The following is a 50,342-nucleotide window of genomic DNA, read 5'->3' as shown; positions in this document are numbered from 1 at the left end:
TCGGAAGTGGCTCTCCTCGCCGATCGTCAGGAACACCCGGCATGGTAGCCGTTCCGGCACCGCGCGTCACCGGGCCACCGGCCGTCTCATGCATTGCGCTGACCGAATCCGGCGACGCGGCCAACCACCGGCGAATAGAGCACGTTCGGATATGGCAACTGCACCGGTGGTGGCTGACATAACACCCCGTCCCAGCTGCCGACGGTGTCCCCCTGGTGGTGTTCCCACCGTGAAACCGTCATCGACGTTGGGCGCGGCGGCACCTGGTGACAACTCTCTTGGCCGACTGGTGACCACAATCGTGTCCCGAGCGGCAAATGATTGTGCTTGTGGCTTCCACGGCGTTGAGTCCCACGGTGGCCGACGCTTGCTAGGCCACTACTCCAAATGGGCCAATCATGTGGATGGAGTGTGACATCGGGTAACTCGGCTGTGACTGATCCGCTACGCAACGCGCGAAATATTATGGGCTCCGCTCGACGTATCGTCACCGTCCTGACCACCGGCGCTGCCGCGTTCGGTGGCTTCATCGCGACCGCGGCCGCCGCGGAACCCGCCCTCTCGATGCCGTTGCCGGTCGATCAACAGCTTCTGCAGGTGAGAACACTCCGAATGGAGCGGAGATCGGCTCGCCCGGACTCCTGTCAGGCAATGCCGTCCAGGTGCAGTCAACGTCCCGGTCAATCTCTGCGCGAACAGCATCGACGTGCTAGCACTGCTCATTCCGACTAACGGCAACCTCTGCAACAAGCAATAGAACGCGGGGCCGGCGGGAACTGCAGCCAGCGGGAATTCTAGTCAAGACACCGGCGAATGGTCGTTTTCCGAACGGACACGAACACCTGCGCCACCACGGGACGTGCGCATCCACAGCCGGTGCTCGACGCTGAGTGCCGCAGGACCGACCTCACCGCGACCGTAGGCACGATCGTCTCCCTCCACAAGAGATCCACTGACCATCGCTGGGCCGTCCTGGTTTGGAGCAGGCCGGGTTGGGCACTTCCCGGTGCGGCCACCGGCCGCCAGGGTGAGGACTCGCATGTCAGCGGCGCCTTATGCGCTCGCTACGGCGATCGGGCCGCGGTGGCGGAGGAGACGTTCACCCCGGAGACACCCGGCGCCCAACCGTTCTGGGACGGGATCCCGCCGTGTATCCAGACGGGTACGACCTCGGTGCCCAGGACCTGGGAGTCCTCGGCGTGACCGCGAGTTGCAGGACGTCGTACGGGGCGGCGGTGAACGTGAAGGTCTCGTTCCAGGTGGCGGTCGAGCCGGTGGGGTATCGGGTCGGAGTGCGGTGTTGTTGTCCCGGCGGACGTGATTGACCCCAGTGATGCCGGTGTGTCGCCCGGGTGGGGTGGTGCTCGTCCGGGTGGCTGCTGGTGCCGGAGCTGCCTCAAGGGGCATCCCCAAGCGGAAACCGAGCACGGGGTCGGCGAGTACACGAGCCTCGGGGGTGAGCCGCGGGCACAGGCAGTCGCCGTAGTACCAGAGATAGTTTCAGTGACCTTTGGTGGTGGGGGCGTTCCGACTCTCTCTGACCACGTCTCACCCTCATCATCAACGGCCACGTCGCCACGTCGCACACGTCCTGACCAGTAAACGGGAACAATAGCGCCACCGTGACCGGCGAACAGCGCAACTCACCGCCACAGAACCGGCCGTTGTCCGGGCGTTCGGATACCAGGCCGGCCATGCCGACCAACGCGACTCGATCCATCGGAAGACCGGCCGCGAGCAGATGACGGTGACGACGCACACGAGGTCTCACCGCCTGGTCCCGGGACCACCCCGGGTCGTTTCAGGCCCTCGACGGAACCGGCGGGCTATACGGCCACAACGTGGAATCGCAGCACGCGACGAACACAGCCCGCGGCGTCGGCGGGCCGAGGGACCGGCCGTGCTCAGTCCGCCCGGCGGTCGTCACGCGCCTTCTTGGTAAGCGACCTGCTGACGAAGATCAGCCCGCTGGATAGGACCACGATGTCGTCGAAGTACACCGGGTCGGGCAACAAGTCGAACGGGAACACCGTGTAGGCCAGGGAAACCCAGTAGGCGACCTTGGTCGGCACCGGCGTGCCCGGCTGATGGACCTCACGGTGCTTCCGCACCAGCTTGACCACAAGGAATAGCGCGACCACAACGAGGACGGCGACCACCACTACGGCCACCACGCCAAGTGTCGTCCACAGAGATTCCACGTGATCCGCTCCCATCACCACAACGCCGTCACCGTAGCGGCACAACCGCGATACGGATCTTGCTGTGCTGGCGCCTCCAGATTCAGGACCTCAGCTGGGACACAAGTTGAGCAAACCGGGCAGGCGACCTCCAGCCCAGAGTGCCACGGGTGCCACACGAGTGGCACACCGAGGCCTACTGACCTCCACCGTCGACTAGGCCATCACCGCCACCAGAAACCGGTTAATATACAGCGTGAATGGCTCACCTCGCTTACCATCTGCGGCCGCGGAGAAAAGGGCGAATGTCACCGGCGACGAGTGTGGGCGCCAGGCAGATCAACGAGCTCGTCTCGGAGAACACTCCGTGGCGGCTCAAGCAGGCCAACGCCAGCAGGCCAACGTCGTGCACCAGTGCGGAACCGCCTCCCTGGACGCTCGGCGAGAACACGCGTCCGCGCTACCTGCGGGCCCCGCCATCCGGATATCTACCGGTCGGTTGCTTCGGGCTCGAGCTGCCAGATGTGTTTGCGCTAGCCGATGTGGTGATTTCCCAGAGCGGGCGGTGACCATCGCCCAGGTGACCGAGCTAAGGGACGGCGAAGGTGGTCGTTCGGTTGGCGTCCTCGTCCGGTGGCGAGCGGGTCCGCAACACGCGGCATCTCGCCGAGCAGGGTGCCGCGGCCGCGGCCGCGGCATGGCCGTTCGTGTACGCGAACTGGGACGACCGGGCCCTACTGACCTGCTCGTTGACGTCGCCCTGGACGCCGCGGGCGGAGTGCCGGGCACCGGTGGTGAGCAATGAGATCGAGTAGGTCATGTTTCAACTGGATCCGAGGATCGGAACTGCGACTGCCTCGGATCCGAACCGTAGTTCGGTCGGCAGAGGGGTCGTTCAGCTCAAGTTGTGGGGGCGAGCAAGGCACGCAGCCTTTGCAGAGCGCTGTGTCCGTGCGCGGCGACCGTGTGAAGACCGTGGCTATTAGCAGCTCGGAGGACCCGTTGGAGTTGATGCGGGAGCCGTCGTTGTTCAGCGGCGTGGAGCGCGTCGTTGAGTACTTCGGTCGCGCCGGCGTGGTCTCCCATGGCGGCCAGGGTCTCGCCGTGGGTGACGTGTTCGATGACCTGCCATTGTGGTGCGGCAGCGTCGGCTGCTGCGGGTCGGGACAGGACGTGCAAGGCGTCGGTGGGACGGTCGAGGGCCAGCAGGCCGCGGGCGTGGATTTCGCGTAGCGAGAATGGGTTCAGCAGCATGCCATCGTGGTGCGCGGTGTCGTCGAGTACGCGGCGGCACTCGGTGATCGCGGCAGTGAAACGTGGTTCGTGGCGCGCCTCGCCGGCCGCGCGGGCGAGCAGCGCGAATGCGGTGCCGCAGTCTTCGGGTGTGGTGGCGATGGCGGTGGCGTGGTCGAGGCGGGCGATGGCGGCGGGAAGCCGTTCGGCTTTGCGGAGTTCGTTGCCGTGCATGCGCAGGGTGTGCCCCAGAAAGGCAGGGTCGTCGAGATGGCGGGCGAGCAGGAGCGCTTTGCCGGTCCAGACAGCGGCGCCGGTGAGGCGTTCCTCGGGCAGGACCGTGCCCAGAGATACACCCAGAGATAGGCGACCGTGGGCCAGCAGCCGGAGGGTGTGGGGATCGAGGCGGCCTTCCGCGGCGCGTGCTTCGAGCCGCGCTACCAGGGGCCACAGCTCGTTCACGGCATCGACGGCGCGGCCGGCTTGCCGGGCGATGTCGGCCAGCCGGATGACGCTGTCGCCGAACTGGACGAGCGCGGCGAAGTCGGCGTCGTCGGGGTCGGTGACGCCGAGAAGGTGGTACGGCAGGCCGAGACGGTGCGCCAGGTGCTGTCTGGCGCGGACCCCGTCGAAGGACCGCTTCCCTGTCTCGATCATCGCGATGTACGACTTGTCGTAGTCCAGCAGCTGGGCGAGTTCCTGTTGGGACAGGTCGTTAATGGCGCGGTAGGCGCGCAGGTTGGTCGGCAAGTCTCGGGAGGCGAACGCCGTGGCTGCGGCGGGATCGGACCACATCCACACTGCCGGAGCGAGCCGGGACGGTGCGGTGATGAGGGAAGCGATGCCGCTGCGGCAGGCCGGACACACTGCCGAAGTTTCGACGCCGCTGAGGCGGTGTCCGCAGCGTTCGCACCGCTGGTCCACAACAGACCTACCCGACCGCACTGTCCGCGGCGAGCCGGTGAAACCAGGCCGCGATCGAACGTTTGTAGCCGTCCGGCATGACCAGGCCCGGGACCTCGTCGGTGGTGGCACGGCAGCCGTAGGTCACGATGAACACGTTCTTCTTCGCCACGGCGATGTGGTACATCCACGAATCGAGGATCTCCACGACGTCGACGCTGATCCGCGTCTCCTTGTGGATCTCGCGGGCAACGCATCGCTCGGGGGTCTCGCCGAGTTCGACGCGGCCGCCGGGCAGTTCCCATTCGTCGCGTTCGTTGTGCAGGAGCAGCACGCGGCCCGCGCGCACGACGACGCCTTTGATGGAGACCGGGTAGTCAGGCATCGCCGGCAGACCTCCCTGCACAGGGTGGACGAGGTGATCAGAACCGTAGCAGGCACCTGGCGAGACAGACCGCTGACAATCTGTCAGTGGACACCGACAGTGAGCGACCGGCGAACGCACTCTCATGCCGCGAAGCGCACGTTGGGCGGTTCCCTGCCTCGTGTCCCTTGTGGACGGTCATCGGGATGTGCGTGAGCGTTTTGAGTCGTTCTCTTGAAGGGAAAAGCGGAGCCCGGTCACCCGAGGCGCGCGCTGTCCGCGATCCTGGTGAGATCGTCTTCGGCAGGCGAGTCCGGCATCTGCAGGTCACCCCACACCACGACCAGCAGCGTCCCCTGCGCGGTGGGCAAGGCGACCACCCGGTAGGTGGTCGACGGCGGGTCGCAGTCGTCCCTGCCGTGCGGGGTGACCGTGCCCTGCACCTGCGCCCCGCCGTCCGGGCGGCGTCCGACAGGGCCGGAAGACACCTGACCGCCGCTGCGGAAAGCCCGCGTTCCCCGATACATCAACGCGTCCGCCGCGGCCGCCATCGGATCGGTGGTACGCGCCCGGTCGAGGTAAAGCTGGCCGAGGATGGCTTTCGGATTCGCTGCGCAGTAGCCCGGTTTGTACCGCGCGCCTCGGGTTCGAACGTCCGGGATGTAGGTTCCATCGACCGGCTGCCAGGTGGGTGGCACCTCGACGAACACGCCCAGCCCGAGGTCCAGCGTCTTCCAGCCGGGCGCCGGCGGGGTTCGGGAGGTACTGCTCTCGCTGATAGGCCAGGATGAGGCAGCGCTGTCGTCCTTGCTGTTCAGGAACACCAGCAGCCCGGCCACCAGACCAGCGATCACCACCAGCACGCCGACGGTGATCCCGGCGATCATCCCCGTGCGACGCCGTTTCGGCGAAGGCGCCGGGTAACCGGGCTGGGACGGGAAATCCGGAAACCACTGCTGCTGCCCCTGTCGCTCCACGAGCGCAGGCTAGCCCTCCGGCACGCGGTTCCGGCGCTGCTGTCCGCATCCTGCCAACGTCCTGTCATGCCGATGAGCGAGTGTTTTTCGATGCCGCCGGGTTTCGTCCTGAGGGTCGTTTGGGATGCGGCTTACGAGCGGGCCGCAGGGTTACAGTTCACCAGCGGCAACGCCCCGTCGCCCAGCCGCTCAACGGCCGAAGCCTTCGTCCCGCAGTACTAGCGCCAGCGCATCAGGTAGGTGGGGCCGTTGTCGTCGTGGCGCTCCTCGCGTTCGTCATAACGCCATTGCGCGAACATCGTCCGCGCGGTGGCGGGCGGCGTGCTACGGCGAGCCTTCAGCAGGGCTTCCAGTTCATCGAGGCGCGCGGGCATATGGTCCCCCGCATCCCATGCCTTCACCCAGACGCGCCAGGCTTCCTGTTCGAGGGCGAGACTCTCGTCGTCGATCGGCCAGACGGAGAACTCGTCGCCGTCCTCGAAGAAGCAGTTCAGCCTGATGAAATAGTGCGGAACGCCGGAGATGTCGGCGACACCGGCTTGCGGGCCGTCGTAGCGCTCGTTTTCCACGTGGACGTATTCGAAGCCAACGGAGATCAGCTGCTCCCGCGTGGTGAAGCCGCGGTTCTCCAACGGAACGATCGAGACGGGGTACTCGGTGAACCAGCCGCCGGCACGGAAACCGAGCTTACGGTACATCGGCTCGCCCTCGGCGGACGCTTGAAGCGCCACGGTGTCGTATCCGGTGGCGCGAGCGCTGTCCACTGCGGCCAAGGTCATGACGCCGCCGAATCCCCGGCGGCGGAAGGCGGCCAGGGTGGAGATGTTGTAGATACCGGCGACCTTGGCGTGCAGGAACGTTTCGCCTGAGCACACCGGCTCGCCGTGGTGGTAACCGATCAGATAGTGCGCCGGGCTGTCCTCGGCGAGGGCGGACGGGGCCACACGGTCGTAGAACTCGATCACGGCGGCGGCGGGTGGGTTCCAGTTGGCTGCCAGGATCCGGGCGTAGCTGGCGAGTTCCTCGGGTGTGCGGACCCGGCGGATCTCCAGGCCCGGGTGCGAGCCTCCGGCGGGGACTTCCGCAGTGTGGGCCCACATCGCGGCTTCCCTCTCCCCTGCAGCCAGCTCGACGTAGTCGAACGGCAGGTCCGCGGAATTCGGGCCTGCCCACCATGAGAAGGCGCGGCCGGTCAGACGCAGCTTGAACGCTATGAAGGAGAGGCGGTTTTCCCTTTCGTCCGGCGCGAAACGAGCATTCGCGACGATGTTGAAGGTGTCGGCACCGGTGCTGACATCGCCTTCGATACCGCTGTCGGCGATCACCACATCGTCGGTTTCCGTGACAGTCATGCCTTCGGTGTGGCGATGCAGATGACAGGCATGTTCGGCGAGGTTCGCCTCGATGCGCTGCGTGAGCCCGGCGTACATGGGCTCACCGTACGGTCATGGTCGGCACCTGACCACTTGATTTGCCAGTGGAAGCACCACTTCTCGTGCGTACCTGTACCCGGAAGCTTATTTCGTTCGCTCGCTGGACAGCGCGATCCACTTCAGTTTCTCTTTCTCCCGCTTGGAAAGCTGAGCGACCACGAAGTCGTAGGAATTCTCGATCGTCTCCCGGACCAGCTCGTCCGGTACCGATCGGTCCAGGACAACGGTGTTCCAATGTCGTTTGTTCAGGTGGTAACCGGCGGTGATCGCCGGATGGGCCGTGCGGAACTGGACCGCGAGATCGGGGTCGCTTTTGAGGCTCACCCGCAACGGCTTCGCCGACAACGGGGTGAGCGCGAAGATTTCCCCGCCACCTTGAAGACACTGGTGTTCTCGGCGAACGGGAACTCTTGGCGGGAACCGGGGAAGTCCGAACACAGTTTCTCCAGCGCGGCAGGCGTCATAGGGCGAGACCAGCCCCGCAAGACCGGTCCATTCGGCGGATAGCCGCCGGTCAGGGCCGCCGTCATGGATCGGATCATGAAACGCTTGCTGGTGCGGTGGTTAAAGCGCGGCCGCGGTTGTCCGTCTCCTCACATGCCGATGGGCGAGCGTTCGTCATACACCCGTTACTGCCGTTGTCCCAGGCCCGGTTAGGGCCATGCCGGCTGGTGGCGCTGACCTGAAATCAGCCGGTGTTCGCGCGGCTTTGGCTGGTGCGGGTTCGCGCTGTGTCGGCGCGCGGAGAGAAGCGTGCAGGTACGGACAGGCAAACGTGTTCAGCCGTGGGAGCGCGAAAGTGCTCCTGCGGCCGTGATCGGTCGGTGTTGCGGGTGCTGAGCTTGGTTCTACCTCGCCGCGTCCGACGCGCGGAAGGTGTGCCGGTAGGTCGACGGGGCGACCCCCGCTTCCGCCGCCAGGTGTCGACGTAGCGAGGTGGCGGTGGCGAAGCCGACCTCGTGGGCGACTCGATCCACCGGGAGGTCGCTGGACTCCAGCAGGTGCCGCGCCCGCCGCAGCTGGTGCTGGGTCAGCCAGCGACCGGGACTCATGCCGGTTTCCTCGCGGAAGCGCCGGGCGAAGGTACGGGTGCTCATCGCCGCGTGGGTGGCCAGTTCGTCCAGCGACAGTGGCGATTCGAGGCGCTGCAGCGCCCAGTCACGCGTCGGCCCGGTGCCGGTCGTGCTCGCCGACGGCACGGGCTTTTCGATGTACTGCGCCTGACCGCCGTCCCGGTACGGCGGCACGACGCACTGGCGGGCGACCTGGTTGGCCACCTCGCTGCCGTGGTCCTGGCGCACCAGGTGCAGGCAAACGTCGACCCCGCTCGCCGCCCCGGCTGAGGTCAGCACGTCGCCGTGGTCGACGAACAGCACGTCGGCATCGAGCTCGACCTGCGGGAACAGTTCCCGGAAGTAGTCGGCCAGCGCCCAGTGGGTGGTGGCCCGCCGCCCGTCCAGCAGACCAACCGCGGCCAGCAGGAAGGCACCGGTGCAGATGGACACCAAACGGGCGCCAGGGCGCACGCGGGACAGGGCTGCGACGGCCCGCGGGTCCGGGGAGGCGGCCGAGGCCGGGAAGATCGCGTACGGCGGGATGACGAGGGTGTCCGCCTCGGGCAGTACCTCGGGACCGTGTCCGGGGGTGACGGTCAGGTCCGCGTCGGTGCGTACGGGCTGTCCGTCCACGCTCGCGGACAGTACCTCGTAGCGGCCACCGGCTGATCCCAGAACTCGGTGCGGGATGCCGAGTTCGAAGGGGTAGACGCCGTCGAGGACAAGGACGACGACCTTGTGTGCGTCCGGCCGCGGGCGGCGGCGCATCCGGCGGTCGAGTTCGGTCGCGCGGTCGGCGAGGTCACGGGCCCGGGACGACGCGGCGCGGGGGACGGCAGAGTCGGGGGGCATGGCAAGAACATATCGGAAGATGACCTTCTTGCCATCGTCGTAGATCGGGCGTCCGGCCAGGATGACCACATGACCTCGACCGAAACCGCGGAACACTCCGGCTCCACGGGCACCCCGATAATGCTCGCCCTGCACCAAACCGCCCTTGGTGGCCCCGACGTCCTGCGGCTGACCGAGCTTGCGCGGCCCGCGCCCGGCCCGGGAGAGATCCTGGTCGCCGTGCACGCGGCCGGACTCAACCCCACGGACTTCAAACACCGCGCTCACCACATCTTCCTGCCGCCACCGCCGATGACCCTGGGGTGGGACGTCTCCGGCACCGTGGTGGAGACCGGCGTCGGCGTCACCCTGTTCCGGCCCGGTGACGAGGTGTTCGGCATGCTGCCGTACCCCTACGGCGCCGGTTCCCACGCGGAGTACGTGACAGGTCCCACCCGCGCCTTCGCGGCCAAGCCCGCCGGGATCGACCACGTCCAGGCGGCCGCTCTGCCTTTGGCCGCACTCACCGCCTGGCAGGCTCTCGTCGACACCGCGGACCTGCGGGCGGGGCAACGGGTGCTGATCCACGCCGCAGCCGGCGGCGTCGGTCATCTCGCGGTGCAGATCGCCAAGGAGCGCGGCGCGCATGTCACCGGGACCGCGAGCGCCGCCAAACACGACTTCCTGCGCGAGATCGGCGCGGATGCCTGCATCGACTACCGCACTGAGGACTTCACCGACACCGAACAGCGGTACGACGTCGTCCTCGACGCCCTCGGCGGGGCAACCGCGACCCGTTCGGTGGGCGTGCTCCGTCCCGGTGGGGTCCTGGTGTCCCTGGCGCCGTACGCCGAAGACACCCAGGCCGCCGCGGAGAAGGCGCAGGTCCGCGCCGTCACCCTGCTCGTCGAGCACGACCAGGCCGGAATCCGCGCTGTCGCCGGACTCGCTGACCGGGGACAGCTCCGCGCCTACGTCTCCGGCACCTTCCCCCTCGCCGAAGGCGCCCGGGCCCACGCCCTCGGAGAGACCGGCCAAACCACAGGCAAACTAGTCATCACCGTGCGCTGACCCCGATGGCACAACCATCGCCCGATTCCGCGTCACGGTCAGCTCAGGGCCGCCCCTGAGCTGGTGATCTCCGACGGGCTCGCGTCTCCTGCCCGACACCCTGCACCGTCCATAGTGGACTAGTGAGGCATATGGCCAGCGCATCGCCACCTGAGCGCGTTCACCTTTACGGGGTGAGCACATTCAGGCGTACGCCGACACGCTGCGATGTCTGGCATCGCGCTGCTCGACCAACAGGCGCTGGAGCCAGCGCCGGAACGGCTGCGGTCCGATCTGACCACTGGCCGTTGGCATCGTCGGCACACTGACCTGCTGGCTATGGACGGTATGGACCTGGGCTCATACCGGCTGTTGGTTGGTGGTGCGGGGTGAGTGCGGCGCCCCGATGATCATCCAGAGGCTCGCCGGCCAGAATCAACGCACTCTTCTGCCGCTGACCCAGTGTCTGAGCGCACGTGCCGGATGTTCGACGTGACAGTGACCGTCACGGTCCGGCGGTTGGATCGTCGAGGTCGAGCGCCGGCATCGCCGCTATGTCCTGGGCCCAGGTGTCGCAGAACCCCGGCTGGACCGCGAGGTCCACCAATTCGATCTGGGCTCCGATGCTGTCGAGACGGTGGTAGGTGAAGGAGCGACCGTAAGGGCACGAGTCGAACTCGATCGGTGCGCCTCGAGTCACCAGGCGCTGTTTGTCCGCCGTGACGTCCTTGGACCAGTAGCCGATGTGGTCGAAGCGGGAACCGTCGGTCGCATCCCACGGACTACCGACGGGGCCCTGAATCACTTCGAAGAACGGCGGCCCCTTGACGGAGAACACGATGCGGTAGTCCCAGTCCCCGAGGGTGCCCGCGCGGACTGGACTCCAGGTCACGCCCAGAGTGCGGGTGAGGTCTTCGGTCGCCCGTCCGATGTCCTGAACGACGAAGCACAGGTGGTAGAAGGAGTTCACCCGTCCTGTCTACCAACTCCGCGATGTGCGTGGCCGCCTGACCGAGACGCCGCGACATGTCCGGTCATGCCGCATGTCGCGCGCTCATGCCGAGGGCGGGAGTTGGAATTGGTCATCGCCGCCGCTGCTCACATGGATGGTTCGAGCGGTTTGACTTGGCTATAGGGGTGTTCGGGTCTCAGTACTTGTTCGGCAACGGGATCGCCTGGCCAGGCGGCAAGGTGATCACAGGACGAGCATGAGTTTGCCGCCGGGTCGGCGGGATTGGCTGAGCTTGGCCGCTTCCCGGATCTGGTCGAGTGTGTAGGTGCGGGCGACCGGTACGACCAGGATGCCTTCGCCGGCGAGCCGGGCGAACTCGTCCATCTGGTCGTAGCGGATCTCGGTGGTGATCCGGACTCCCAGGTCGGCCGCCGCGGCGAAGTCCGAGAGGGTGAGGACGCGGTCGGGGTCGCCGGTCAGCTCGATCAGAATCGGCAGCGAGCCACCGGCCGGGCTGGGCTGGTCGGCGCGGTCGATCCGCCCGCCGGTCGGAGTCGCGTCCAGGGCGCGGTCGACACGGCCTCCGGCCAGTGCGCTGACGCGTTCGGCCGTGCCCTCGCCGTAGGTGGTCACCTGGGCGCCGATCTCTTCCAGAGCGGCGGTCCGAGTGGGTCCGGCGGTGGCGATCACCCGAATATCCTGGTGCAGCGCGAAGCGCACCGCCGCCTCACCCACGGTGGTGCCCGCGCCGTGGACGAGCAGCAGCTCACCCGGCTGAATGCCGAGGTCGTCGAGCGCGCGCCGCGCCGTTTCGGCCGCCATCGGCAGCGCGGCGGCCTGCTCGGCGGTGACGCCGTCGGGGATGTGTGCCCAGGCCGGCATCAGCGCGTACTCGGCGGCGCCTGCCGTCGGGCCGTCGAAGGTGGCCGGGCCGAACACGCGGTCGCCGATCTGGACGCCGGTGACGCCGTCGCCGAGCGCGTCGACGGTGCCCGCGACCTCGAGGCCGAGCCCGCGCGGCAGCGGTGGCAGCTGGTTGGCGAGGAGACCGTCGACGACATGCCAGTCGGCCGGTGTCAGGCCGCACGCCCGCACGGCGATCCGGATCTGACCAGGTCCGGGCTCCGGCTGTGGGACGTCGCGAAGCACGATCACGTCCGGGGAGCCGAACCGGTCGAACTGAAGAGCCTTCATGACGATCTCCTATGTGATGACAGCATCTGTTGTCATCGACCGTACCAGCTGATAACAGCTTCTGTTGTCGTACTCTGGTGGGTATGCCGAGATGGGAAGCCGACGCACAGGGCCGGCTCGAGCGCGCGGCGCTCGAGCTGTTCGAGACCCAGGGGTTCGAACGCACCTCGGTCGCGCAAATCGTAGGCGCTGCCGGTCTGAAGGAGCGCTCCTTCTATCGCTACTTCCCCGACAAGCGGGAAGTCCTCTTCGCCGGCAACGAACTCGAGGCCCACCTCGTCGCCCAGGTCGAGGCAGCCGACCCGGACCTCACCCCGATCGAGGCGCTGCTGACCGCGCTGGGAACCGCCGAGGAGATCTTCCGCCCGCGCGAGTTCCTGCTGCGCCGGGGGAGAGTGATCGCCGCCAACCCGGCACTGGCCGAGCGCGATCTGATCAAGCTCGCCGACATCGCCGACGCGCTGGTACCGGCGCTCGAGCGCCGCGGCGTCGAGCCCGGCAAAGCACGCTTCATCATCGACGTGGTGCTGGCGATCCACCGGCGCGCCATGCCTCGCTGGCTGGCCGAGCCGGACACCACCCTCTCCCAGCTCATGGCCCAGGCCGCCGCTGAACTGCGCGAGACGGTCACGCTGCCAGCTCCGACGACCGGCTGAGCAGGCTCGGCCAGGCTTCCCCCATCGGCGATCAAGCCCAGGCAGACGTTGCGGCTGGGGCCGGACGCATGGCGCTGCTGAACGCCCTCTCATGCCGCCGAGCGCACATTTCGGCTGGTCCACTGGCGTGCCATTGATCGAGCGCGTGCGAGGATCTACGCCTGTGGAGGTAGAGATCGTTTCACGTGCGATGGCTGCGGTGACGACACTGGCCAGAGAGCTGCGTCTGCGGGTCGACGACGTCGTCGTGATTCATGATTCGAACAGGCTCGCCCTGCATCTGTTGCCGTGTGGCGTCTCGCCCGAGTAGCACCGGCGGGACAGGAGGTAGCCGCGCTTGAGGTCGAATTCGCTCTGCGACTCGGTGAAACCGCGAGCCTCGTCGCGGCGCTGGAGGCTGGGGTTGAGCCGCGGGTCTACGAGCGTGACGGCTTCGCCGTGACCTTGTGGACTTACTACGAGGTCGTGCGTCCTGAATTGGACTCCCAGGCGCATACGCGGGCGCGCTCGGTCCGGCCCTGCTCGAGTAGTGCCTGAGAGCTATGTCATAGACCTTGCGCCCACCGGCGTATTTTCGCGTGAGCGTCGCCGTGGGGGATGGCCCGGTCGGCACCGAGGTCGTTCGTCCCGCCTTCCCGCTGATTGCGCCTCCCGGAAGAAGCAGTCCCAGCATCATGCGGCGCGCAAGGTGGTTCGGGAGGCCTCGTCGCAGACGAAGAACGTCTCCACGTTGGAGTGAACCTGCTCGGCGGGCAGACCGAGCAGGCCGGTTCTGTCGGTGGTGCCTGCTCGGATCTGCGCTCATGAACAACGATTTCACCGAGTTGCTAGCCCAGCTGCGTGCCGCTACCACTGATTCTCTTGTGGACCAGGCCGAGCTCACCAGCGCTACTGGTCCACGGAGTCGTCCAATCTCACCACGGCGTCACCAGTCTCTCGGCCGACCACTTCGAACCACTGGACCTGCGTGGACTCGCGGGACCATCACGTGACTTCCGAGAGCGGGCGCGGTGCCCCTACTGGCATGTAGGTTCTCAATTTCGACGTCGTAATCTCACGAATGATGTCGTGCGAAAGTCGTATACGACGTCGCCTTGAGACTTGCTCCTTCGCCGGTCTGCCACGGCATACGATCGCGGCCCCGTGGGCGAACGGGGAAACTCGCTGCTCAATGCCACCTTCAGGACACTGCGCAACGTCAGGCTCTGTCCCTGGATGATCGGCAAGATCGCCGCCGCTGGTGCTCCTCCACGTCGGGCACGACCCGTTACGTGGAAAGGCCCACTAGGAGCGGCTGTCGGTGAGCCTGCCGCCGCGCACCGGCGGCAGGCCGTAGGCGCGGCGGTATTCCCGGGTGAACTGGGTGCGCTGGTGTAGCCGACGGCATCGGCGGTGTGCACGGCCGTGGTGTCGCCTGCCACCAGCAGGCGCCGCGCCTCCTGGAGTCGCAGGTGCTTCTGGAACTGCAGCGGGCTCATGCCGGTGGCGGCCTTGAAATGCCGATGCAGGGTGGCCGGCTGCTGTTGGAAGGCCTGAGCCTGCACTGGGCCAGCATCCAGGCCGTGTGGCGCGGTGCGGTCAAGGACCGCCGCCTCGACGCCGTGCTGCTGGGCGCGCACATCGCGGTCTACCTCGCCGCGGTGTTCCTCTTGCTGTCGCCGCCGGTGGCGATCGCGTTCATCGCTGGGCACCAAGGCGTCTGGGGCGTGTACATGGGCTGCTCGTTCGCGCCCGGACACAAGGGCATGCCCACCTACACCGACGCCAGCACACTGGACTTCCTCCGCAAGCAGGTCCTCACCAGCCGCAACATCCGCGGCGGCCGGTGGGTCGACGTCGCACTCGGTGGATTGAACTACCAAATCGAACACCACCTGTTCCCCAGCATGCCGCGCGTCAACCTGCGCCGCGCCCAGCCTGTGGTGCACAAATTCTGCGCCCAGCACGGCATCAGCTACGCCCAATGCGGCCTGTTGCGCACCTACCGCTATGTCCTACAACACTTTCACGACGTCAGCGCGCCCCTGCGCACCTCGGCCTGATCCAGCCGCCGGTGTCACAAGGTCCGGTTGCTGTGCCGCCGCCATGACGAGCTGGTGTTCGGCCAGGCGCCTCCGGCGCCGCCCGTGCGCGGAGCCGGTCCCGCCGCATCCGCGGCCGTGCCGCTGCCAGCTCGACGCCGGGATCGCCGGTGAGGGATGGGAAGCCGACGCACGCCGGGCGAACTGTCCTTCACCAGCCAGCGTCCCATCGGTCTCAGGGCCCGCCGCGCAGGTGAAGACAAGGTGATGCCTCCCCGCTTCACCGCCGATCTACTACATCGACCCTGACCTCGAGCCTCCCGAAGATGCTGTCCTGAAGCGAGGTCAGGGCAACGAAGGCGCGGTCGCCGCCGAGCTGTTCCGGTGTCGGGCCGGCGGGTGTGGGGACGTTGGCAAGGCGCTCGGCCAGTGCGGCAAGCGCGTCACGGTCGCCTTCGAGGGCGGCGCGTTCGTCATCGGTGAGGGTGAGGCGTTCCAGCATCGGATCGACACCGTCCTTTACCTCGAGCAGGCGCCCGGCACTGGATTCCTTGGGCAGGTAGAACGGACAGCGCGCGCTCGAGTGTGCGATTCGACTTGACTGTGCCCTTGGGGCACGGTGTTCGCTGCATTCGGCTCGCACCATCGTCCGCTGTGGACCGCGCGATGGCGTCACCCCGAGGAGGAGCACTCAATGCGTAGATCTGTGGTTGCCGTTCTCGCCGCCGCCCTGGTGGTGCCCCTCGCCCCGCCGGGCCTGGCTGCGGACGCGGCACCGGACAGGCCGGCCACCGTAACCTGGGGGAAGTGCCCCAACGGCACACCTTTGGGGCCGCTGGAATGCGGGAGGCTGAAGGTTCCGCTGGATTACAACGACCGCGGTGGCAAGACAATCAACATCGCGATATCGCGGATGGCCAGTGCCAAACCGGAGAAGCGCCGCGGTGTACTGCTGCTCAATTCCGGCGGACCGGGCGCCCCGGCGATGAATTACTCGATGATCTTGACCTATCTCGGGTTGCCGCAGAGCGTGCGGGACAGCTACGACGTGGTCGGCATGGATCCGCGTGGCGTCGGCTACAGCACCCCGGTGACCTGTGACATGCCGCCGGGGACGTCACAGACCGCCAACATCCCGGAATACGCGTTGGATTCGGCCGATGTCGCCAACCGCGCGAAGAGGATGGTCGAGATCGCAAAGAAATGCGGCTCCTCTTCGACGGCGTCGATCCTGCCGTATATGACCACCGCGAACACCGCACGTGACATCGACAAGGTCCGCGAGGCACTGGGTGAGCGGAAGCTCTCCTACCTCGGTGTCTCCTACGGCACTTACCTCGGCGCGGTCTACGCCACGATGTTCCCGAACCGCGGTGACCGGATCGTGCTCGACAGCTCGATGAGCAACGAAGGCAGTAGTCCCGCGGCTTCGCGCGGGTTCGGTCAGGGTGTCGAAGACAGGTTCCCGGATCTGGCGAAGTTCGTCGCCGCACATCCGGAGTACGGCCTTGGCGCCACGCCAGAACAGGCGAAGCTGAAGTACTACGAACTGGCCGCCCGGCTGGACGCGAAACCGATGGCGGACGGCTTCGACGGCAAGCAGTTCCGCAAGGGCACGTTCGAGCGGATGTACACCGACGCGGGCCTGCCCCAGGCAGCCGAGATGTGGCGTGCCGTCAACACCGGCCAGCCCGTGGAACCGCTGCCGAGCACGCCGCCGCCTCCGGACCAGCCTGCGGACAACGCCGCCGCCGCCCAGCTGGCGGTGCTCTGCAACGACCGGAACTGGCCGGAGTCGGTGGAGTTCTACCAACGTCAGGTCGAAACCGACCGGTTCCGGCACCCGATGTGGGGTGCGGCCGCGTCCAACATCTGGCCGTGTGCGTTCTGGCCGACCGAGCCGATCGAGCCCCCGGTGGAGATCACCGGCCACGGGCCGTCGAATGTGCTCATCGTGCAGAACCTCCGAGACCCGTCCACCCCGTTGTCCGGTGCCGAGAAGATGCGTGCGGCCCTCGGTCACCGCGCCCGGATGATCACCGCCGACCAGGGCGGGCACGGTGCCTACCTCTACCAGAAGAACAAGTGCCTCAACGACGCCACGACCGAATACCTCGTCACCGGAGAGCGTCCGCCGCAGGATTTCGCGTGCGCGGCCGAAGGAACGTCTTGACGCAGGTGGACATTCGTTCGCCGTGCCCAGGTCGCTGTTGACGCCGAATGCTTCGAATGGTGGCAAGGTAATCGTGCGCTGGGCTGAGCCCAAATGTTTGCTGGCGCGGTGGAGGTCGAGGTGTCGCGTTGCCATGAGCCTCGGCGTGGACCTCCGTTCGTGTTCACCAGCTGACGCGGCTGCCACCTACGCCGGTGTCGGCCACCACCCGGCCCCGGTCATGGACCGGCTCGAAACCCTCGGCGGGCCGACGCTGCCGAGAGCCCTCCTGTCCGGTCGGACCGGTCGGTGATCAGCCGTAGCGCGGCGGTGCCGGCGTGGTTGATCACGCCCTGGTCGGCTGGTCTCGACGGCCAGAGCGACCGACCACGAGGTAATGTTCCGCACCGGAAAAGTGCTCCTTGGTTGTGTTGGGGAATAGGCGTAGACACCCTCATTTCCCCAGTCCAGGAGCACTTTTCTCGGTCAGGACACAGCCAGCTTGAACTACCCGGGTATCCATACCTTCGGGAGTACCCTCCGGCGTCATGTCGGCCCGGAAGGGACACCCGGCCCGCAGCACATAGCCGGCCTCCTGAGATTCCATGTATCCCGCTGGCAATACGTTTGGAGCGGGTCACTTCAGTGGTGAGTGCGCCATGAAGGATGTAGGTCCGTTCTCGGCGCTGTTGGTCGTGCGCCTTGTCAGCTCTGTGGGGTCAGTCCTGCTACGGCCAGCCGGAACAGTCGGTCCGCCGCGGAGGCGGGCTCGGGGTAGTGCTCGGTGGCCAGGGCGATGCCGACGATCAGCGTGATCAGGTCTGCGACAGTCCAACTGAGGCCACGGCGGCGGTTGGACACCTCCGGCACCGGGCGGTATTGCCGGTCAGCCGATCGCGGAGGCATAGTGAGCCACCAGCCGAACCACCTCCGGACTCGATTCCTTCGCCGAGAGAGGGAAGTGCCGTGCCAAATCCTTTCGAGGACCCCGACGCCCATTATTTCGTCTTGGTCAATGACGAGGGTCAGCATTCCCTCTGGCCCGTTTTCGCCGACGTTCCCGCCGGATGGAAATCCGTTTTCGGGGAAGCCGGACGACAGGATTGCCTTGACTACATCGAGAAGAACTGGACCGACATGCGTCCGAAGAGCCTCATCGAGGCGATGGAGAAAACAGCGTCGACGTCATGACCATCGACCTCACCGGATACCAGAGCCTGGGTGAGGCCTTCGCCGCGCGCGCCGCCGAGTTCCCCGATCGCACCGCGTTGACCTTTTACCAGGGCTCGACCGCGACGGAACACGAAAGTATCGGCTATCGGGAGCTGGAGCGCCGAGCCCGGGTGCGCGCGGCGGAACTCGCTCAGCGGCTGGGCCCCGGCGAACGGGTGCTCATCGCCCTGCCGACGAGCCCGGAGTTCGTGGAGATCTACCTCGCCTGTCTGTTCGCCGGACTGATCGCTGTTCCTTCGCCGGTGCCGGCTTACTCGGCGAGCGCCGATGAGCGGATCGCCGCGATCGCGGCCGACTGCTTGCCAGCGCTGACCATCACCACCGACGCCGCGCTCGCGGAGGTCACCTCGCACCTGCGGGAGCACGGCCTGCCCGTCGAAGCCGTGCGCCCCGTGAGCGCGCAGCACCTCCCCGGGCCCGTGACGGGCGAGCGGCCGATTGGCCGCGACACGGACGCGGTGCTGCAATACAGCTCCGGCTCCACCGGGTCGCCGAACGGCGTGATCCTCACCCACGGCGCCGTCCTGTCCAACCTCGAGGCGCTGTGCGTGAACTTGCGCCTCGGCCCGAGGGACCGGTTCGGCGGCTGGTTGCCGCTGCACCACGACATGGGCCTGTTCACCCAGCTCACCGCGGCACTGCTGTGCGGCGCCCCGCTCGTCCTGATGCAGCCGACGACGTTCGTCCGGCGGCCGGTCGAGTGGCTCCGCATGCTCGACCGGTTCGAGATCACCTGTACCGGCGGTCCCAACTTCGCCTACGAACTCTGCACGCGCGTCATCACCGACGAGAAAATGGGCGGTCTCGATCTCTCCGGGGTGCGCTACTTCCTGAACGGCGCCGAGCCGATCCACGTGCCCACCTTCCAGGCGTTCACGGAACGGTTCGCCCGGATCGGGCTCGACCCTCGCACCCATTCCCCCGGCTACGGCCTGGCCGAGACCACGGCGTACGTGGCGTGCGTATCCGACGAGGTTTTGCCGACCGTGCTCACGGTGGACACCCGGCGCCTGGAAACGGCCGAGCGGCCCGAACTGGCCTCGGTGCCCAGTGGCGACGGCAGGCCGGTGACCGGAGTGGGACGGCCGCACGCCTTCGACACGCGGATCGTCGACCCGCGCACCCGCGAACCGTTACCCGAGGGCCGGGTCGGCGAAATCTGGTTACGCGGGGACAGCATCGGCCGCGGCTACTGGAGCAAGCCGGAGCTGAGCGCACGCGTCTTCGACGCCGCGTTGACCGGCGTCGAGGACGGCGGCGGCTGGCTGCGCACCGGCGACCTGGGTGCCTTCGCCGACGGCGAACTGTTCGTCACCGGCCGCCTCAAGGAGTTGCTGATCGTCCACGGCCGCAACCTGTTCCCCCAGGACGTGGAGCACGAGGCCCGTGCCGCGCATCAGGCTCTCGGCGGCCAGCTCGGTGCCGCGTTCGGGGTCGGCGCGCCGGACGAGCGCGTCGTGTTGGTCCACGAGGTCCGTCCCGGAACCCCGAAATCCGAGCTGGCGGCGGTGATCACGGCCGTCACCCGCAGGCTCAACCGGTCGTTCGGTTTCCCCGTGCGCAACGTCGTGCTCATCCGGCACGGCACCGTGCGCCGCACCACCAGCGGGAAGATCAGGCGCACCGCCATGCGAGACCGGTTCCTCGCCGGCGAAATGACAGTGCTGCACGCCGAACTGGAGCCGGGCCTGCGTCCCGCGCCGTCGGGAGTGGAGCCGTGACGTTCACCCGCTCCGGTGTCGAGATCGAGATCGCGCTCGACACCGCGCTGGTGGACGTCATGGCGACCGGCTCCGGCGGGGTCGGCCGCCGGATCGCCGAGCTGGACTCCGCCGAAGAATTCCCGTCGCCCCTCGTCGACCTGTTGGACGCCTTCGGCCTGCCCGCGTACTACGTCCCCACCGGATGGGGCGGCGCCGTCGAGGACCATGAACTGCTGCTTCGCCTGTGGCGCACGGTGGCCAGGCGCGACCTGAGCGCCGTGATCGCGCATGGCAAGACCTATCTTGGGGCCGCCTCCGTCTGGATCGCGGGCGACGCCGAGCAGGCCGCCGCTACCGCGGCCCGGATACTGGCCGGCGCCCAGATCGCCTGGGCGCTGTCCGAACCGGACCACGGCGCAGATCTGCTGAACGGGGAGGTGGCCGCGACAGCGCGTGCCGCCGGCTATCGGCTCGACGGCGTGAAATGGCCCATCAACAACGCCACTCGCGCCCGCTACCTGACTGTCCTCGCCCGCACCGGCAAGGCGGGTACCGGACGCGGCCAGAGCCTTTTCCTCGTCGACAAGGCCGCGCTCGAACCCGGCACCTGGCGACTGCTGCCCAAGGAACCGACGCACGGGATCCGCGGCGTGGACATCTCCGGCATCGCGTTCCAGGACGCGACACTGCCAGCCACCGCGCTGCTCGGCGCCGAGGGCACCGGAGTGGAGACCGTCCTTCGCGCGCTGCAGCTCACCCGGACCCTGTGCACCGCCTTGTCCCTCGGCTCGGGCGAACACGCGCTCCGGCTCGCCGCGGCCTTCGCCGCCGAACGGATCATCCAGCGCCGCCCGTTGCTGGCCCGCGCGTACCCGCGCGCGGCCCTCGGCCGCTGCGCCGCGTTACTGGCCGCCGCCGAAGCCACGGCAGTGGTGAGCAGCCGTTCGATCCACGCGCTCACCGGAGAGATGAGCGTGATCTCCGCCGTCGTCAAGGCTTTGGTGCCCACACTGACCGACGTGATGCTCGGCGAGGTGGCCGAATTGCTCGGTGCGCGCTCCTTCCTCACCGACGTGTACGCGCACGGCGCGTTCCAGAAGATTTGGCGGGATCACCAGATCGTCTCGGTCTTCGACGGCAGCACCCCGGTGAACCGCAGCGCGCTGATCCAGCAATTCCCCCGCCTGGCGAGGGAATTCGCCGCCGGCACGGTGGACACGGACGGGCTGGCGAAGGCGGTGTCGGTCGGAAGCGCGCCGGGTCCGCTGGACCGCGGTGCCCTCACCCTGCTGTCCCGGCGGGGGTGCTCGCTGCTGCAATCCCTTCCAGCGCTGGCCGGATCGATCACCGCCGAGACCGCCCCGGACGGGCTCGCGGCGCACGCGACCGCCCTGGCCGCCACCACCAGGCGGGTCCACGAACTGATGGCCGAGGTGCCCCCGGCCGCCCACCCGCCGATGGCCGCTTACGAACTCGCCGCCGCCTACGAACTCTGTTACGCGGGCGCGGCGTGCCTGCACACCTGGTCGGCCGAGCGGCACCGGGACGAACCGCTGTGGGAGAACGGCCTTTGGGTACGAGCCGCGCTCCGCGCACTGCGGGTCAGGCTCGACGCCACGCTGCGGCTCCCCGCGCCCGGCGCCGAGGCGGGAGACGACCTGATCGACGACGCGATCGCGGAACGCGTGGCCGCGGCCGCCCGCACCGGCGCCCCGGTCACCCCGTTCGGCACACCGATGATCCCGGAGGACCGGTCATGAGCGCCGCCGAGCTGGACGCGCTGTTCGGCGACGCCCTGGACGACCGGAACCCGTTGGGATACAGGGAGATCCTGGCGGCCGACGAACGACAGGAGATGCTCGCCGCAGGCGAACGGGTACTGGACGAGTACGGCCTGAACGCCGAGTTCGTTCCCGTGGCCTACGGGGGCCGCTGGGAGCGCGCTGACCGGCTCGCCGAGGTGCTGCGCACGGTGTGGCGGCGAGACCCGTGTCTCGGCCTCGGCTACGGCTTCAGCTCTCTCATCGCGTCCGTCAACATCTGGACCACCGGGAACGAGGAGCAGCGCCGCCGCGCGGCAGGCCTGCTGCTGGCGAACCGCCGGATCGCCGCCGCCTTCCACGAACTGGCACACGGCAACGACTTCGCGCACGCCGAGTGCGTCGCCCGACCGGACGGTGGGGACTGGCTGCTCTCCGGTCGCAAGGAGATCGTGACCAACCTGCGGCGGGCCGAGGCCATGGTGCTGTTCGCCCGCACCGGCGCGGCGGGGAGCCGCGGCCACAGCCAGTTCCTCGTCCTGCGGGACGACCTGCCCGCCGCGGGGCTGCGGGACCTGCCGCGGTTTCACAGCTCCGGCATGCGCGGAGTCCAGCTGGGCGGCGTGGAGTTCGACGGCTACCCCATCCCCGGCGACGCCCTGATCGGTTCCCCCGGCCAGGGCATCGAGATGGCACTGCGCTCGTACCAGATCACCCGGTCGGTGGGCGCCGCGATGTTCGCCGGTCCGCTGGAGACGGCACTGCGGCTGGCGATCCGCTGCTCGCTCGACCGCCGGCTTTACGGCTGCTCGGCCGCCGACCTGCCGTACGTGCGCGCGGCGATCGCCCGCGCCTACGCCGATCTGCTGGCCATCGAGGCGTTCTCGTCGGTGGTCCTGCGTGCCCTGCATCTGGCGCCGGAGTCGATGGCCGTCTACGCCCCGGCGGCGAAGTATCTGACCGCGCGGATGCTGCTCGACGCGTTCGCGGACCTGCGCGCGGTACTGGGTGCGCGTTCCTACCTCCGGCAGGGCCCGTACGCGATGTTCCAGAAACTGGCAAGGGACATCGCGCCTGCCACCTTCGCCCACGTGTCGCTCAGCGCGGCGCTGGTGACGCTGCTGCCGCAACTCCCCCGGCTGGCCAGGCGATCGTGGCTGTCCGACCCGGCCGCGACGCCTCCGCTGTTCGACATCGGCGGTGACCTTCCCTCGCTCTCCCTCGACCGGCTGAGCGCCGGAATGCCACGCCATGACGGGATCATCGGCGCCCTCGCCGAGATCGATGGCGAGGCGTCACCGCACGGCTCCGATCCCGTGCGCCGGTTCACGGCGCGCTACGCGGAGGAACTACGGAGGTTGCGGGACGGGTGCGCCGCACTCGAACCCGCGGACCTCGCCATCGACGCGTCGCCCGCCGCGTTCGCGCTTGCCGACCGGTACACCGTGATCCTCGCCGCCTCCTCCGTACTCGCGGTGCGGCGACACGGCGGCGAGCGCCACGACGAGGCCGTGCTGCTGGGCGCGCTGGACCGACTGACCGAACGGATGGGCGGCCCGGCGGTGCTCAGCCCGGCCGAACGCGAAGAGACGGAGCGACGGCTGTTCGACCAAGCCGTCGCGCGGTGCCTCGATGGCCTGCCCCTGAGTGCCTGAACCCGAATGACGTAGTGGCGGCCGGATGGTGCCGCACGGGCATGCAGGGAATCACTCACGAAAAAGGAAAGAGGAGACGGCAATGATCCGAATCATGCTCAAATCCGCGGTGACGATGACAGCGATGGCCGCCGCGCTGAGCTTTTCGCCCGCGATGTCCTCGGCGGCGGCTGCTCCCCCCGGCTACCTGAGGTTCTGCAATACGGGGGCCACTTGTCTCAATCGCCCAGTGGTCGAAGGGCCGGGCTGCAGCAACATCGGTGTCGGCGCTCCGCACGTCTGGGCGAAGAACCACTCCGACAGGGGCCAGTACATCTACCACCAGGAGGACTGCGCTGGAGCGAACCGGGTGTACCTGGGACCCGGTGTCACCAGAGGCGGCTTCGGTACCTACCGAAGCTTCAGCGACGCGTGACTTCTGATGAGGTAGGTGGCCCCACCCGGAGTACATGAAGGACCCCTTCCTGGCGCCTGGCGCCAGGGCTCCGGCAAAGTCGCGCAACTGCCGTTCGGTGTCGCGATAGCCACTTTCGGGACATCTGACGTCGCGAAAGTGGCTTTCGCGACACCGGGGGGCGGCCGCATTTGACGTCTGAGCCACTCACGACCCGCGTGACCAGCTTTGCGACTTCGCCGGGACCCCTTCCTGGCGCCAGGAAGGGGTCCTTCATGTACCCGCGCCCAGTGTCAGTTCCCGGCGGTGCAGCGGAAGACGAAAAGCCCGGGGTCACCACCGTGCTCGGCCGGCGGTACGAGCGGGCAGCTGGTGGCCGTCCAGACCACGATCCGATACAGCTCCGAATCGTTCGTGAAGAGGCCACCCGCGCCGCCCAGCACCACGTGCCGCACTTCCCCTGCCTCCACGAGCTGCCGCACCCGCGCGAGGGTCGGCCACGGCACTTGCCCGGAGAACCCGCCCATCGGCAGGAACCGTTCTCCGGTCGGCACGATGAACTGACCGGCGGTCTGCCAAGACGTCGTGGCCGCCACGTAGCGCGCGCCTTCGCGATGCGCCAGCAGATAGTCGTACAGGCTCCGCTGTGTGTCGGTCAGGGTGTCCTTCGTGTCGCTGTCCAGATCCACCCCGACCGGTCCGCTCGGCCCGGCACCGGCCTCGAAGGCGCTGCCCGCGTACTTGTGGTCGAAAGCCGACAGGCCCCAGGCACACGGAAGCACCAGTACCGCGACGAGGCAGGCGACGGCCGCGGGCGCGACAGTCGCACGCCGCAGCGCCCCGGCGATCAGCACGGCCGCCGCCACCGCCGCCCCGCCGAGGGAAAGCCAAGTCAGCCAAGGCAGGAAGTCCGGGTACCCCGAGGCCAGGTACGCCGTCCAGGCCAGCTGCGCGACGAGCACCGAAGGCAGCAGCCAAGTCGCCCGGCGGTCGCGATACAGCCGCAGGCTCAGCACCGCCCCCGCCGCGGCCAGCGCGGCCAGCGGTGGCGCGAGCGCGACGAGGTACGCGCTGTGCATGACGGTCATCCGGCTGAGGACCACAGCGAAAGTGACCAGCCACAGCCCCCACAGCACGAACCCGCCCCACACCGGACCGGTGCGCCGGGTACGGCGATACAGGACGAGACCGGCGGCCAGCCCCGCCAAGGCGAGCGGGTACAGCCAGCCGACCTGGGTCGCGTAGCGCTCGCCGAACAGTTTGTGCCAGGCCTGGGGCGGGTCCTCGGCCGCGGGTGCCGAAGCGGGCTCCGGTGCGGGCTCCGGAACTGGTTGCGGCTCCCCCGGTTGCTCCGGTTGCGGCGGAGCGGCCAGGCGTTCGAGCTCGGGAGGCAGTTTCAGGTCGGTGGACAGAGAGGGATCCGTAAAGTCGGTGCGAGCGGCGCCCGGTACGTGGAGACCGAACCGGTCCAAACCGTTGTAGCCGAAGACCATCGAGAACGCGTTGTCGTTGGTGGTCGCGTCCATAGCGGGCCGCTTCCCCGCGGGAGTCACCGTGTACAGCAGGACCCAGCTCAACGAGACCGCGATCAGCACGGCACCGGTGAGCGCGAGCTGCCCGGCCCGCCGCCGCCACGAAGCGGGAGCGACGAGCAGATAGGTCACGGCGAACGCGGGCACCACCATCCAGGCCTCGATCATCTTCATCTGGAAACCGACCCCCACCCAGACGGCGGCGAGGATCAGCCAGCGCGTCCTGGCCCGCGTCACCGCGATCATGAACGCGTCCGCGGCGAGGAGCAGGCACAGGATCAACGCCCCGTCTTCCATGGCATGGCCGAACACCGAGGCCACTATCGGCGTGAACGCGAACAGGCCCGCTGCCAGTAAACCCGCGGCGGCGCCGAGCCAGCGCCGGACCAGCCGATAGAGCACCAAAACCGAGAGCACGCCCCAAACAACCTGCGGCAGGGTCAACGACCACTCGTGAAATCCGAAGATCCGCGCGGACAGCGCCTGCGGCAGAAAAGCCCCGCCCAGTTTGTCGAGGGTGATCGAAGCGCCGGGATCGAAGGCACCGTAGAAGAACGCCTTCCAGCTCACCGACATGCTCTTCACGGCCGCCGCGTAATAATGCGCGTACCCGCTCCGCCCGATGTTCCACGAATACAACGCCCCCGTGAGAACGACAATACCGAGCAACGCGGGACGCGCCCAGCGCGGCTGATCCGGCGGCGAGCGCCAGAACCGCAGCCGCGCCCAGCCACGCTCTGGTGCGCCGGCGGGCTCCGCCTCCACCATTTCGGTCTGCGTCGAAGGTAAAACGGTCTCCTCGGCCACGGCGCGCCCCTCGACACGTAGGTGGAGTTTCTGCGGTGAGAAGCACTTTAAGCGCCTGGGGCCGGATCACCGCAGTGTCAATATCGGCCCAAAGCACGGCCTTTCCCGCACCCTCCTGTACTTTCGGCTGATTCCCCGGACGCCAGCCCTTCCTATTCTGAGTCACATGACTTCAGCGGAACGGCCAGCGGGCATCATGGTCAACGTCGGGCTCGGCATCGTGTTCGCCGCGGGCATCGTGTTCACGGCGGTCATGCTCATGAACAGCTGGGGCAAAACGTCCTGGGTCTTCTGCTCGCTCGTCGCGGTGGTGTTGTCCGTACTCGCGCTGCTGCGCGAGCGACAGAAGACACTGATGGCGGGCGCGGGCGTGGCCGTCGCGGCCGTCGCCGTCGTGGTGTCGCTGGTCTCCGGTGACTCCCTGCCGAAGGAGCCCTCGCCCATCACGGCACTGGCACTGGCCGTACTCGTCGGCTCCGCGATCAGGACACTCCCGATCGGACCGGCCATCGCCATCGCCGCGGGCGGCATCGCGGTGAACGTGGGTGCCTGGCTCGACGGACGGGACACGGTGCCGTACCTGGCCACCGCGGCGCTGGTCGTCGCGCTGGTGGTGGGGCCGTCGCTGCGTACCCGCGATCATCACTTCCGGGTCACCAACCCCGCGCCGCGGTCGTACTGGTCCGATTCACCCCAACGGTAACCGTGCGCGAAGACATTTACCTCGCCATGTCCACCGCTCGGCCCGTCGGCCAGGACGAAACCCCCACGTCCGACCGCTCCGGGCTGCCCGAGTCGCCGCCGTACGGCCAGTCCGCACGGCGGCGACTCGGTACCCTGACCGTCGTGACCACTCCGGATCGCTGGGTCAAGGTCGCTTCCGACGCCGGGCTCGGCGCCTTGTTCCTCGCCGCGATCGCGATCCAGGTCTTCGCGCTCGCGGCGAGCTGGGGTGGCGCGTCCTGGGTTCCGGGCGCCCTCGCCGCCATCGTGGTGTGCGGGCTCGCACTGGCACGTCGGCGCGAGCGAACCTGGACCGCGGTCACCGGGCTCGTCGTCGCGGCGCTCACGATCCTGATCGGCCTGCTGCCGGCCACCCGCCTCCCCACCGAACCCGGACCCGCCATGGCGCTGGGCCTCGCGGTGCTCATCGGGTCCGCGGTCCGGACACTGGCACCGGTGCGGGCCGGTGCCATCGCGGGCGCCGAGCTGCTGCTGATCGTCGCCCAACTCGCCGTCGGGCCGGTGTCGGCCGTACCCGCGATCGCCGCCGCGACCTGGCTGGCCGGGGTCGCGGCGGGGTTGGCGCTGCGGGTACTCGACGGCAGGACGCGAACGGCCGCCGACCGGGTGCGCCGGGCCGAACGACTGGAACTCGCCAGGGAACTGCACGACATCGTGGCCCACCACCTCACCGGGATGCTGATCCAGTCCCAGGCCGCGCAGGTCGTCGCGCGGCGGAATCCCGAAAAGGTTTCGGAGTCGCTGGTCGAGATCGAGGCCGCGGGGTCCGACGCCATGGTCGCGATGCGCCGCGTCGTCGAGCTGTTGCGCGACACCGACGACACGGCACCCACTTCGCCGCAACCGGAGGGGCTGGGCGAGATGGTCCGGCGATTCGGCAAACAGCACGCGAACGTCCGGCTCAGCTCCCCCGAAGACACGACGGACTGGCCGCCCGAGGTGACCAGCACGGTGTACCGCATCGTCCAAGAAGCGCTGACGAACGTGCTGCGGCACGCGCCGAACGCCCGTTCGGTCGACGTGACCGTCGACCGTGACACCAAGGGCGTCACCGTCGAAGTCGTCGACGACGCCTCGCCGAGTACGGCCCGGCCCGGCCACCGAGGGGGCTACGGTTTGATCGGTATGCGCGAACGTGTCGAGACGCTCGGTGGGACGCTGTCCGCCGGACCGCGGCCTTCCGGCGCCGGCTGGTCCGTGCGGACGACTCTGCCCATCCCCACCAGGGAGCCTCGATGACGATCAAGATCCTGCTCGCCGACGACCAGGCAATGGTCCGCGCGGGCCTGCGGCTGATCCTGGAGGACCAGTCCGATCTCGAGGTCATCGGGGAGGCCGAGGACGGCGCGGAAGCGATCACCATGGCCAGACAGCTGCGGCCGGACGTGTGCCTGGTGGACATCAGGATGCCCAAGCTCGACGGCATCCAGGTCACCCGCACGCTGGCGGGCCCCGGGGTGACCGACCCGATCCGGATCGTCGTGGTCACCACTTTCGATCTCGACGAGTACGTCTACGGTGCGCTGCGCGGTGGTGCGGTCGGCTTCGTCCTCAAGGACGCCGGGCCGGCGCTGCTCATCGAGGCGGTGCGGGCCGCCCACAACGGCGAGGCGCTCGTCTCGCCGTCGATCACCCTCCGGTTGCTCAAGCACCTGAACGACACCGGCGAGGTGTCGCAGGCCGATCCGGCGCAGACGGCGTCGTTGTCCAGGCGCGAGATGGAGGTCGTGCGGACCATCGCACGGGGCCTGTCCAACCGGGAGATCGCCGCCGAACTGTTCATCTCCCTCAGCACGGTCAAAAGCCACGTCGCCGGGATCCAGACCAAGCTCGGGGTGCGCAACCGGGTCGGGATCGCCGCGTGGGCCTGGGAAAAGCGGCTCGTCCAGAGCCCGACGTGACGGCGTGGCTCAGGACCGCAGCGATTCCGCCAGCTCACGCACCGTGGGATTGAGGTAGAGCGCACGCGGATGCAGCGGCGGCAAGCCGCGCTCGCGCATGGCCGCCGCGATCCGCATGGCCAGCAGCGAATTCCCGCCCATCTCCCAAAAGCTGTCGGACGCGCCGACAGCGAAGCCGAGCACCTGCCGCCACACCGCCAGCAGCTCACCGGCGAGGTCGTCTTCCCCCGCCGGTGATTCGCCGTCCACACCGGACTCCGGCGGAGACACCCGCGCGAGGGGCGCGGCGGGTTCCGGTAGCGCGGCGAGGTCCACTTTTCCGTTGGCGGTCACCGGGAGCGCGGGCAGCGCGGTGATGGTCGACGGCACCATGTGGTCCGGCAGGATGCGGCCGATCCGCTCCCGCACCGCCGCCGTGGTCCCCTCCGCGAGCACCACGTACGCGTCGAGCCGTGCGGTGGCCGCGTCCGTCCCGCGCAGCGTGACCGCGGCCGCGACCACCCCGGCGCATTCCGCCAGCACCGACCGGATCTCGTCCGGTTCGATGCGGAAGCCACGCAGCTTGACCTGGTCGTCCAGCCTGCCGAGGTGCTCCAGCACACCGTCCGGCCGCAGCCGTCCCCGGTCCCCGGTGCGGTACATCCGCCCGCCACCGAACGGGTCGGGCGGGAATCGTTCGGCGGTCAGTCCTGGACGGCGCAGGTAGCCGAGCGCGACACCGCCGCCGGCGACGTGGATCTCGCCCGCCACTCCCGGCGGCGCGAGCCGCCCGAGTTCGTCCAGCACGTACACCCGCCACCCTGGGATCGGCCTGCCGACGGACTTCGACCCGGCGAGCGCGTGCCACCGGGTGATGGTCTCGGCGGTGACATGCACGGTGGTCTCGGTGATGCCGAACATGTTCACCAGACGGCACCGGGTCTCGGGGTACCGGTCCAGCCACGGCAGCAGGCTCCTGACGTGTAGCGGCTCTCCCCCGAAGATCACCAGCCGGACCGGCAACCGCTCGTGGCTCGTGCGATCCACCTCCGCGAGCGGGGCGAACGCCGACGGAGTCTGGCTCAGCACGGTGACCCGGCGTTCGGCCAGCAGGTCGCGCGTCTGCTCCGGAGACCGCGACACCCAGTACGGGACGACGACGAGGTGCCCGCCCGTGAGCAGGCAGCCCCAGATCTCCCAGACCGAGAAGTCGAACGCGACGGAGTGGAAGAACGTCCACACGTCGTCGGCGCCGAGGGCGAAGTCGTCCCGGGTGGCGTCCACCAGCGCGACGACGTTGGCATGCGGGACGAGCACGCCTTTGGGCCTGCCGGTGGAGCCCGAGGTGTAGATCACGTACGCCGCTTCGTCCGGGCCACCCTCGATGGTGCCGGGTGCGCCGTCGCCACCCAGTTCCGCGACCGTTCCTGGTGTCACCACCCGAAGTCCCGGGGAGACGGGGAACCCGGGGAGCGTGGTGATCACGACGGAGAGCCGGGCGTCGTCGACCGTGTAGGCGAGACGCTCCGCCGGGTAGGCCGGATCGAGCGGCACGTAGGCGGCGCCCGCCTTGAGCACGGCGAGCAGGACCGCCACCAGTTCCACCGACCGGTCGAGGCAGACACCGACCAGGTCTCCCGGGTTCACCCCGGCGGCGCGCAGGCCGCCGGCCAGCCTGGCGGACCACCGGTCGAGCTCACCGTAGCTGACCTGACCGTCCTCATCGGACAGTGCGATCGCGTCGGGCCGCTCGGCGGCGCGCTCCGCGAACACCTCCGGGATGCGGCGTGGCGTGGCACGCGGGGCGCGCGACGAGCGTCCGAGCGCCAGCACGTGTTCGCGCTCGGCCTCGTCGAAGATGTCCTCCCCCGCCGTCCGGTGGGCTTCGAGCAGATGCCGGACGAACCGGTCGGCGACCGGCAGGCCGACCCCGCCGGGCCGGTAGTGGCACCGCAGTTCGCCCACTCCGTCGCCGCCGCGGGCGACCGTGACGGTCAGCGGGAACGGAGGCGCGAGGCAGGGTACGTACTCCCCTGTGTCGTCGGAATCGAGGCCGTCGAGATCGAACAGCATCCCCGCACCGGCGAGCCGCTCCCCCGGCTCGTACCGGGCGAGGACGGTGGCGAGCGCCGCCTTCCACCGCTCGGGGTCGCGGTCGGTGCCGGACGGCAAGGCGACCCGGAATTCGGCGGGTTCGTAGTAGCCGAGCCCCCGGTCACCCAGTCCCCACACCGGTACGTGGTCGGTGCCGGGCGGGCGGGCGAACGACCGTGCGGGTGCCGGGCCGCCCTCCAGCGCCGCGGCGGCGAGCAGGCGCAGCGCCTGGCCGTCGAACGCGGCCCGGTGCGCGACGACCACCAGATCCGCCCGGCCGTCGGAGTACTCGACCAGCGCGGCCCGCGCCCCGCGCCGGGCATCGACCGGCCTGGCCAGCTCGCGGGCGCGGCGTTGGGCGGCGGCCGGGTCTTCGGCGGAGAACGGGACCCGCTCGGCCCAGAGCTCTCCAGGGCCGGCGATGCTCGCGAAGCGCTTGGCGACCACTTCGGCGTCGACCGGGCCGTCGAGCAGGAGGCACAGCGCGTGGCAGTGCCTGGCGTTCCTGGACCATTGCGAAGGCGTGACCACAGCCATCTCCCCACGGTTCGGCGGTTGTCCGGTCAGCGGGCGGTGAACCCGCCGTCGACGGTGATGACCGATCCCGTGACCTGCCGGGATCCGTCGGAGGCGAGCCAGACGCCGGCCTCGGCGACATCGTCGGGCTCGACCAGGGCGTTCATGGGCTGTGACTGGACGAACGCCGCTTCGTGCTCGCCGACCGGCACCCGCAGCGACCTGGCGATCTCCGCCAGCATCCGGCCCTCCACCTCGGGGTCGTCCCGGACCGACCCTGGGCAGAGGGCGTTGACCCGGACCTTCACCGGGGCGAAGTCGAGCGCCGCGGCCTTGGTGAGCCCGATGACGCCGTGCTTGGCCGCGACGTAGCCCGCGAAGTGGCGATACCCGACCAGCCCCGCCGTCGAGGCGACGTTGATGATGCTGCCGCTCCGCTGGGCGGTCATGATCTTGCCGACCGCCGCCGTCGCACGCCAGGCACCGGAGAGGTCCACGTCGATCATGAGCTGCCATTCGTCTTCGGTGATCTCGTCGGTGGGGGTGCCCGACGGCGTGGCGATCCCGGCGTTGTTGACCAGGACGTCGATCCGTCCGCTCCAGCCGTGGGCGTCGTCGGCGACCTGCCGCAGCGCGGCGAGATCACGGACGTCCGCGTGCCGGGTCAGCACGGCGGCACCCCGCGCACGGCAGAGGTCGGCGGTGTGCGCGAGCTGGCTCGCGCTGCCCATCGGATACGACACACCGGGCAGGTCCTCGCAGACGTCGAGGAGGACGAGATCGGCGCCTTCACGGGCGAAGGCGACCGCGCAGGCCCGGCCGAGACCGCGGGCGGCCCCGGTGATGATCGCGGTCTTGCCGTCGAGCCGCATGGCTTCTCCTCACCACTCTCGGTGGGCGAGTTCGTCGTTGACCAGACGCAGCAGGGCGCCGGGATCCTCGGCGATGTACATATGCCCGCCCTCGATCTCCTCCTGCGCGAACTCGGCGCTGGTCGCTTGCAGCCACTCGGCCGTCTGCTCGGCCGTCACCAGGTCGTCCTCGGTCCCGCGCACGGCGGTGATCGGCCGCGGCAACGGCCGGTCCGTCGCGGGCACGTAGTTCTCGTGCATCTCGACGTCCGCGCGCAGGGTCGGCAAAATCAGCTCCCGCATGTCCGGCTCGGCGAGCGCCTTGTGGTCGTACTTGGCGAACTCCTTGACCCTGGACAGGAACTCCTCGTCGGGGAGGCCGGTCGCGCACCGGGTCCGCCGGGTCCAGGGGCCGGGCGAGCCACTCACGAACAACCGCACCACCTCGGCGTCGCTGTGCGCGACCAGCAAGTGGGCCAGCTCGTAGGCCAGCACCGCGCCGAGGCTGTGGCCGAAGACCGCGATCCGTTCCCCGGGCGCGAGTTCGCCGGTGACGGCGGGCAGCAGCCCGGCCGCGGCTTTGCCCACGTCCCGGTACGGATCCTCGGAAAGCCGCCATTCCCGTCCGGGCAGCTGCAGCGCGACGATCCGCGGTGCCCCGTCCGTCAGTGCCGCCCAAGGGTGGAAGAACGAGGCGCCCGCCCCCGCGAAGGGGACACACACCAGGGATGTCCGTCGCATGTCCGCTCTCTCCGTTCCTTCGGTCATCGCGATTCCAGCCAAGCCGCGATCGCCCGCCAGACCAGGCCCATCATGTCGGGACGGACCATGTCCGCGTGCTCACACGGAATGGGCACTTCGGTCAGCGCGCCGGAGACATAGGGGGCCCACCGTGCCCGGAGGGGGCCGTCTTCCGCCGCGTTGTCGGTCGCCGTGAGGATCAGCGTGTCGCCGTCGAACCGTCCGGTGGGGTGCGCCGCCCTGATCCGGGTGTTGTTCTCGAAGATCCGCGCGAAGACGGCGAGTTCCTCGTCGGAGAAACCGCCGAGCAGGTGGCCGAACTCCGCCCGGATCACCTCCTCCCACGGCTCGTCACCGTCGTCCGCGTCATCCGCTTCACGCACGATCTCGGCGAGCGGGAACGAGTCCATGACGACCAGGGCGACCTCCTCGCCCAGCGCCCGCAGCCGCACGGCGATCTCGTGGGCGGGAGTGGCGCCGAAGGAGTAGCCGACGATGTAGTACGGGCCGGTCGGCCGCACCGCGCGCAGTTGCTCGATGTAGTCGTCCGCCATCTCCGCCACCGAACCCGCGAGCGGGGTCTCACCGTCGATGCCGCGGGCCTGCAGGCCGTGGACGGGCACTTCCGGCGGCACATGCTGTGCGAAAGGCGTGTAGCACCAGCTCAGCCCGCCCGCCGGGTGGACGCAGAACAGCGGTGGCCGGTCGCCGTCGCCGCGGATGGTCAGCAGCACGCCGAGCGAGCCCCGCACCGACGACAGGCTGAGCGTGTTCAGCAGCGCGACCGGGGTCGGGGCGGCCATCACGTCCTGGACCGAGGTGGTGATGCCCTTGCGCTTCAGCCGCTGCACCAGGGCGACCGCCAGCAGCGAATGCCCGCCGAGAGCGAAGAAATCGTCGTTCACCCCGACCTCGGGGAGCCCGAGCACCTCGGCGAACGTCTCGCACACGGCCTGCTCGAGTACGGCGAGAGGACCGTTGTTCGCCCCACCGTCGCCCGCTTCGGTAGCGTACTGGGGCGCGGGCAGTGCTTTCCGGTCGAGTTTGCCGTGCCCGGTCAGCGGCAGGGTGTCGAGGTGGACGAACGCGGACGGGACCAGGTAGTCCGGGAGTCTTTCGGCGAGGTAGTCACGCACCGCGGCATCGTCGGGGGTGGTGTGCTCCTGCGGGATGAGATACCCGATGAGCCGTTTGTCCCCGGGAACGTCCTCACGCACCACGATCGCGGCGTGCGCGATACCCGGATATCCGTCGAGGACGGCTTCGACCTCGCCGGGTTCGACCCGGTACCCCCGGATCTTCACCTGATCGTCCGCGCGCCCGACGAACACCAGCGGCCCCTCCTGGGACCATCTGACCAGGTCTCCGGTGCGGTACATCCGCGCACCGGGTCCCCCGTGAGGGCAGGCCACGAATCGCTCCGCCGTCAGCGGCGCCTGGTTGGCATAGCCACGCGCGACACCGGCACCGGCCACGTACAGTTCTCCGGCCACCCCGACCGGCACCGGGTTCAGCGCACCGTCGAGGACGTACACCCGGGTGTTGTCCAAGGGCTTCCCGATCGGCAAAACACCATCGACCTCGTCAGGGTCACCGACTTCATGCTGGGTGGCGCACAACGTCACCTCGGTCGGACCGTACAGCTGCCGCACCACCACACCGGGATTCGACTCCAGCACCCGCCGCACGGACTCGGCCGGAACCACATCCCCACCCGTCAGCACCTCACGAACACCCGCGAAACAAGCCGGATCCTGCTCGGCCAGCACCCGCAGCAGCCCCGCCGTGACATGCACGTGCGACACCTCGTGAGCGGAGATCCACCGCCGAAGCACCTCCGCGTCCACTCGCTCGTCCGGTGCCACCACGACGGTCCCGCCCGACAACAACGGCACCCACAACTCGTACGACGACGCGTCGAACGCGTACGGCGCATGAAACAACACCCGCGACGTCACACCCCAGCACCGGTCCTTCGCCAAGCCGACCACATCCCGGTGAGTCGCCACCACACCCTTCGGCACACCAGTCGAACCCGACGTGTACATCACATACGCCGCGCTGCTCGGAGACACCGGCGGCAGCACGACCCCGTCGTCCGCATCCCCGTCGAGATCGGCCGATATCCGAGGCAGGTCGGTCGTGCGAGCGAACTCGTGGCCGGCCGTCGCCTCGTTCACCACCACTGACCGTGCGCCCGCGTCCCGCACGATCGCACGCATGCGGGCGACCGGCCACGACGGGTCCAGGGGCAGGTACACCCCGCCCGCCTTCAGCACCGCGAGAAACGCCACGACCACATCGGCCGTTCGTTCCAGCAGCACGGCGACGATCTGTTCCGTCCCGTCCACCGCCAACGCCCGCGCCAGCCGATCGGAACGCTCGTCCAGCTCACCGTAAGTGAGCCGGAAACCCGCACCCGCGACCGCGACCGCCTCCGGCTCGGCGACCACGCGATCGGCGAACGCCTGGGGCACCGAGACATCCGCCGTTGCGACCGAGGTGTCGTTGCGCCTCTCGACCAGCTCGGCCGACTCGGCCTCGCCCAGCACGTCCACCGCGAAGAACGGTGTGCCAGGAGTGTCCGCCAACGCGGTGACGAGGTTGTCCAGGCAGGTGTGCAGGAGCGCGGCGACCTGGTCGGGATCGGCGGGAGCCGCCGCGTCCACGGCGATCGTGAAGCCGCTGCTGTCGACATCGATGGCGACGCCGAGCGGATAGTCGGTCAGGTCGCGGACGGACACCAGGTCGATTCCGTACATCGACTCCGCCTCGTCACTGGACACCTCCTGGTTGTGCCGGTAGTTGAACAGCGAGGTGAACAGCGGGCTGCCGGACAGGCCGCTGGCCGCCTGCGCGAGCGCCAGCGGCGCGTGCTCGTGGACCATCAGGTCGGCGAGCTGGTTCCGCAGGCCGGTCAGCGCTTCGCCGACGGACAGCCCGGCCAGCCGGACCCGCACCGGAAGGGTGTTCATGTACAGGCCGGGGACCCGGTCGGCTCCCGCGCCCGAGTTCATCCGGCCGAACACGATCGTGCCGAACACCACGTCGTCACGGCCCGACAAGGCCGCCAGCACCCGCGCCCACGCCAGGTGGAACACCGTCGCCGGGCTCACCGCCAGCGATCGCGCGATCTCCTTCAGCCGCCCGGACAGCGCCTCGTCCACCCGGAGGCCGGCCTGCCCCGTCGTCGTGCCGTCGCCGTGTACCTCGGTCAGCCCATACGGAGCGGTGGGCTCGGTGACGTCGCCGAGGACTTCGCCGAAGTACCGCTCGTGTTCCTCCCGCGACACTCCGAACCGCGCCTGCGCGACGAACTCCCGGAACGGCAGCGGCGGCGGCAGCTGATCGGTCCGGCCATCGAGGTGTGCCCGCAGCTCGGTGAGCATCACCTGCATCGCGGTGTGATCCTGGAGCAAGTGGTGGACCCGGAGCAGGCACAGCCATCGGCCGCCCCGCGGATCGGCGGCGATGTGCGTGGTCAGGAGCGGTGCCCGGTCCAGCGGCATCCAGTCGCGGACGGCGGCGGTCAGCTCTTCGGAGGAATCCTGCTCCCCTTGCCGGAGTTCGACCTCCGTGACCGGCAGCTCGGCGTTACGCACCACCACCTGTACCGGCTCCGGGAGCCCGTCCGAAATGACCGCGGTGCGGTAGATGTCGTGCCGGTCCACCACCCACTGCATGGCCGTGAGGAACTCGTCCAGCCGCTGCCGCGACTCGAACTCGATCACCGCGGGCGTCACGTACACGTCCGTGCCCTCGTGGCCGACCATCAGGTTGTGGAAGAAGATGCCCTCCTGCAACGGTGCCAGCGGGTACACGTCCGCCACGTTCGCCGCACCGCCCGGCACCTGCTCCACCAGCCGGGCGACCTCCGCCTCGGTCAGCTCGACCATCGGCAGCATCTCCGGCGTGAGCCGCGTCGCCCCGGCCGGGATGAGGTTCGGCGGGACGACCACCGGTTCCGGCCCGGAGGCCGTGGCCAGCCCCGCGGGTGTCGGCGTCACGAACAACGCCCGCACCGACACCGACACACCGCGCTGCCGCAGCCACTCCACCAGCGACACCGCCAGCAGGGAATGCCCGCCCAGCGCGAAGAAGTCGTCGTCCACGCCGACCGACGGCAGCCCGAGCACCTCGGCGAACGCCTGGCACAGCAGCTCTTCTTCGGTCGTGGTGGGGACGCGTCCCGAACCGGTCGCGTAGGCGGGCGCCGGCAGCGCCCTCCGGTCCAGTTTGCCGTTGACGGTCAGTGGCAGCGCCTCGAGTTCCACCACGGCCGACGGCACCAGGTACGACGGCAACCGCTCCGAGACGAAAGTCTTCAGCCCGCCGACATCCACGCCCTCGTCGGAAACCACGTAACCCACCAGCCGCGGATCGCCGGGCGAGTCCTCCCGCGCGAGCACCGCGACCTGGGACACCCCGGGATACGCCGCGAGCACGGCCTCGACCTCACCTGGTTCGATCCGGAACCCGCGGATCTTCACCTGATCGTCCGCGCGGCCCGCGAAGACGAGCTGCCCGTCGGCGTCCCAGCGCACCCGGTCGCCCGTCCGGTACATCCGCTCCCCCGACTCGAACGGACACGCCACGAACCGCTCGGCGGTCATCCACGGCAGTCCGAGATACCCGCGCACCAGGCTCGTGCCCGACAGGTAGAGCTCTCCGACCACGCCCGTCGGGACGGGTCGCAGCGCGGAGTCCAGTACGTAGACGCGGGTATTGGCGATGGGGCGGCCGATCGGGACCGCGGTCCCCGGTTCGAGACCGGGACGGCAGCGCCACACCGTGGCATCGACGGTCGCCTCACTCGGACCATAGGTGTTGAACATCGTGCGCCCGCCAGCCCAACGTTCAACCAACTCCGGCGGACACGCCTCACCCCCGACATCCAACACGAACCCCGGATCCAACACATCACCCGGCATCGTCGCCACCACCGCCGGCGGCAACGTCGCATGCGTCACCCCCTCCTCGACCAAAAACCGGGCCAGCTCACCCCCCAACCGCCGATCCGACGGCACAATCACCAACGCGGCCCCCGACAACAACGCCAAAAGCCACTCCTCACAAAACATGTCAAAACCCACCGACGCGAACTGCGCAACCCTGCTCCCAGCCCCCACCCCATAACGCTCATGACTCACCGACAAACTCACACACGCCTCATGCGTAACCACCACACCCTTCGGACGCCCCGTCGACCCCGACGTATAAACCACATACGCCGGATGGGTCGGCGACAGGGGCGCGATCCGGTCTATGTCGGACACCGGGGTGGACGCGTAAGCCGTGGCCTCGTCCACGAAGCCCGGCGCGTCCAGCACCAGTGCCGAGGCCGCGTCCTCGATCATGAACCGGATGCGCTCCGCGGGCTGGTCCGGATCGATCGGCAGGTACGCGCCCCCCGCCTTCAGCACCGCCAGTACGGCGATCACCAGCTCCGGCGAACGCCCCAGCACCAGGGCCACCACCGACTCCGGCCCGATCCCTTGGGCGATCAACCGGCGCGCCAGGCGGTTCGCCCGCGCCTCGACCTCGCCGTAGGTCAGTTCGATCCCGTCGCCCACGACCGCCGTCGCCTCCGGCGCCCGCGCCGCCTGCTCGGAGAACAGCGTAGGCACCAGGCGATCCGGCACCGGGCGAGCGGTGTCGTTCCATTCCTCGACGATCCGGTGGTATTCGGCCGGATCGAGCATCTCCACCGCGCTCACGCGGACTTCGACGTCGGCCGAAACCGCGGTGAGGACGCGGATCAGGTAACTGACGAGCCGCCCGGTCGTGTACTCGTCGAACAGGTCGGTGGCCGCGGTGAGGGAGCCGTGCATCCCAGCCGGGGCACCGGACTCGTCGAAGGTCTCGCCCAGGCTCAGGTCGAGGTCGAATTTGGCCGACGCCGCGGCGCCCATCGACAGTGGGGCCGTCCGCAGGCCCGGCAACCCGGCGGCCGATCCGCCGCCGGCCCCGGCGGTGTTCTGCACCGTGAGCATGACCTGGAACAGTGGATGCCGGGCCAGCGACCGTGTCGGGGACAGCTCCTCGACCAGCTTCTCGAACGGCACGTCCTGGTTCTCGTACGCCGACAGGCTGGCGGCCCGCACCCGCGCGAGCAGTTCACGGAACGTCGGGTCGCCGGACAGGTCGCTGCGGATCACCAAAGTGTTCACGAAGAAGCCGACCAGCTCGTCCAGCGCCTGGTCCATCCGCCCGGCGACGGCGGCCCCGATGGGGACGTCGGTGCCAACGCCGAGGCGGTGCAACAACGTCGAGAGCGCCGCTTGCAGCACCATGAAGACCGTCGCGCCCTCTGCCCTCGCCAGCTCCAGCAGCCGCGCGTGGACCTCGGCCGGTACCAGGATCGGCAGCTCGTGGCCGCGGTGTGACGCCTCGGCCCGCCGCGGCCGGTCCGCGGGCAGCTCCAGTTCGTCCGGCGCCCCCGCGAGGGCGTCTCGCCAGTACGCCACCTGGTCGGCCAGCACCGTGCCCGCGGTGTGCTCGTCACCGAGCAGGTCCCGTTGCCAGAGTGTGTAGTCGACGTACTGCACCGGCAGCGGCGACCACGCGGGTTCGCCTCCCTCGAGACGGGCCGCATAGGCCGCCGCGAGGTCACGGGCCAGCGGTTCCATCGACCAGGCGTCACCCGCGATGTGGTGCACCACCAGCACGAGCGCGTGCTCCCCCGCGCCGGTGGCGAACAACCAGGCCCGCAGCGGGATCTCCGTGGCGAGGTCGAATTCGTACCCGGCCGCCGCGGCCACCGCTTCGTCGAGGTCCTCCGGTGACACCTCCGCGAAACGCAGCTCGAACCCGGTGTCGGAGATCGGCAGGACCCGTTGGCACGGCTCCTCATCCTGCATCGGGAACACTGTCCGCAGGACCTCGTGGCGCTCGATCACGTCGCGGAACGCGGCCTCCAGCGCCTCCCTGTCCAGCTCTCCGGACAGCCGGAGGCCCACCGGAACGTTGTACGCGGCGCTCGGGCCGTCCAGTTGCCGCAGGAACCACAACCGCCGCTGCGCGAACGACAACGGCACCCGCGCCGGTCGCTTCCGCGCCGCCAGCGCGGCCCGTCCCGGCCCGGCCTCGACGAGCCCGCGGACGAGACCCGCCGGGGTCGGTGTCTCGAACAGCGCCCGGAGGGGCAGCTCGACGCCCAGCACCGCGCGCACCCGGCTCACCAGCCGGATCGCGAGCAGGGAATGCCCGCCCAGCGCGAAGAAGTCGTCGTCCATCCCGACCGACGGCAGCCCCAGTACCTGGGCGAACGCGCCACACAGCAGTTCTTCGCGGGCACCGGACGGTGCCCGGCCCTCACCGGCGGTGTAGCCGGGGACGGGCAGCGCGGCGCGGTCGAGCTTCCCGCTGACCGTCAGCGGCAACGAGTCCAGCGATACGACCGCCGACGGCACGAGGTGCGAGGGCAGGCGCCCGGCCACGAACGCCCGCACCGTTCCCACCTGCTCACCGGTGTCCTCGCCCGGCACCACGTACGCCACCAGTCGCCGATCGCCGGGGACGTCCTCGCGGACGACGACCGCGGCCCTGCGCACCGCCGGATGCTCGGCCACCACGGCCTCGACCTCACCCGGCTCGATCCGGAACCCGCGGATCTTCGCCTGGTCGTCCGCGCGGCCGAGGAACACCAGCTGACCGTCCGCGCCCCAGCGGGCCAGGTCGCCCGTCCGGTACATCCGGCCGCCCCACGGGCAGGGCACGAACCGCTCGGCGGTCAGCCCCGCGCGGCCGACGTAGCCGCGTGCCACACCGGGGCCCGCCACGTACAACTCGCCCTGCACACCGGCGGGTACCGGAACCAGCCTGTCGTCGAGCAGGTACGTCCGGGCGCCGCCGATCGGACGGCCGATGGGCGGGAGTTCGCCGGGACGGAGCTCGTCGCTCAGTGTGCACAGCACGGTGATCTCGGTCGGGCCGTAGGCATTCACCATCCGCCGTCCCGGCGTCCAGCGTCCGACCAGCTCCGGCGGGCACGCCTCGGCGCCAACCACCAGCGTGACCAGTGCGTCGCCCACCTCCTCGGGCACGGTGGCCAGCACACTCGGCGGGATCAGCGTGTGGGTGATCCGTTCCGTCCGCAGCACCTCGGCGAGTTCCTCCCCCGCCAGCGGTCCCGCCGCCGCCGGGACGACCAGCGTCGCTCCGCACGACAACGCCATGACCATTTCCATGACCGACGCGTCGAAGCTGAGCGAGGCCAGTTGCAGTACCCGGGACGCGCCGTCCAGCGCGAAGGACTCGATCTGGGCCAGCGCCAGCGAGGGCAGGCCGCGGTGTGTGACCACCACGCCTTTCGGCCGTCCCGTCGAGCCGGAGGTGTAGATCACGTACGCCGGGTGGTCCGGCAGCAACCGGGCGACCCGGTCGGCGTCGGTGACCGCGCCGTCATCCAGGCGCGCCAGCTCCGCCTCGACCTCCGGAGTCCCCAGCACGACCACGGGCACGCCGTCCGGCACCACCGACCGGCAGCCGGCGCTCGTCAGCACCTGCGCCGGACCGGCGTCGGTGAACATCAGGCCGACGCGGTCGGCGGGCAGAGCGGGATCGACCATCAGGCAGGCCGCGCCCGCCCGCACGATCGCCAGGAACGCGATCACCGGCTCCAGCGATCGCTCCAGCACCACCGCGACCACCGATTCCGGCCCGGCGCCCCGCGCGATCAACAGCCGCGCCAAGCGGTTCGTGACGGCGTCCAGCTCCCGATACGAGAGTTCGACGTCCCCGCGTGAGAGCGCCACGGCGTCCGGCGTCTCGGCCACCCGCGCCGCGAACAGGTCCCCGAGTGGCACCTGCGGCAACTCCCGGACCGGCCCGGTGCCCGCGTCCAGTACTCGCCGTCGCTCGGCGGCGTGCACCACTTCGACCGCCGAAAGCGCCGTACCGGGGTCTTCTTCGAGCACGGAGGCCAGGCTGTCGAGGCAGGCGTGCAGCAACTCGCAGACCTGCTCCGGATCGGCCGGGGCGAGCGCGTCCACGGTCAGCAGGAACCGGTCCGTCACGTCGTCGACGGACACCGTCAGCGGGTAGTTGCTCTGCTCGCGGAACGCCAGCAGTTCGATGCCGTCGACGGGGTCGTCACGGTCCTTCTCCCCGTCCTCGTCCGGGGCCGCCGTGAAGCGGTAGTTGAGCAGCGACGTGAACAGCGGGAGACCGCCCGGCACGCCACTGGCCGCCTGCGCGACCGTGAGCGGCGCGTGTTCGTGCACCATCAGCCCGGCGAGCTGGCCCCGCATGGCCGAGAGGGCCGCGCCCGCGCCGGTGGCGTCGAGGCGGACGCGTACCGGCAACGTGTTGATGAACGGCCCGGCCGCCCGCCGCACGTCGGCCGCGGCGTTCATCCGTCCGAAAAGGACGGTTCCGAACACCACGTCGTCACGACCGGCCAGTGTGCCGAGGACCCGAGCCCACGCCAGGTGGAAGACGGTGGCGGGGCTGACTCCGCGCGAGCGTGCCAGCCCGCGCACCCGCTGAGCCAGCGCGTCGTCGACCCACCGGTCGGCGCGCGTCACCGCGTCGCCGCCTCCGTGCACGTCGAGCAACCCGTACGGAGCGGTCGGCTCGGTCAGATCACCGAGAAGCTCGGCGAAGTAGGCCTCGTGCTCCTCCCGCGCGACGCCGAACCGCGCCCTCGCCACATACTCGCGGAACGGTACGGGCTCGGGCAGTTCCGCGGCCCGCCCGGCGAGTATCACGCGCACCTCGTCCAGGAGTACGTCCAGCGCGGTGTGGTCCTGGACCAGGTGATGGATGAGCAACAACGCGACCCAGCGCCCGGTGACCGGTTCGACGGCGACCCGTACCCGCATCAGTGGCGCCCGGTCCACCGCCATCCCGGCCCCCGCGCCGGCCATCAGCTGCTCGGCAGCGTCACCGGCGCCGTCGAGGACGACTTCGTCCACCGGCAACTCGGCGGTACGGCACACGACCTGCACCGGTTCGCGCAGTCCTTTCCAGACGACCGCCGTCCGGTACATGTCGGTCCGATCGACGATCCGCTGCAGGGCGGCGAGGAAACCATCGAGAAGGGCTCGCGAGCCGAAACGCAGCACGGTCGGCAGCACGTAGACGTCCGCGTCGTCGCCCTTGGCCATCAAGTGGTGGAAGAACATGCCCTCCTGCAGTGGCGCGAGGGGGTACACGTCGGCGATGTTGGCCGCGCCGCCCGGCACGGCCTCGACCACCGTCGCGATCTCCGCCTCGGTCAGCTCGGCCAGGGTCAGCATCTCCGGGGTGATCTCGGCGGCACCGGGCGGAATCAGGTTCGGTCGCACCACCACCTGGTCCGGACCCACCGCCGCGGCCATCCCCGCCGGGGTGGCTTGCTCGAACACCGCCCGCACCGACACCTCGGCGCCGTGCGTGCGGAGATACTCCACAAGGGACACCGCCAGTAGTGAATGCCCGCCCAGCGCGAAGAAATCGTCGTCGGCCCCGACTTCGTCGAGACCGAGAACGTGGGCGAACGCCGCGCAGAACAACTTTTCCCGAGGACCGACGGGGAGCCTGCCCGCACCGGCGTCCGTCGTGGGGCCGGGTGCGGGCAGCGCCTTGCGGTCCAGCTTCCCGTTCGGCGTCAGCGGCAACGCGTCGAGCGGCACGACCACGGACGGCACCATGTACGACGGCAAATGTGCGGACGCGTACGCGCGCACCGCCCCGGAAGGCTCGTCGCCGGTGGCCACCACATAGGCGACGAGCCGCTTGTCGCCCGGCACGTCCTCACGCGCGACCACCGCGACCCGGTCCACGTCCGGGCAGGCGCCCAGCACCGCCTCGACCTCGCCGAGCTCGATCCGGAACCCGCGGATCTTCACCTGGTCGTCCGCACGCCCCAGGAACTCCAGTTCGCCGTCCGCGCGCCATCGCACCACGTCACCGGTGCGGTACAGCCGCTCACCGTCCTTGCCGAACGGGGAGGCCACGAACCGTTCCGCCGTCGCCCCCGGACGCCCCAGGTAGCCACGCGCGAGCTGGACGCCCGCCAGGTACAGCTCACCGACGGCGCCGGGTGGGACCGGCCGCATCGTGCCGTCGAGTACGTACGCCCTCGTGTTGGCGATCGGCCTGCCGATCGGCACCCTGCCGGGGCCTTTCCCGTCGACCTCGGCCGCGGTCGCCCACACCGTCACCTCGGTCGGGCCGTACAGGTTGGTGACCGTGCCCGCCGACGCTTCGGCCAGCCGGACGGCCAGCGCCCCTGGCAGAGCTTCGCCGCCGACCAGTGGGCGCAGCCCGCGCGCGGCTTCGGCGTGTGTGGTCAGCAGTGCCTGCCACAGCGCCGGGGTCGCCTGCATCGTCGTGACACCGAACCGGTGGATCAACTCGGCCACCGCCGCCGGATCCCGGACGGCCGCGTCCTCCGCCAGCACGACCCCGGCGCCCGCGAGCAGCGGCACGTACAGCTCGAGGACGTGAATGTCGAAGGACACCGTCGTGACGGCCAGCAAGCGGTCCGCGGTCCCCATCGGGAAGCGCACGCTCATCGCCGCCACGAAGTTCGCCATGGCGCCGTGGGGGACGACGACCCCCTTGGGCCGCCCGGTGGAGCCCGACGTGTAGATCACGTAGGCCGGGTGGCCTGGCAACAGGGGCCCGTGGCGCTCCGCGGTGGTCAGATCGCCGTCGTCCAGTGCCGCGAGTTCCGCCACGACACGAGGATCGTCGACCACGATCCGGTCCGGCCCGTGATCGGCGAGCTCGGTGTCCAGATCGGTCAGCACGAGCCCAGGACGGGCGTCGTCGAACTGGTATCTGACGCGCTCGGCCGGATGCCCGGGGTCGACCGGCAGATAGGCGCCCCCGGCCTTGAGGACCGCCAGCAGCGACACCACCAGATCGGCGGAGCGGCGGAGACACACCGCGACGGACGACTCCGGCCCGACGCCGTGCCGGACGAGCAGCCGGGCGAGCCGGTTGGCCCGCGCGTTCACCTCGGCGTAGCTCAGCCGGGTACCGTCACCGTGCAGCACCGCGAGCGCGTCCGGCGTACTCGCCACCCGTGCCTCGAAGGCCGACGGCACGAGCATGGCCGGTCGCGGGGCGTCGGTGTGGTTCCACTCCTGCACCACCAACCGGCGCTCGGCGGGATCGAGCAGGTCCACCGTGCTCAGCCGCGCGCCGGTGTCGTCGGCCAGCAGGGTCAGGACCCTGACCAGGTAGCTCGCGAGGCGGTCGGCCGTGTCCTGGTCGAACAGGTCGGCGGCCGCGATGAGCATGCCCGCCATCCCGGCGGGCGCGCCTGCCGCGTCGAAGGATTCGCCCATCGACACGTCGAGGTCGAACTTGGCCGCCACGCCGTCGACGGGCAGCGCGCCGATCCGCAGGCCGGGCAGCGTCACCGGGGGCCCGCCTTCCGGCCCACCCGTGTTCTGCAGGGTCAGCATGACCTGGAACAACGGGTGCCTGGCCAGTGACCGGGCAGGCGCCAGCTCCTCGACGAGCTTCTCGAACGGGGTGTCCTGGTGGGTCAAGGCGGCCAGCGACGTGGTCCGTACCCGGCCGAGGATCTCGGCGAACGTCGGGTCTCCGGACAGATCGGTCCGCAGCACGAGCGTGTTGACGAAGAAGCCGACGAGGTCGTCCTGCGCCTGGTCGGTGCGCCCCGCGACCGCGACACCGATCGGGATGTCGATCCCCGCGCCCAGCCGCGACAGCACCGCGGCCAGCGCGGTCTGCACCGTCATGAACAGGGTCACTCCCCTGTCCTGTGCCACCGCCCGGAGGCGGCGGTGCAGTCCGGCCGGGATCTCGATCGAGGCGAGCGAGCCCTGGTAGGACGCGGTGGCGGGCCGTGGCCGGTCGGCGGGGAGGTCCAGCTCCTCTGGTACCCCGTCGAGGGTGTCACGCCAGTAGGAGACCTGTCGGGAGAGCAGGCTTTCCGGATCGTCCTCGTCGCCGAGGAGGTCGCGCTGCCAGAGCGCGTAGTCCGCGTACTGCACGGGCAGCGGTGTCCACGCGGGTTCCGTGCCCCGCAGCCGCGCCTTGTAGGCCGCGGCGACGTCGCGCGACAGCGGCGCCATCGACCACGCGTCCGCCGCGATGTGGTGCACGACCAGGACCAGGACGTGGTCCTCCGGTGTCACCGCGAGCAACGACGCCCGCACCGGGGCCTCGGTGGTCAGGTCGAACGCGTGTCCCGCCGTTTCGGCGATCGTCTCGTCGAGGTTCCCGGCCGTCACCTGGACCACGTCCAGCGCGAAGGCGGTCTCGTCCAGCGAAAGCACCCGCTGATACGGCTCCCCGTCAGCCAGCGCGAACACGGTACGCAACACCTCGTGCCGCCCGACCACATCACGCAACGCAGCCGCGAAAGCCACCCGATCCAAAGACCCGGTCAGACGCAACGTCAACGGGATGTTGTAGCTGGGACTCGGCCCCTCGAACTGGGCCAAGAACCACAACCGGCGCTGCGCGAACGACAACGGCAGCGTTTCCGGCCGTTCCCGCGCCACCAGCGCCGTCCGGTCGGGGACACCAAGCGAGGCCGACGCTGCCAGGCTCGCCGGGGTCCGTGCCTCGAACAGCGCGTGCAGCGGCACCTCCACCGACAGCACCACGCGCACCCGGCTCGCCAGCTGGATAGCCAGCAGCGAATGCCCGCCCAGCTCGAAGAAATCGTCATCCATCCCGACCGACGGAAGACCGAGCACGTCGGCGAACGCCTGGCACAACAGCTCTTCCGTGGCGTTCGCCGGAGCACGACCCATACCGGACGAGTACTCCGGCACGGGCAACGCGGCACGATCCACCTTCCCGTTGACCGTCAGCGGAAGGGTCTCCAGCTCCACGAACGCCGACGGAACCAGGTACTCCGGCAGCCGCTCGGCGGTATACGCGCGCGCCGTGACACCGACCGCGGTGCCCGGCTCGGCGGGAACCAGGTAGGCGACCAGCCTCTTGTCGCCCGGCACGTCCTCGCGGACCAGCACGGCGGCCCGCGCGACGGCCGGATGCCCGGCGAGGACGGCTTCCACTTCGCCGGGCTCCACCCGGAACCCGAGGATCTTGGCCTGCTCGTCCGCGCGCCCGACGAACACCAGACGACCGTCCGAAGACCACCGGACCAGATCGCCCGTCCGGTACATCCGCTCGCCCGAACCGAACGGGCAAGCCACAAAACGCTCCGCTGTCCACAAAGGACGATTCAGGTAGCCGCGCGCGACGCCCGATCCGGCGACGTAAAGTTCACCGGCCACCCCGGCGGGCACCACGTCGAGCTTGTCGTCCAGCACGTAGACACGGGTGTTCTCCAACGGCCGCCCGATCGGCAGGACACCGTCGATCTCATCGGCTGCACCGACCTCGTGCTGGGTGGCGCACAGCGTCACCTCGGTCGGACCGTACAGATGCCGTACCGCGACGCCGGGGTTCGACTCCAGCACCCGCCGCACCGCGTCCGCCGGGACCACGTCGCCGCCCGTCAACACCTCCCGCACGCCGGAGAAGCAGGACGGATCCTCGTCGACGAGGGTCCGGAGCAAACCGGCCGTCAGGTGCACATGGGACAGCTCGTGCCCGGTGATCAGCCCGCGCAGCACGGTCGCGTCCACCCGTTCGACCGGCGCCACCACCACGGTCCCGCCCGACAACAACGGCACCCACAACTCGTACGACGACGCGTCGAACGCGTGCGGCGCGTGGAACAACACTCGCGACGGCGATCCCCAGCACCGGTCCTTCGCCAAGCCCACCACGTCTCGATGCGTGGTCACCACGCCCTTCGGCACGCCAGTCGAGCCGGAGGTATACATCACGTAGGCGGCTTGTCCCGGCGGGCCCGGCCGGGGCAGCACGGCGGCATCGGCATCGGCATCGGCATCGGCAGCGGCATCGACGGAGATCGTCCGGAGCGCCAGCCCGTTCAAGAACTCGTGGCCCGCCGTCGGTTCGTGTATCACCAGCGACGCGGCACCCGAATCCTCGACCACCGCCCGCATCCGCGCGGCCGGCCAGCCCACGTCCAGCGGCACGAACACCCCGCCGGCTTTGAAGATCGCCAGCAGCGCCACCACCAGCTCGGGTGACCGGTCCATCAGCACCGCGACCGGCGACTCCGCTTCCACCCCGGAGGCCACCAGCGCTCGCGCGAACCGGTCCGAGCGGGCATCCAGCTCGGCGTACCCCAGCGTCACGTCACCGGCCACCAGAGCGGCGGCTTCCGGTGTGCGGGCCACCTGCGCCGCGAACGCCTCCGGCACCGAAACGTCCGGAACGGCCACGGTGGTGTCGTTCCAGTCCACCCGCAGCCGTCGCCGGGACGGGGCGTCGAGCACGTCGACTCCGGTGAACGGCGTCTCCGGGGCCGCCGTCAGCGCGGTGACCAGGTTTCCGAGACAGGTGTGCAGAAGCGCGCAGACCTGGTCGGGGTCGGCGGGTGCCACGGCGTTCACGGTGATCGCGAAACCCGGGCCGTCGTTGTCGATGGACACGTGGAGCGGGTAGTTCGTGTGCTCCCGGGTGAAGACCGTCCGGATACCGTCGATGCCCTCGCCGGGTTCGGGCTCCTCCTGGTTGTGCCGGTAATTGAACAGCGACGTGACCAGCGGGCTGCCACCTGGCAGTTCGGCCGCGGCCTGCGCCGACGCCAGCGGCGCGTGCTCGTGGACCATCAGGTCGGCGAGCTGGCCCCGCATCGCGGCCAGTGCCTCGCCCACGCTCGCCTCGGCGATGCGCACCCGCACCGGAAGCGTGTTGAGGAACAGTCCGGGCGCGCGGTCGGCACCCGCGCCCGCGTTCATCCGGCCGAACAGGAGCGTGCCGAACACGACGTCGTCACGTCCCGAAACCGCGCCGAGTACGCGTGCCCATGCCAGATGGAACAGTGTCGCCGGGCTCACGCCGAGCGTCTGTGCCACCTCGCGCGTCCGCGCCGCCAGGGTGTCGTCCACCCGCCGGTGGCCGAGCGCGGCCGCCTCGCCGTCCCCATACGTGTTCAAAAGGCCGTACGGTGTGGTGGTTTCGGTGACGCCGTCGAGCAGTTCGGTGAAATAGCTTTCGTGGTCGGCCTGGGACACCCCGCCCCTGGTCTGCGCGACGAAATCGCGGAAACGCGCCGGCGGCGGCAATTCGCCTGCCCGCCCGGTGAGAAACGCCTGAAGGTCGGCGACTATCACGTCGAAGCTGGTGTGGTCCTGGATCAGATGGTGGATGCGCAGCAGCACCAGCCAGCCGCCCGCCGGATCGGCGGCGACATACACCCGGATGAGCGGGGCATCGGCCAGTTCCATCCTGCGGTCGCCCGCGGCCAGGAGCTGGTCCACGGGGCTGGGGCCGTGGGGGTCGAGTGTGATTTCCTCGACCGGCAGCAGGGCGTGCCGGGTGACCACCTGCACGGGGTGCGGAAGCCCTTCGGACAGGATCGCCGTGCGGTAGATGTCGTGCCGGTCGACCAGCCATTGCAACGCCACGAGGAAGCCGTCGAGGCGATCCCGGGTGTCGACGGCCAGCACGGTCGGCGTGGCGTACACGTCGGTGCCGTCACGACCGGCGAGCAGATAGTGGAAATAAATCCCTTCCTGCAACGGCGCCAGCGGATAGACGTCCTGGATGTTGGGTGCCCCGCCCGGAATCGCCGCCGCGACCAGGCCGGCCTCGTCCTCGGTCAGGTCGACCAGCGTCAGCATCTCCGGCGTCAACTCGGTGGCACCATCCGGAATCAAATTCGACGGCACCTCCACCCAACCGGACCCGGCGACAGCGGCCAATCCAGCCGGGGTCGGTGTCGTGAACAACGCCCGCACCGACACCGACACACCACGCTGACGCAACCACTCCACCAACGACACCGCCAACAACGAATGACCACCCAGCACGAAGAAGTCGTCATCCACACCGACTCGCCCCAGACCAAGCACCTCGGCGAACGCCTGGCAGAGCAGCTCCTCCTCGATGCCGGCCGGAGCGCGGCCACCACCGGCGGTGTAGGACGGCGCGGGCAGTGCCGCGCGATCCAGCTTTCCGTTAGCGGTCAACGGCAGCGCCTCCAGCACCACCACCGCGGAAGGCACCAGGTACGACGGCAACCGTCCCGTCATGAACCCGCGCACGACGTCCGGCAGATCGTCGGCGCCTGCCTCGGCACTGGGCACGACGTAGCCCACCAGGCGGACATCACCAGGAGAGTCCTCCCGCGCGAGCACCGCGGCCTGTGCCACGTCGGGATGCGCCGCCAGTGCGGCCTCCACCTCACCCGGCTCCACCCGGAACCCGCGGATCTGGACCTGATCGTCCACGCGGCCCGCGAACACCAGCAGGCCGTCGGCGTTCCAGCGGCCCCGGTCCCCCGTCCGATACATCCGGACACCCGGGGACCCGAAGGGACACGCCACAAAACGCTCACCGGTCAAACCCGCACGATTCACATAACCACGCGCCAACTGCGGACCAGCCACATACAACTCACCCACCACACCCA

At 69.4% G+C, this 50,342-nt stretch carries 32 protein-coding genes and 2 pseudogenes; 17 read left to right on the top strand and 17 right to left on the bottom strand.

Annotation, left to right across the window (positions count from 1 at the left end; translation table 11 throughout):
* Positions 1-605: 605 nt before the first annotated feature.
* Together ACM6LR_RS37965 and ACM6LR_RS37960 are read left to right on the top strand one after the other, a co-directional pair.
* Positions 606-757: pseudogene (locus ACM6LR_RS37965) on the top strand (chaplin family protein); the annotation flags it as partial.
* Positions 758-876: 119 nt separating this feature from the next.
* Positions 877-1,203 (top strand): hypothetical protein, encoded by a 327-nt coding sequence (locus ACM6LR_RS37960; protein WP_414945514.1) that lies wholly within the window; start codon positions 877-879, stop codon positions 1,201-1,203.
* Positions 1,204-1,904: 701 nt separating this feature from the next.
* Here ACM6LR_RS37960 and ACM6LR_RS37955 read toward each other — a convergent pair.
* The gene (locus ACM6LR_RS37955; protein ID WP_414942519.1) at positions 1,905-2,171 is read right to left on the bottom strand and encodes a YkvA family protein; all 267 of its coding nucleotides are present in this window, start codon (positions 2,169-2,171) and stop codon (positions 1,905-1,907) included.
* A 614-nt stretch (positions 2,172-2,785) separates the two neighbouring features.
* Here ACM6LR_RS37955 and ACM6LR_RS37950 point away from each other — a divergent pair.
* Positions 2,786-2,995, top strand: coding sequence for a hypothetical protein (locus ACM6LR_RS37950; RefSeq protein WP_414942518.1), 210 nt, complete (start codon positions 2,786-2,788; stop codon positions 2,993-2,995).
* A gap of 85 nt (positions 2,996-3,080) precedes the next feature.
* Here the strand turns inward: ACM6LR_RS37950 and ACM6LR_RS37945 are convergent, their stop codons facing one another.
* The 6 genes from ACM6LR_RS37945 to ACM6LR_RS37920 form a co-directional block, all read right to left on the bottom strand.
* Positions 3,081-4,163, bottom strand: a complete 1,083-nt coding sequence (locus tag ACM6LR_RS37945; RefSeq protein WP_414942517.1) for a helix-turn-helix transcriptional regulator — start codon at positions 4,161-4,163, stop codon at positions 3,081-3,083.
* Between the two features lie 181 nt (positions 4,164-4,344).
* Positions 4,345-4,701, bottom strand: coding sequence for an NUDIX hydrolase (locus tag ACM6LR_RS37940; RefSeq protein WP_414942516.1), 357 nt, complete (start codon positions 4,699-4,701; stop codon positions 4,345-4,347).
* A 236-nt stretch (positions 4,702-4,937) separates the two neighbouring features.
* Positions 4,938-5,657 carry a hypothetical protein gene (locus tag ACM6LR_RS37935; RefSeq protein ID WP_414942515.1) on the bottom strand — a complete coding sequence of 240 codons (720 nt, stop codon included), beginning with the start codon at positions 5,655-5,657 and terminating at the stop codon, positions 4,938-4,940.
* Between the two features lie 218 nt (positions 5,658-5,875).
* Positions 5,876-7,087 carry a GNAT family N-acetyltransferase gene (locus tag ACM6LR_RS37930; protein ID WP_414945513.1) on the bottom strand — a complete coding sequence of 404 codons (1,212 nt, stop codon included), beginning with the start codon at positions 7,085-7,087 and terminating at the stop codon, positions 5,876-5,878.
* Between the two features lie 87 nt (positions 7,088-7,174).
* Positions 7,175-7,528, bottom strand: coding sequence for an MmcQ/YjbR family DNA-binding protein (locus tag ACM6LR_RS37925; protein ID WP_414945512.1), 354 nt, complete (start codon positions 7,526-7,528; stop codon positions 7,175-7,177).
* A 410-nt stretch (positions 7,529-7,938) separates the two neighbouring features.
* Entirely contained in the window at positions 7,939-8,997 is a 1,059-nt protein-coding gene (locus tag ACM6LR_RS37920; RefSeq protein WP_414945511.1) for a GlxA family transcriptional regulator, read from the bottom strand.
* 120 nt (positions 8,998-9,117) lie between these two features.
* On the opposite strand from ACM6LR_RS37920, the gene ACM6LR_RS37915 reads away from it, so the two are divergent.
* Positions 9,118-10,047 carry an NADP-dependent oxidoreductase gene (locus ACM6LR_RS37915; RefSeq protein ID WP_414945515.1) on the top strand — a complete coding sequence of 310 codons (930 nt, stop codon included), beginning with the start codon at positions 9,118-9,120 and terminating at the stop codon, positions 10,045-10,047.
* A gap of 484 nt (positions 10,048-10,531) precedes the next feature.
* Here ACM6LR_RS37915 and ACM6LR_RS37910 read toward each other — a convergent pair whose 3' ends face one another.
* Positions 10,532-10,996 (bottom strand): VOC family protein, encoded by a 465-nt coding sequence (locus ACM6LR_RS37910; RefSeq protein ID WP_414945510.1) that lies wholly within the window; start codon positions 10,994-10,996, stop codon positions 10,532-10,534.
* 225 nt (positions 10,997-11,221) lie between these two features.
* Positions 11,222-12,172, bottom strand: coding sequence for an NADP-dependent oxidoreductase (locus ACM6LR_RS37905; RefSeq protein WP_414945509.1), 951 nt, complete (start codon positions 12,170-12,172; stop codon positions 11,222-11,224).
* Positions 12,173-12,255: 83 nt separating this feature from the next.
* Here ACM6LR_RS37905 and ACM6LR_RS37900 point away from each other — a divergent pair, with 83 nt between their 5' ends.
* Together ACM6LR_RS37900 and ACM6LR_RS37895 are read left to right on the top strand one after the other, a co-directional pair.
* Entirely contained in the window at positions 12,256-12,828 is a 573-nt protein-coding gene (locus ACM6LR_RS37900; protein ID WP_414942509.1) for a TetR/AcrR family transcriptional regulator, read from the top strand.
* Positions 12,829-12,991: 163 nt separating this feature from the next.
* Positions 12,992-13,138: a hypothetical protein gene (locus tag ACM6LR_RS37895; RefSeq protein WP_414945508.1), complete on the top strand. Its 147-nt coding sequence runs from the start codon at positions 12,992-12,994 to the stop codon at positions 13,136-13,138.
* Between the two features lie 724 nt (positions 13,139-13,862).
* Here ACM6LR_RS37895 and ACM6LR_RS37890 read toward each other — a convergent pair.
* Positions 13,863-14,306: a hypothetical protein gene (locus tag ACM6LR_RS37890; RefSeq protein WP_414942507.1), complete on the bottom strand. Its 444-nt coding sequence runs from the start codon at positions 14,304-14,306 to the stop codon at positions 13,863-13,865.
* Positions 14,307-14,345: 39 nt separating this feature from the next.
* Here ACM6LR_RS37890 and ACM6LR_RS37885 point away from each other — a divergent pair.
* Positions 14,346-14,870 (top strand): annotated as a pseudogene (locus ACM6LR_RS37885) (fatty acid desaturase family protein); the annotation flags it as partial.
* A gap of 259 nt (positions 14,871-15,129) precedes the next feature.
* Here the strand turns inward: ACM6LR_RS37885 and ACM6LR_RS37880 are convergent.
* On the bottom strand, positions 15,130-15,351 hold the full coding sequence (locus tag ACM6LR_RS37880; RefSeq protein ID WP_414942506.1) for a hypothetical protein: 222 nt from the start codon (positions 15,349-15,351) through the stop codon (positions 15,130-15,132).
* 192 nt (positions 15,352-15,543) lie between these two features.
* Here ACM6LR_RS37880 and ACM6LR_RS37875 point away from each other — a divergent pair, with 192 nt between their 5' ends.
* The gene (locus tag ACM6LR_RS37875) at positions 15,544-17,022 is read left to right on the top strand and encodes an alpha/beta hydrolase (protein WP_414945507.1); all 1,479 of its coding nucleotides are present in this window, start codon (positions 15,544-15,546) and stop codon (positions 17,020-17,022) included.
* 133 nt (positions 17,023-17,155) lie between these two features.
* Complete coding sequence (locus ACM6LR_RS37870; RefSeq protein WP_414942504.1) at positions 17,156-17,314, top strand: hypothetical protein; 159 nt, start codon at positions 17,156-17,158, stop codon at positions 17,312-17,314.
* Between the two features lie 392 nt (positions 17,315-17,706).
* On the opposite strand, the gene ACM6LR_RS37865 is transcribed toward ACM6LR_RS37870, so the two are convergent.
* Positions 17,707-17,907: a hypothetical protein gene (locus ACM6LR_RS37865; RefSeq protein ID WP_414942503.1), complete on the bottom strand. Its 201-nt coding sequence runs from the start codon at positions 17,905-17,907 to the stop codon at positions 17,707-17,709.
* A gap of 60 nt (positions 17,908-17,967) precedes the next feature.
* On the opposite strand from ACM6LR_RS37865, the gene ACM6LR_RS37860 reads away from it, so the two are divergent.
* The 5 genes from ACM6LR_RS37860 (at position 17,968) to ACM6LR_RS37840 (ending at position 23,767) form a co-directional block, all read left to right on the top strand.
* The gene (locus tag ACM6LR_RS37860) at positions 17,968-18,192 is read left to right on the top strand and encodes an MbtH family protein (protein WP_414942502.1); all 225 of its coding nucleotides are present in this window, start codon (positions 17,968-17,970) and stop codon (positions 18,190-18,192) included.
* Entirely contained in the window at positions 18,189-19,955 is a 1,767-nt protein-coding gene (locus ACM6LR_RS37855; RefSeq protein WP_414945506.1) for a fatty acyl-AMP ligase, read from the top strand. The genes ACM6LR_RS37860 and ACM6LR_RS37855 overlap by 4 nt, the downstream gene beginning before the upstream one ends.
* On the top strand, positions 19,952-21,697 hold the full coding sequence (locus tag ACM6LR_RS37850) for an acyl-CoA dehydrogenase family protein (protein ID WP_414945505.1): 1,746 nt from the start codon (positions 19,952-19,954) through the stop codon (positions 21,695-21,697). The genes ACM6LR_RS37855 and ACM6LR_RS37850 overlap by 4 nt, the downstream gene beginning before the upstream one ends.
* A complete protein-coding gene (locus ACM6LR_RS37845; protein ID WP_414945504.1) occupies positions 21,694-23,352 on the top strand; it encodes an acyl-CoA dehydrogenase in 1,659 nt (552 codons plus the stop codon). The genes ACM6LR_RS37850 and ACM6LR_RS37845 overlap by 4 nt, the downstream gene beginning before the upstream one ends.
* 82 nt (positions 23,353-23,434) lie before the next feature.
* Positions 23,435-23,767, top strand: coding sequence for a hypothetical protein (locus ACM6LR_RS37840; protein ID WP_414942498.1), 333 nt, complete (start codon positions 23,435-23,437; stop codon positions 23,765-23,767).
* A gap of 272 nt (positions 23,768-24,039) precedes the next feature.
* Here the strand turns inward: ACM6LR_RS37840 and ACM6LR_RS37835 are convergent, their stop codons facing one another.
* Positions 24,040-26,085: an ArnT family glycosyltransferase gene (locus tag ACM6LR_RS37835; RefSeq protein ID WP_414945503.1), complete on the bottom strand. Its 2,046-nt coding sequence runs from the start codon at positions 26,083-26,085 to the stop codon at positions 24,040-24,042.
* A gap of 166 nt (positions 26,086-26,251) precedes the next feature.
* On the opposite strand from ACM6LR_RS37835, the gene ACM6LR_RS37830 reads away from it, so the two are divergent.
* Genes ACM6LR_RS37830 through ACM6LR_RS37820 form a run of 3 tightly spaced genes read left to right on the top strand, consistent with a single transcriptional unit; the run spans position 26,252 to position 28,730 of the window.
* Complete coding sequence (locus ACM6LR_RS37830) at positions 26,252-26,788, top strand: metal transporter (RefSeq protein ID WP_414942496.1); 537 nt, start codon at positions 26,252-26,254, stop codon at positions 26,786-26,788.
* A 26-nt stretch (positions 26,789-26,814) separates the two neighbouring features.
* Positions 26,815-28,068: a histidine kinase gene (locus ACM6LR_RS37825; protein ID WP_414945502.1), complete on the top strand. Its 1,254-nt coding sequence runs from the start codon at positions 26,815-26,817 to the stop codon at positions 28,066-28,068.
* Entirely contained in the window at positions 28,065-28,730 is a 666-nt protein-coding gene (locus tag ACM6LR_RS37820; protein WP_414942494.1) for a response regulator, read from the top strand. Before ACM6LR_RS37825 ends, ACM6LR_RS37820 begins: the two co-directional genes overlap by 4 nt.
* A gap of 9 nt (positions 28,731-28,739) precedes the next feature.
* Here ACM6LR_RS37820 and ACM6LR_RS37815 read toward each other — a convergent pair whose 3' ends face one another.
* From ACM6LR_RS37815 to ACM6LR_RS37800, 4 genes are all read right to left on the bottom strand, one after another.
* Positions 28,740-31,340, bottom strand: a complete 2,601-nt coding sequence (locus ACM6LR_RS37815; protein WP_414945501.1) for an amino acid adenylation domain-containing protein — start codon at positions 31,338-31,340, stop codon at positions 28,740-28,742.
* A gap of 26 nt (positions 31,341-31,366) precedes the next feature.
* Positions 31,367-32,191 carry an SDR family oxidoreductase gene (locus tag ACM6LR_RS37810; protein WP_414942492.1) on the bottom strand — a complete coding sequence of 275 codons (825 nt, stop codon included), beginning with the start codon at positions 32,189-32,191 and terminating at the stop codon, positions 31,367-31,369.
* 9 nt (positions 32,192-32,200) lie between these two features.
* Entirely contained in the window at positions 32,201-32,911 is a 711-nt protein-coding gene (locus ACM6LR_RS37805; protein WP_414945500.1) for a thioesterase II family protein, read from the bottom strand.
* Between the two features lie 23 nt (positions 32,912-32,934).
* The coding region (locus ACM6LR_RS37800) for an amino acid adenylation domain-containing protein (RefSeq protein ID WP_414945499.1) at positions 32,935-50,342 on the bottom strand (17,408 nt) is incomplete at its 5' end.

This window comes from Amycolatopsis sp. cmx-11-32, assembly GCF_047608695.1.
Classification (GTDB): Bacteria; Actinomycetota; Actinomycetes; order Mycobacteriales; family Pseudonocardiaceae; genus Amycolatopsis.
The sequence above is the reverse complement of the archived record's forward strand: the minus strand, read 5'-3'. Positions and strand labels throughout refer to the sequence as shown.

Excerpts from the sequence above, each read along its gene's own strand:
- ACM6LR_RS37940 (WP_414942516.1), bottom strand. The coding sequence starts at position 4,701 with ATGCCTGACTACCCGGTCTCCATCAAAGGCGTCGTCGTGCGCGCGGGC.
- ACM6LR_RS37930 (WP_414945513.1), bottom strand. The coding sequence starts at position 7,087 with ATGTACGCCGGGCTCACGCAGCGCATCGAGGCGAACCTCGCCGAACAT.
- ACM6LR_RS37920 (WP_414945511.1), bottom strand. The coding sequence starts at position 8,997 with ATGCCCCCCGACTCTGCCGTCCCCCGCGCCGCGTCGTCCCGGGCCCGT.
- ACM6LR_RS37915 (WP_414945515.1), top strand. The coding sequence starts at position 9,118 with ATGCTCGCCCTGCACCAAACCGCCCTTGGTGGCCCCGACGTCCTGCGG.
- ACM6LR_RS37905 (WP_414945509.1), bottom strand. The coding sequence starts at position 12,172 with ATGAAGGCTCTTCAGTTCGACCGGTTCGGCTCCCCGGACGTGATCGTG.
- ACM6LR_RS37900 (WP_414942509.1), top strand. The coding sequence starts at position 12,256 with ATGCCGAGATGGGAAGCCGACGCACAGGGCCGGCTCGAGCGCGCGGCG.
- ACM6LR_RS37890 (WP_414942507.1), bottom strand. The coding sequence starts at position 14,306 with ATGAGCCCGCTGCAGTTCCAGAAGCACCTGCGACTCCAGGAGGCGCGG.
- ACM6LR_RS37880 (WP_414942506.1), bottom strand. The coding sequence starts at position 15,351 with ATGCTGGAACGCCTCACCCTCACCGATGACGAACGCGCCGCCCTCGAA.
- ACM6LR_RS37875 (WP_414945507.1), top strand. The coding sequence starts at position 15,544 with ATGCGTAGATCTGTGGTTGCCGTTCTCGCCGCCGCCCTGGTGGTGCCC.
- ACM6LR_RS37870 (WP_414942504.1), top strand. The coding sequence starts at position 17,156 with ATGAGCCTCGGCGTGGACCTCCGTTCGTGTTCACCAGCTGACGCGGCT.
- ACM6LR_RS37865 (WP_414942503.1), bottom strand. The coding sequence starts at position 17,907 with ATGCCTCCGCGATCGGCTGACCGGCAATACCGCCCGGTGCCGGAGGTG.
- ACM6LR_RS37855 (WP_414945506.1), top strand. The coding sequence starts at position 18,189 with ATGACCATCGACCTCACCGGATACCAGAGCCTGGGTGAGGCCTTCGCC.
- ACM6LR_RS37845 (WP_414945504.1), top strand. The coding sequence starts at position 21,694 with ATGAGCGCCGCCGAGCTGGACGCGCTGTTCGGCGACGCCCTGGACGAC.
- ACM6LR_RS37840 (WP_414942498.1), top strand. The coding sequence starts at position 23,435 with ATGATCCGAATCATGCTCAAATCCGCGGTGACGATGACAGCGATGGCC.
- ACM6LR_RS37830 (WP_414942496.1), top strand. The coding sequence starts at position 26,252 with ATGACTTCAGCGGAACGGCCAGCGGGCATCATGGTCAACGTCGGGCTC.
- ACM6LR_RS37825 (WP_414945502.1), top strand. The coding sequence starts at position 26,815 with ATGTCCACCGCTCGGCCCGTCGGCCAGGACGAAACCCCCACGTCCGAC.
- ACM6LR_RS37820 (WP_414942494.1), top strand. The coding sequence starts at position 28,065 with ATGACGATCAAGATCCTGCTCGCCGACGACCAGGCAATGGTCCGCGCG.
- ACM6LR_RS37815 (WP_414945501.1), bottom strand. The coding sequence starts at position 31,340 with ATGGCTGTGGTCACGCCTTCGCAATGGTCCAGGAACGCCAGGCACTGC.
- ACM6LR_RS37810 (WP_414942492.1), bottom strand. The coding sequence starts at position 32,191 with ATGCGGCTCGACGGCAAGACCGCGATCATCACCGGGGCCGCCCGCGGT.
- ACM6LR_RS37805 (WP_414945500.1), bottom strand. The coding sequence starts at position 32,911 with ATGCGACGGACATCCCTGGTGTGTGTCCCCTTCGCGGGGGCGGGCGCC.